Origin of the sequence: Kiloniella majae, from assembly GCF_002118315.1 — a bacterium.
In the GTDB taxonomy this organism is placed as follows: domain Bacteria; phylum Pseudomonadota; class Alphaproteobacteria; order Kiloniellales; family Kiloniellaceae; genus Kiloniella; species Kiloniella majae.
On the sequence record NZ_MTSZ01000002.1, the window covers coordinates 519,045 to 576,715 of the forward strand.

Consider the following 57,671-nt stretch of genomic DNA (forward strand, 5'->3'; position numbering starts at 1 on the left):
CCCAGGACTGAGCCGTGTCATTCAGTGTCGCAATCATAACCTGCTCGAGCACTTGCTGATGAACCGTTGGATTTTCAATAGGCACAAAGCTCTCTACCCGACGGTCAAGATTTCTTGGCATCCAGTCTGCAGATGAAATAAAGACTTTGTTTTTTCCGGATGGGATTGTGTGGCCATCCCCAAAGACAACAATACGTCCATGTTCCAGATAGCGTCCGACCATGGATTTCACACGGATATTTTCCGATAGACCGGGAACCCCCGGACGCAAGCAACAGATACCACGGATGACTAGTTCGATAGACACGCCGGCCTGTGAAGCTTTGTAAAGTTGATCAATAACCTGACGATCCACAAGTGCATTCATTTTGGCCCAGATCGTGGCAGGCTTGCCTTCCTTCGCCAATTCAATTTCTCTTTGGATATGCTGCAATAACCTTTCCCGGAAGGTTAGTGGCGCATAGTCAATTTTTTCCATCGGAAGTGGCTTGGCATAGCCTGTAATATAATTAAAGAGCTTTGCTGTATCCCGGCACAGTGCTTGATCAGAACTAAAGAACGACAGATCTGTATAGACCTTGGCTGTGATAGGGTGATAGTTACCTGTTCCATAATGCACGTAGGACTTTAGCTTTTTGCCTTCGCGACGGACGACCAAAGATAACTTCGCATGGGTTTTAAGCTGGATAAATCCGTAAATAACCTGAACGCCTGCGCGTTCCATATTTCTGGCCCAACGGATATTACGTTCTTCATCAAACCGTGCTTTCAATTCAACCAGTGCCGTCACGGTTTTCCCGCGTTCCGCAGCTTCGATCAGCGCTTTAACGATGGGAGAATCTTCACTGGTTCGGTACAAAGTCTGCTTGATAGACACAACAGCAGGATCGTTTGCAGCTTGACGAACAAACTGGACAACGACATCAAAACTTTCATAGGGGTGATGCACCAGCAAATCTTTTTCCCGGATCGCTGCAAAACAATCACCACCAAATTCGCGGATACGTTCAGGAAAGCGCGGCGTATAAGGTTGAAAGACCAAATCCGGACGATCTTTGACAATCAGTCTTTTTGTATCAACAAGCCCCAAAAGCCCCTCAAGAACAAACATTCGGTCAGGATCAACATCTAGCTCTCGGGTAACAAAGGCGCGCAAGTTTTCCGACATATTGGCGTCAATGGAAAGGCGGATACAGCTCCCTCTACGGCGTCGTTTAAGCGCGCTTTCAAAGACCCTAACCAGATCTTCCGCCTCTTCTTCAATCTCAATATCGCTATCACGAAGTAATCTAAAGTGCCCAACACTGATAACATCAAAGCCAGGAAATAACTGAGAAAGATGTAAGCGGATAACTTGTTCCAACCGAATAAAACGATGATGCTCCCCCGGCATGCGAATAAAACGGTTCAGTTGATGAGGCATAGCAATCAAACCATTGATATACTTATCTTCCTGTGCATCCTCTAGCTCCAAAACCATACAAAAGCCATGATTGGGGACGAATGGAAAGGGATGAGCAGGATCAATGGCAATAGGCGTTAGAATGGGAAAAACCTGATCTTGAAAATACTCTGCCAGCCAAATCTTATCCTCATCGGTCAACTCATCAACACTTAAAAGATCGAAATCAGATTGTCGCAATTCCTGTCTAATCGACGACCAGATCAACTGCTGCCGATGCATCAATTTTGCAGCTTGCTCATCAATGGCTTTTAGCTGGCGATCCGGGCTTAAACCATCCTGACTGCGTGAAGTAACACCCGCGTTGACCTGCCCCATCAGCCCAGCGACACGAACCATGTAAAACTCATCCAGGTTGCCCGAAGAAATCGACAGGAATCTTAAACGTTCAAGTAAGGGGTGAGACGGATTATCAGCTTCTTCCAGAACGCGTTCATTAAAGGCAATCCATGAAAGCTCTCTGTTTATAAATCTGCTCGGAGAATCAGCCGCAATAGACAACACTTCACTCTTATGTTGAGAGTTTTTTGCTCTTTTTTCTTCTTGAGCTGCCTTAGCGGTCATAAATGTCTCCTGAACTGTGGGTGAAAAAATTCTACGTAAATACAGTAAAATAATTGTAAAAAGTATATCTGGCTATCTATGTAGTATAGTCAATAGTCTGTAGAAAACTAGCTCGTAATATACTTGAGTTGTCATATGAAAAAAATTTATCTCGCCCGCCACGCTACAACCCATCATGCAAAAAAAGAACAGCAGGATCGGGATCGCCCTCTCACGACAAAAGGGCGGAACGAAGCTTCCTGGCTAGGGCAGAAAATCAAAGACATTTCACCATCAATCATTATCAGCTCATCAGCGGTACGAGCGATGGAAACTTCCGAAATCATCCAAGAAGCACTTGGTTCTGACATTGAATTGAAACTCATCCCTGAACTATATCTTGCACCTCCCCAGATCATCCATAGCGAATTGACCGAAATAGATGATCAACATAAGACAATTCTACTTGTCGGACATAACCCGGGACTGAGCCAATTCCTGTTCGATATAAGTGGACCAAATTCTGATCGTGCTGCACTTCAAAGAGTTTATGGAGGTTTACCTCCTGCAGGCTTTGGCGTACTCGACAGCACAATTACAAAATGGGCTGGCCTCACAAAAGCAAACACAGGACTGGAAAAAATCTATTACCCCGGAGAATAACCGAATAGAAGAATAGGCGAATAGATCAATGAGAGAGTAGAGGAACTGGAGAATAAAACATTTCCAGCTTATTACCCCGGCTTATTACACTGCCTCACGCAGCCGAGATGCGACGCCAAACCAAGTTTAAGATTCGAGAACCGATTTTATAAAAGGTATCGTAATCTCGCGTTGCGAGGCCAAAGATTGTTGATCAAGAACCGAGACAATGTCACGCGCAGCCTGGAATGATCTATCTAGCCTTAGAACCAAGAACCTCAAGACTTCTTTGGAAATTGTTAGCTGGCGGTCATAGAAAAGTTTTACCAGTAATGCTTCGAACAAGAACTCGTCCGGTGCCCCCATCTCAAACGATGGAATTGCAGATAAACGCGATGCTAAATCGGGCAGAGAAACATCCCACCTTGCCGGAGATTCTTGCCCGGTAAAAAGAAGATACCCCGCCTCTTCACGTGCATAGTTATATAGATGGAAAAGCTTGCGCTGAAGCTCCATATCTCTTGTTAAATCATCCTGAATATCATCCAGAATACACCCTCCCTGTTTTTTCAACAGGTCGGTAGGCTCAACCCTTAGCAAGTCTTCGACAGAGACAAAAACAGCCGCACTTTCCGTTCGCCAAACATGGGCGAGATGTGTTTTCCCACACCCGGACGGACCATAAAATGCCAAGGCATGTCCGGGCCATTCAGGCCATTGATCCACCCACGCGACCGCAACCTCATTGCATGGCGCAATAAGGAAATCTTCTCGTCCAAGAGCAGGACGATGTCCAAGATCAAGCGGTAGCTGTGAACTATCCATTTATGATGTAAGCCGTTTATTTACTTCGTTATTCAGGTGAATCTTCTTGAGAATCTTTGCTAGAAAATTCCCTAGGGTGATTGATACCATAATAATAACGACTGTCCATATATTCGCTCAACGCAAAACGAACACCGACCCCAATAACCGCCGCAACAGGTAAAGCCAGAAGCATACCAACAAAGCCAAACAGAGCCCCACCAGCCAACAAACCAAAAATAACCCACACCGGGTGCAGGCCAATTTTTTCGCCAACCAGTTTTGGCGTTAAAATATTACCTTCGAGAATCTGTCCCGCAAAAAAGACCCCGGCAACAAGCGCAATTGGGCCCCAGCTATCAAACTGGAAAAAGGCCAGCCCCACAGATAAAATCAGTCCAATGATAGATCCAACAAAAGGAATAAAGGAAAGCAGACCAGCGATCATCCCCAAAACAAGGCCAAAATTAAGCCCTGACAGGCTGAGGCCGACAGCATAAAACCCACCAAGTACCAGGCAAACCGTGCCTTGACCCCGAATGAAGCCCGCAAGTGTTTCATCAACTTCTTTTGCTAACCGACGAATTGTTTCCAATTGTGGACGTGGCAACCAGCTATCCACTTTTGCGACAATCCTGTCCCAATCTCTCAACAGGTAGAATGTTACCACTGGTGTAATAACCAGCAAGGAAACCAGATTGGCAAATGCCACACCACCATCAATCAAGCTACCGGCAAAGCGGGAAAGCCATTTCGTCACAGATTTCAGACTGTCACCAAAAGCATCTTTAAGACTGGCAACACTTGCTGGATCAACACGATCTTCAATCATTAAAAGCAGCTTACTCATCTGTCCGCGAACGGCCTCTACCAGCTTGGGCAAGCTTTCGATTAAATCGGCAACCTGCCCGATTAAAGCCGGAACAAGCAAAACCAACGCAACAATAAGAATTAACAGGAATGTAATCGTGACTACCGTTGTCGCCAGCATACGCGACAAACCAATAGCTTCCAGCTTGTCACATACGGGATCAAGGAAATATGCAATCGCCATTCCCGCAACGAACGGCAATAAAACAGATCGTAGAACAAAGACTGATAGCAAAAATACAACCAGTCCAATAAGCCAAAATCTAATTTGTCGTTCGGCTGTCATCTGATCCCCCTCAAAATTCTATAGCCCCGGCAAGAAGCCACAATCCCTCTATATGAGCACTTAAAAAGTACTCAGTACAACAAAGTTAGCGAAACTTTATTCGACTGCTTCAGTCTCAGAGCCTAGATCAATTTCTTGCTCGGGAACAATCACCTCATCAACAACCGTTTCTTCCGTTGCAAGAACCTGACTATTCGTTTGCGCAGGTAAGTTCAGTCCCTGTTGGGCCTTGGGTCTGTTCAGAATTTGTAGTTCCCAAATACTGCGCTCGTTCAACACTAACGCCAAATCCTTTTGCGCCAGTGCCAGTGACAACTGTCGTTCATCCCCGGCAAAATAAACGTCCAGATTCACCTGTGTACGATTGATGGATCTTGTTTTGACTTTATTGATCGCGGGAACACCCTGAAGTCTATTATTCACAAGCACCCAGTCTTGTAATCCTGCGATTGGAACTTCGACTTGGATCCAGCGCTCTACACCAAACTGTAATAGATTAGCCTGTTTCCAATCATGTTGAAGCGAATTATCAAGCGACCTTGCCGCCCGGCGTAACATTTTTTGCGTTGTTTCGCCTTCTGCTTTTGTCACATTCAACTGATAACGTCGTCCTTCACCAAAACGTCCGACACGAACGGCTGATAGGTTCGCAGCAGCTCCGTCATTGGTAATTTCTGCCACAGACAGAAAAACATCACTGCTGCCGTACTTCCTCGCCAGCTTCCATAGTCCTTCGTTACCAGCCAAAGCTCCCTTGGCATCCACCAAAGAAAGGTCGTCCAGATCACCCAATGGCATGGTTAACGGAACAAGACCATTACTGGCCCCGACACCGCCCCACGCTGTTCGCCACTGGTTGCGATCTTCCCATAACAAAGAAGAGCCCGCTCTCTTTTCAATGGGAAGAATCAACACAGGTTTGCTCACAGTTTCCGCAATTGCCGCACCAGAGTTGCGCAAAAGTGCCCGAGTCTGCGATTCTTTAAATCGCACGGTCATATTTGCGATATACCGAACAGAAGATGATCTCTCTGCAGATAAAGATATATCCAGCACATAGTTCAACGCATCTTTAGAATTCAATTTTGGAACTTTTGCGTGATCGTGCTCAGGCACAAGTTTACGAACCAATGCTCGAAAAGCCTTTTCATAACCTTGACTTAACGCATTTTTTTTCGCTTCTATGACCGAATTTGCCGTCGCATCAACCGGGATGCCACGAACGGTATAAACCTCGTTAGCTGCCAAAGCAGCCGGATGCAAAAGCCCCGTTGAGAGCGTAAAAAAGGTAGCTAGAAATGCTGTCTTATAGAAAAAGCGGCGAAACCGCATTGCAAACCATCCCGGATTAAGTATCTTCCCAAATTACAGAGCCTAATACCGAATGTATTAGGTAATATCTGGACCTGATAATAACCTCGAACTATGACTATTCTATGGGGCTGTCGCCTTGTCAGAGTTAGCCAAAACAGCTCGGTGTCATTAACCGGCTAGAAATGATCCGGGATTATTATCAGGTTCAGACACTTGAGTACATTAATACTCGAAGTTACAGGAGGATACCATAAGTACCATCCCTAATAATCCTGATTCCTTGAGCTACAAGGATGCCGGAGTTGATATCGACGCAGGAAATGAGCTGGTTGAAGCCATTAAACCCCTTGCAAAATCAACAACTCGTTCTGGCTCTATGGCTGGTTTAGGTGGCTTTGGCGCTTTTTTTGATCCCAAAGCTGCAGGTTTCACTGATCCTCTTCTTATTGCATGTAACGACGGTGTCGGCACAAAATTAAAAGTCGCTATCGAAGCAAACAAACATGATACCGTGGGAATCGACCTCGTCGCCATGTGTGTTAATGACCTAGTTGTTCAGGGTGGCGAGCCTCTCTTTTTCCTCGATTACTATGCAACGGGCAAACTAAGTGTTGAGGCCGGACGTGATATCATTGCCGGTATTGCCGAAGGTTGTGTGCTGTCTAACTGTGCATTAATCGGTGGTGAAACGGCCGAAATGCCCGGTATGTACAGCGATAATGACTATGATCTCGCTGGTTTTTCTGTCGGTGCGGTTGAACGAGGTCAGGCCTTAACTGGCGATCTGGTGAAAGATGGCGATGTCGTTCTTGGCTTGGCATCAAGCGGCCCGCACTCTAACGGCTACTCTCTCATTCGTAAGATTGTCGAGATTTCCGGACTGAAATACAATGATCCCGCTCCGTTCCAGGACGGTGTAACTCTTGGCGAAGCTCTGCTTACACCAACACGTATTTATGTGAAAAGTTGCCTTGAGGCTATCCGTGCCTTTGGCCCACACGGTGAAGGCGTAAAGGCGTTTGCTCATATCACAGGCGGTGGATTTGTCGAAAACCTACCCCGGGTTTTACCTGAAGGACTGGGCGTGACAATCGACGGGATCTCCTGGCCTGTACCACGTGTCTTTAGCTGGCTTGCTAAAGTCGGTGGTATTGATGAACATGAAATGATGCGCACATTCAACTGTGGTATTGGCATGGCCGTTGTGGTTGCAGCAGACAAGGTAGAAGCCGTTACGGGCATTCTTCAGGCTCAAGGGGAAACTGTAGTCTCGCTCGGCACAGTAGAAACGCGCAGCGAAGGCGAAGAAGCCGTTCAAATTGAAAGGCTCGCAGAAACGTGGCCCGCTTAAAAGTTGGCGTTCTGATATCTGGCAGGGGAAGTAATCTGCAAGCTCTTTTAGATGCCGCAGCAGATCCAGCTTTCCCTGCTGAAATTGTATTGGTTGTCTCCAACGTACCAAACGTCGCGGGGCTAGGCCGCGCAAAGAAGGCCGGCGTTGCGACTGCAACCGTAAATCATCGCGACTATAAAAGCCGTGTTGATTTTGATAATGCGGTCACTAAAACCTTGGAACGTTCAGATGTAGAATTCGTCTGTTTAGCTGGTTTTATGCGTCTGGTCACACAAGAATTTGTTGAACATTGGCACAACCGGATGATCAACATTCATCCTGCCCTGTTGCCTCTGTTTCCTGGCTTGGACACACATCAACGTGCTTTGGATGAGGGCTGCAAGCTTCATGGCTGTACCGTTCATTTTGTCCGCCATGAAATGGATAGTGGCCCCATTATTGGTCAGGCAGCAGTACCCGTTCTCCCTGAAGATACGGAAAACAGCCTCGCCTCCCGCGTGCTCACTGCAGAACACAAGCTCTATCCGGAGTGTTTAAAGCTCATCGCTGAAAAAAACATTACAATCACGGGCAATAGCCTCACCTTCAAACAAGCATCACAAACAACAGAAGAGATAATCTGTAATCCCTGAATAGATAGCGATTACACAATAGCTCGTTCCCTATAAACAAAACCCCACAGCCTCTATCAAGGCTGCGGGGTTTTTATATTTCTCAATACTTCTTCTGATAGATTGCCTCTTTTTCTTGAGGCAATATCAAAACTTATCAATCACAACGACACCACTTGGCGATGTCGTCGACATCTTCATGAGAACATCTGCCCCCTCATGGAGATCTACGGTACGATCAATGAGTTTTTCAGGAGCCAAGTCGCCTTTGATAATCATATCAAGCATCTGACCATATTGATGGCCTTGCATCCCGTGACTTCCAAGCAGGTCAAGCTCTCGACCAATAACCAAATTCATCGGGATGTTCATATCCCTGTGATCACCCGCCGCCAAACCAATCTGCACATGCCGACCACGCTTCGCAAGACAGGCAATAGAATTATACGCCGTTACCGGCGATCCCAACGCATCGATTGAAACCTCTGCGCCGCCATTGGTAACAGAAAAGATGGCATCAACAACATTATCGACTTTTGTTGCGTTAATTACCTGCTCTGCACCTAATAACGTTGCCTGCGCCAAAGTCTGATCGTTTACATCAATGGCAATAACCCTTGCCCCCAACGCACGAGCAATCATCAAGGAGCTCAAACCGACGCCCCCGCACCCGTGCACGGCAACCCATTGTTCAGAACCAACCTTCCCCCGCTTAACCACTCCACGAAAAGCCGTCATGAAACGACAGCCCAAACTCGCCGCAACAACATGATCAAGTTGATCAGGCAACGCCACCAGATTAACGTCGGCATATTCGACAGCCATATACTGTGCAAAAGCGCCCCACCCCGTAAATCCGGGTTGAAAGTCATCGTCACAGATATGCTCATTTCCCTTTTTACAGGACGGACAACGGCCACAACCACAGCTAAAGGGTACAATGACCTCATCCCCTTTCTTCCACCGCGTGACCTTGGCACCAACTGCAACAATTGTCCCGGCGCACTCATGCCCGGGAACATGAGGAAAGGTCTTAATCGCGCCGTCATGCCCGACCCAACCGTGCCAATCACTCCGGCATACCCCATTGGCTTTGACCTCAAGCACAACACCCCCAACTGGTGGCGTTGGATCGGCTAGATTGCCAACCTTTATATCGCCGTTAAATTCTTCATAATAAGCAGCACGCATGAATTTTCTTCTTAAAGGCAGGAAAACAGGAACAAGCAAAGAGACCTAAGAATATCCTGAAACATCCGGATTGAAAATCAAAAGACATTTGTGTTTGGATAAAGAGAGATAAAACATTACCAGTACCAGCCATGAAAACCAGTTCAGACTTGAAAATGCGCTAACCTTTGATAAAGTCATCCTGAATTTGGCCTCTGGCCAGATATAGATATTTGTGGAACAGAGGATCACACGACAATGACAAACGAAGAACTAACGGTTGAACGCCAGCGCGGTTGGGAAAGCTTTACAAAGGTTTCCACATATTCCGTTATCGCAATTATGCTCGTACTCGGTCTAATGGCTGTAACACTGGTTTGAATTTACTTGAACTAACTAAAAAGGAGGCTTTTCAGCCTCCTTTTTTATTGCCAATCTCACACGCCAACAAACCGCTCAAGGGCCAAGAAAAGCTGCTTGATATCATCTTCACTATTATAGAGATAAGGCGAGACACGAATACCAGCCCCTCTTTCACTGATAAAAACGTTTTCAGTTGCAAGCTTCTTCGCCAAATCTTCAATCTTTTGATTTGGAAAACTGATGCCGATGATATGGCCTACTCTCTTGTCACCAACCGGAACAGCCCAGCCTCTCTCTTGTGCCATATCAGCAACAAGGTCCGTCAACGGTCTTAGTGTTTTTTGCACCTCATCCGCCCCCCACTTACTAACCTGTTTTGCAGATTCCAGGGCCATGGACAGCAGAATGAAATTATTACGTCCCCCCATGTCAAACCGCAAAGCACCGGATTTGGGCAAGTGCATACCTGAAGAAGGATCAAGATCATCACAGTTGAATTTATTATATTCGATAGCTTCCCCCGCTTGCCATTTAGGCGCAGCATAGAGAAAAGCAGATCCAACAGGACTTAAAAGCCACTTATAAGAAGAACAAATAAGGAAATCAGGCTGGATAGCTTTGACATCAATTGTCATAGCACCTATCGCCTGGGTCGCATCAATAACCAGCGCGGCCCCTTTATCCCGGCAACGTTCTCCAACGGCAACAAGATCTATTTTACTGCCATCAGTCCAGTGACATGGTGGCAAGGTAACAATTGCAGTTTTTTCAGATATGGCCTCGAGCACATGAGGTGTCCAATCGTAATCCACAGGTCGCGCAACAATATTTAAGTCGCCGCCACAAGCATGTGCTTTCTGCTCCCAAGCGATAACATTGGACGGAAATTGACCTTCGAGCAGAACAATATCCTGCCCTCTATCCAATTGAAGGTTTTTTGCCGCCGTGGCAACGCCATAAGCCGTGGAAGGAATAAGAGCAATATCATTCCTTTGGGCTGCAATCATCTGCGCCAAAAGAGATCTCAACTCACCAGAACGATCATCCCAAAAACCCGGATCAAGAGTCCAGGGATTTGACTTAATTGCCAGTCCTGAATCCCCGGCAGTTTTTGCGGATTTCAGCATGGGTGATTGCGCAGCGCAATTCAAATAACAAATATCAGAAGGGATATCAAAAAGGGATTTCGCGTTATCTATCATCGGACCTTACCAAAGAACTATATCGACTTCTGTCATTGAAAATGCATCAAAGCATTCATAACAACCAATCGGTTATACCATGAGATAAGAATGACCCTACTAACGAGAAGAGTACACTTAATTTTTGTTGTCAGAAAAATTGAATGCGGACAAATTGTAAGCAGACAAAGCAAAGAATAAAGAGCAGGTATTTGCCCACAAAAAAAGGGAAGCCGAAGCTTCCCCTTTAAATCTCATATAGTCAGAGAGGCTATTAGCCAACCAACTCAGCGTCTGAGAAGAAGTATTTGATTTCTTCAGCAGCTGTTTCAGGAGCATCAGAACCGTGTACAGAGTTTTCGCCGATTGAAAGTGCGAACTCTTTACGGATTGTACCAGCGTCTGCTTCAGCCGGGTTTGTTGCACCCATAACTTCGCGATTTTTAGCAATTGCGTTTTCGCCTTCAAGAACCTGAACAACAACTGGCTCAGAGATCATGAAATCAACGAGTTCGCCAAAGAAAGGACGCTCTTTGTGAACAGCATAGAAACCTTCAGCCTGTTCGCGGCTCATGTGAATACGCTTGGAAGCAACGATGCGAAGACCAGCTTCTTCAAACTTGGCAATGATTTTGCCAGTCAGGTTACGCTTTGTGGCATCGGGCTTAATGATAGAGAAAGTACGCTCAAGAGCCATGTCAGGCACTCCTACTTTAGATAAAGAATGGAAATCGTTTGGCGGCCTTATACAGCCAGAAATGCTTTGGGGCAACTGTAATTACATGACATCTCTGTGTTAGCAGTTATGCAAGGGGCACATCCCCCTATTCAGCATCATAAAAACAAATTTTCGCCGTGAAAGTGAGCACGTAAAATCGAACCAGCATTATTTTAGAAATATTCCTCAAGAAAACTCTTACCACAGCCGCACTTCAGTGATATTAAGCGCACATGCTACATATTAATAATCTAACATACCGCATCGTAGGCCGCCCGATTTTCGAAGAAGCCTCTGCCACCGTACACAAAAACGATAAAGTTGGTTTTGTCGGCCGTAACGGTACGGGTAAAACGACCCTGCTAAAAATCATCTCTGGTGAAATTCCTTCAGAATCAGGCGATATCAACGTTCCCAATAAAACCAAAATGGGGAAAGTTGCGCAGGAAGCTCCGTCTGGAAATGTCAGTCTTATTGATACCGTTCTTCTATCTGATGTTGAGCGGACAGAACTTCTAAAAGAAGCTGACACGGCAACAGACCCTATGCGTATCGCTGAAATTCACGAGCGCCTTGTGGATATAAAAGCCGATACTGCGCCTAGTAGAGCAGCGCGAATACTTGCAGGCCTGGGTTTTAACGAAGAAGCACAGCAACAGCCCTGTTCTGCTCTTTCTGGCGGTTGGCAAATGCGTGTGGCCTTGGCCAGTCTGCTTTTTGCAGAACCAGACTTCCTGCTTTTGGATGAGCCAACCAACCATTTGGATCTGGAAGCAACCATCTGGCTGGAAAGCTATCTTAAAAATTACCCGGGAACACTGTTACTCATTTCTCATGACCGTGCTCTTTTGAACAATGTTGCCAATAAGATTATTCACCTCGAGAACCTTCAGCTAAACTCCTACACAGGAAATTACGATCAATTCGAACAGGTTCGTCGAGAACGTCTTGAGCATCAAGCGGCACAACACGCAAAACAACAAGAACAACGCAAACACATTCAGAGCTTCATTGATCGCTTTAAAGCCAAAGCGTCAAAAGCCAAGCAAGCCCAATCCCGCGTCAAAATGCTCGAGCGCATGCAGCCTATTGCTGCTGTTGCAGAAGACAGCACTTTGGCTTTTGACTTCCCCTCCCCCGAAGAGCTGGCCCCACCGCTCATCAACCTTGATCGGGTGGATATTGGGTACGAACCGGGCAAACCAATCCTTAAAGGATTGGATCTTCGTTTGGACATGGAAGATCGAATTGCACTTCTTGGTGCAAACGGAAATGGTAAGTCCACCTTGGTGAAGCTCCTTGCAGGGCGTCTGGAACCTCAAGAGGGACAACTCTATAAATCATCCAAGCTCAAAGTTGGATATTTTGCACAGGACCAAGCCGAAGAACTCGATCTTGATGCAACGCCTTATACTTTGATGGCTCGTCTGATGAAACCCGGCACGCCCGAATCAAAAGTGAGAGCACAACTTGGCCGATTTGGCTTTGGTGTAAATCATGTATCAACAAAGGTTGGCAAGCTATCAGGTGGCGAGAAAGCACGTCTGCTCTTTGCTCTGTCAACCAGAGACGCTCCACACATCCTGCTAATGGATGAGCCGACCAACCACTTGGACGTAGATTCCAGAGAAGCCCTTGTTCAAGCAATGAATGCCTTTGAAGGCGCGATTGTGTTGGTTTCACACGATCCCCACTTGATTGAACTTACAGCCGATCGTTTCTGGCTTGTCGCCGATGGTAACGTGCAGGCATACGACGGGGATCTCGAAGACTATAAACGTCTTTTAATGGAACAGCGCCGCAAAGAGCGCCAAAGCTCTCGTAAATCCAACGATGCAAGCCAAGGTAATGATGCGCCTCGTGCAAAAAGCATGAGTAAAAAAGACAAGCGCCGGGCAGCAGCAGAGGCCAGAGCTGCTGGGGGTGACCTCAAAAAAGCAGTTCGCCTAGCAGAACAAAAGATGGAAAAGTTTCAGGCAAAGAAAGACAAGCTTGAAAAAGAAATGGCTGATCCTTCACTCTATGAAGGAGATAATTCCAAGCAACTGGAACTGACAAAAGAGTTGGCCAAAATAGAAAAAGAGCTTACGAAAGCAGAAACCCAATGGCTGGAAGCTCAAGAAAAGCTTGAAGCCCCGTAGGCAAAACTAAATTCTTCTGATCAATTCGTGCCTGGCTGAAATTGATATTCTTCAAGGTAACGTGGCATGAATTGATCGGATAGCTCATCTCTATGTTCAGAAATTTCATCCCAGATTTCATTACGCAAATCAGGTTCTTTCTGAGAAAACTCATGGCTAAAGATTAAAAAATAATCTTTTGTTGCAATTGGTTGAGAAATTTTGACAACATCAGAGAAACTATTTTTATGAATATAGGCGTCTGCAACAATTCCCTGATCGGCAACACCATCAATACGTCCGCTTCTTAACTTGGTGAAATTGTTTTTGGTTGATCTCGCTTCTTCAACCATTACCCCTTTTCTCTTCAAGTCTTTTACAATTGAATACCCAGAATTGGCACCGATTACACCACGTAAATTAACAAACTTCTCACCATCCCAGTCCAACTCAGATCCCGCCCTTTTATAAAGCACGTAAGATAAAACCGTTAAACGCTTATCGCCATCGGGTTTTCCGTCTTTCATAGGGAAGACGCCAAATTCTTCACGTTCAGGTTTGTAAGAAAAAATAAACGCGGCATCCAGTTGGTTTTCTTTAAGCTCGTGCAATATACGACGTCCGGGACGCCGAATATATTCAATTTCAAAATCCAGGTCATTGGCAATTTTGTTTAAAATATCCAGTGAAACACCAGGCGGTGAAGCCGGTTTGGGACCAGTACCCAAGAAATGTGGATAGGATGAATTTTCGTTATAGCCAATACGTAATCTCAATGGATCGGCTACAGATGAAAAAGAGTACAAGCCATGAACTGTCAAGCACACCAATAGAGCCAATATAAATCTGACTATAGTCAAACGAACACACCTGGTCCAAGATAATATCTTACCCAACACAAACTCCCAGATTGTCACTAGCTTAAAATAACATCAACGTCCCCCTAGCAACAATCTACCAACTTAAGCCATAACATCTTTCACTATTATTAAAGTCAGTTTAAAAATGTGGTTTTAAATATACAGCAATGATCAAACGCCCTCGCCAACCTTTCTCAGCAAGGGCGCTGAATGCTCTATTTCTCAAGGGAAAAATCTGATCGGTCTTTAAGCAGCCGCATCCGAAATTTTCTTCACAGCTTCTTTGGTTGTCCAAAGCCCGTTAGCGACATATCTGAAATTAATTAACGCTGCATGGTAACCATCACCTTCAGGAATTTTAGCTGCTGCAGTGGCATCTCGAACGACAGCAACTTCAAAACCTTGTTCCAGAAGATCATAAAGATGAGCTTGCACACAAAGATTTGCAGACATCCCGGCCAGGATTACTTTATTCACGCCATTCTTCCGTAGCTGAAGGGCAAGATCATTATTCTGGGGGCCATAAATCTTATGCGGGCTAGCAATAATCGTTTTTCCATCCATAATTTGTTCTTTATATTCCGGCATAAAATCAGCACCAGAGTTTTCAAAACCGTCAAGGTTCAAGGAACCTTTGCGGTTAAACATCCCAATCTTGTGCATAAGTTTTTCTAGGGGCCCTTCAAACCGCCATCCATGATCTGTTGGATAATAATAATGCGGAGACACTGCCACAGTCATTCCGGCTTTTTTTGCTGTCCCGAGAAGAGCACCAATGTTCTTTACCACATTATGTTCTGTGACGCTTTCGCCAACAACACCCCAGGTAACTCCCTTTTCACTTAAAAAATCGACTTGAGGATCAACAACCACCAATGCTGTGTCAGTCAAGCTGACATCAACATCGACAGACGGCAAAGCAGGCTTATCAGGGTCGGCATAGTTCGGATTAGAGGTTGCAGCTTCAGCGCTTTTCCCCACCGAAGTTGCTGCCATACCTGCTGCAGCTAAAGTAACGGCAGCTCCCCCCAACATTGCACGTCGGGAAAAAGCTTTATCATTATGATCATTGCACTCACACATTGGTCGGTTCCTTAATAATTCTGATCCAAGGACAATTCCTTGATCCCTAACATTTAGAACCTCATGTGTTCTCTATCGTCTGAATTGTGTCTGTTTCATCCCAAGGGTGTGCATTCTCAAACTCTGTTCTTGTTATCCGTCACAAATTGCACAAATTATAATGCATGACTATCGACCACATTCTTGAAGCCATTGACATTAACCTGAAGCCTTTTGCCTTCTGCGAAATTCGCGGGGCGAGCACAACACTTGCTTTACCCGGACAAACTCAAGCTATCCTCCACTACATTACAAGTGGAGCCGGAGAAATTGTTATTGGTAAACGCCCCAGTCAACAAATATCCACTGGTGCAATTATTCTCCTTCCCGCTCACCAACATCACAGTTTGATAAGTGCAACAGAAAGCAGTACCCCTCTCCCTCAATGTCGTCCGATTGATGCCTCTCTAGACCATCTTTTATCAGGAACCGGGGTACAAACATTAACCGCTGTTTGCGGGTTGGTGGATGTTTCTTATCGCGGCATAACCGGATTGTTAAATTTAATTCAAACTCCCCTGATTGCTCAACTGGAGCCTGGTGATCGTGTACGGAATGCAATGGATGAAATGTTACTGGAGCTTGCCAATCCCACAGTTGGCACCCGGGCTTTGGCGCGCTCACTTTTAGAGCAATGCGTGATTATGTTACTACGACGCCACCATTTGGAAGGCCATAAATCAGTCGAATGGTTACGTGGCGCAGAAGACCAACAGATGTGGGATGCCTTACAATATATCCTGAATAAGCCCCAATCACACCACACAGTAGAAAGCCTAGCAGATAAGGTTGGTATGAGCCGTGCCAGCTTCGCCGAGAAATTCAAAAGAATTTACGGGACAAGTCCCATTGAATTACTTCGATCCGTTCGTTTACAGCGCGCAGCAGAGCTTTTAAACTCAACAGATTTTCCCATAAAAGTTATTGCGTCAAAAGTTGGATATCAAAGCCGTAGTTACTTTACTCGAGCTTTTGAGACTGAATTTGGAAAAGCGCCTGATACTTATAGAAAAACCAAAAAAGGAGAACCAAGCTTACTTTAAGACACTAAGCTAGAATTGATTAAGATCAATGCATTCTACCCTACAAAAATGCTAAATTCGTATAGTAATTAAAGGAAGATGCTGAACCAGATATTTCAAGCATCTTCTGTATTCCTAAATGAATGGAGATGCATTTATGTTAAAAGACATCCAGGTTCAGATTGATAACACGGAAGCAGGTCAAACTCGGTTAGAAGCAGCCCTGCAGCTATCTGCAAAATTTGACGGAGCGCATCTTTTGGGTGTTCATGCACTAAGAACACCAGAAGCTATATTACATGGTGCCCCGCATGGTGTAACAGGATACTTTCCCGAAGAAATTATCGAACAGCAACGCAACAATATTAAAGAACAAGCTGCAACGCTCAAAGAAACCTTCGAAGCAAAAGCTAATGCCGTTGGCGCAGATCATGAGTGGCGAGAACATGAAGGCAGAGAAGTGGATATCGTTGCTTTTCATGCACGCTTTTCAGACCTGACAATCATTAGTCAGGTGAAAGGAAAGTTTGCTGATGAACTGGAATTTGCAGGCTCCTTATTAATGGAAAGCAGTCTCCCGATCCTTGCTGTTCCCAACCGGAAGATCCCTAAAGATATCACAAAAAACATTCTCATCGCCTGGGACGGATCAGCTGAATCATCAAGAGCGGTCAGAGGGGCTTTGCCACTCTTAAAAGCGGCACAAAAGGTTATCTTGTTGTCAGTCGGATTGCCTGAAGAAGGCAATATATCTCAAGACGATATATCTGCGCACCTAAAGCGACATGATATCCAGGCAGAAACCAGGGTCGTCGAGAGCCCTTTCCCTGAAGACGTTATTCTTAAAACATCCAAAGAAGAAGAAATCGGCCTTATTGTTGCGGGCGCTTGGGGGCATAGCCGGATCAGAGAAATGATCTTTGGTGGCGTAACAAAATCACTGTTTTCCAACCAGGAAGTTCCAATCCTTTTATCTCACTGATAAAAGCAAACCGGCTTGGGAGAAGAAAGCCTGATCAGGCTTTCTTCTCCCAAGATCCACGGTCTGTTTGTTGCCAATATGTCAACTCGTGATCCGCGGCCTTAAGTTCCTTCCAAAGAACGCGAGAATCTTGAACCACTGTCGGATTGTTTCCATCAAACAAAATTGCGCATAAAGATGTTTTATCACTCTCGAGAGTTCCAGGGTGTGCACCATGCACAACAAAAGCAACATCCCGTTTGCTGATATCATCCTGATCCGTTGTTAACCAAACCGGATGTTCGTCAATTGAACCATCTCTTTTTGTCCCATGAGGAAGAAACGAATCAGGTCGGTAACTCCAAAGATTCTGATCCAACTCACCCAACGCACGCTCATTTGATGACAGGATAACAGCTTGCTGACCTCGCTCTAATACCTTCTCAAGCATTTGAGGAAGTGCGTTTTCCAGTGCTGTTTTAGTCAAATGATAAAAACGTATGTCGGTCATCAAAAGTGTCCACAGAAGAAGGCAGGATACAACATACCCTGCCTTTAATTTCTAATCTTCGTAATTATCGGCAACAAAGCGATCAAGCAAACGAACGCCAAATCCAGTCGCACCCTTCGCTGCAATCGCTTTTTCCTTTGTTGCCCAGGCAACACCAGCAATATCAATATGAACCCAAGGACGATCCTTATCGATAAAACGCTGAAGGAATTGCGCAGCTGTGATTGATCCAGCAGCACGCCCGCCGATGTTTTTCATATCAGCCGCATCACAATCCAACAATTTGTCATAACAATCCGCGAGCGGCAGACGCCAAACACGTTCATCAACACTTAGACCCGCGCTAGAGAGCTGCTCACACAAAGTGTCGTTGTTCGAAAAAATACCCGCAATGTCGTTCCCCAACGCAATAATCATGGCACCTGTTAAGGTCGCCAAATCAATCACAAGACGTGGGTTGTATTTTTCTTGCGTATAGGAGAGAACATCGGCAAGAACCAAACGCCCTTCTGCGTCTGTATTCAGAACCTCAATGGTTTTGCCTGAATACGACTTCACGATATCGCCTGGGCGTTGAGCATTAGCGGATGGCATATTCTCAACCAGACCACAGGCACCAACAACATTCACCTTTGCCTTACGTCCGGCAAGTGCTTTCATCAAGCCAAATACGGTTCCTGCACCGCCCATGTCAAACTTCATGTCTTCCATACCAGCAGCAGGTTTCAGCGAAATACCACCTGTATCAAAGGTCACGCCTTTACCAACAAAAGCCAGCGGCTTTTCGGTCGATTTTTCCGAAGCACCATTCCATTCCATGATGACGACTTTCGACTCACGCTCAGAACCCATACCAACAGCGTAGAGCGCGTTCATCCCCAGCTTGGTAATATCACTTTCATCCAAGACGGTTACTTTAACCCCAAGGGATTCAAGTTCTTTGGCCTGAGCAGCAAATGTAGCAGGGTACAACTCATTAGGGGGCTCGGACACCAGTTGTCTGGTAAAAAATACGCCTTCAGCTACTTTGGATAACTCGGTATAAGCGCTTTCTGTACTTGCAGAATCTGCCGAGAAGACTGAGAACTCATCAAGTGAATTTTTGGTATCATTCTTACTTGTTGTTTTATAGGTATCAAAACGATAGCTACGAAGTAAGGCACCATAAGCGATAAGAGCCCCAGCATTGTCGCCACTCGCTCCCTGAACACTCGCATCATCCGCGCAAAAACAAACAACCTTCTCTCCCTTGGCGGAAAGATCTTTATAAAGCTGTCCACCAAGGTTTTCGAAATCGGTCGCCTTAAGCTCATTCGGATTACCCAGACCAGCCAGAATAATCCGACTATTTTCTATACCGCTGGGCGCCAGAATTTCGAGCAACTCACCCTTTTTGCCCTTGAAAGAGCTACTATTGATTGCGCGGTTTAATGCTCCGCCTGTCTTGTTGTCAAATTGCTGTGCTGTTGTGGAAAGTTGCCCACCATCAGTTACTGTCGCAACGATAGCACCTGTGCTTGGAATTTTGTCCGAGACAAAAGAAAACTTCATGCCGCCCTCTTCGGTAAAACGATTTATTAATTTGCTGCTATAGAACAAGGATTACTTTGTAAAATGCAACTGCAATCATAGAACTTTGCATTCCATGACTCAAATCTCATTATTCTTCTTAAGAAAATCCACGAATTCACTGGACGTGGCAAGGGTGTTCTGGCTATTTCTTCTCTATATATTTTTATAGGTTATTTTACGGACCCTATGCAGATTATTTCGCGCTATATGCTTGTGCAACTGGTTTTGTTTGCTGTTTCAGTCGCAGTGTCTCTTGCTGTGGCTGTATGGCTGGCTCAATCATTACGATTCGTTGACATGATTGTTAACGACGGTCTTCCGGCATCTACATTCTTCTATTTTGTTATTTTGCTGATGCCCTATTTCCTCGTGATCGTCATTCCTGTCGCGACATTTTGCTCAGTCCTCTTTATCTATAACAAACTGAATACTGATAGTGAGCTTGTGGTCTTAAAAGCGGCCGGCTTCTCACAACTACAGTTGGCGCGCCCGGGAATTATGCTCGGCGTCGTATCGATGATAACAGTAGTTGCAATTAACCTCTATTTTTTACCCGCCTCTTACCGTGAATTCAGAGAGCTTCAGCATTATTTCAGAGACAATTTGTCGCCCGTTCTTCTAAAGGCTGGTAAATTCAACACAATCAACTCTGAATATACAATTTACTTTAAAGAAAAGACGCCTGCAGGAGAACTCAAAGGGCTCATCGTTCACGATAGTAGTCTTCCCGGGCAACAAATAACCTATTTGGCTGATACTGGTGCCCTCTTAAAAGAAGAAGACGATTTCAGAGCTGTCCTCTGGAACGCAAGTAGACAGGAAGTAGACCCGGTCACAGGGCAATTATCAATCGCCTATTCTGACAAATATGTCCTCCGATTTGGCGATTTAGCACAAGAAGAAAGAGAACGCTGGTTCAAACCAAGGGAACGCTTTCTACATCAATTGATTTTTCCAGACCTAACAAACCCAAGAGATGTCGACAATTACGACAAGCTTGTCGCTGCAGGCCACTACCGAATTGCAAGTCCACTCTTCACGCTTGCCATGGCCTTTATAGCGCTGGGATGTTTATTGTCAGGCGAATTCAGCCGTCGAGGTTATTTAGGACGCATCATGTTTGCAATTAGCATCATGGGTGTCATGATGTTGACGATGTTCTTGTTTAAAGATATCGCAGAGAAAAACAAAAACCTAATTCCTCTCATGTATGCGTGGCCTGTTTTCGTTGTTTTGTTGTCCCTTTATTTCATAAATAAAAAACCTAAAAAAGTATCCTTAAAAACACCGGATCATCCTGATGGTTCTCCCAAGGAAGAGGCTGCAGCCTGAAAATGACAACAGTTGTTAATAAAAAAGCTGTCAAATCAGCAAACATTTCTTGGACATTATTTTCGTATGCATCCAAGAACTATTTGTTAAGCTTCTTTAGCTTCTTTTTTGTCTTGATGGGCGTCGTATTCCTCATATCACTCATAGAAGTTTCTGACGATCTAGAAGGGGCTGCAGTACCATTTTTACAGGTCGTAAAAATTGTCCTCTATAAAATGCCGCAACTAAGTGAAGAAATCATGCCCTTCATGATTTTGTTTGCAGCAATGGCAACTTTTTGGAAACTAACCAGAGCAAATGAACTTGTAATCATTCGCTCTGCTGGCGTTTCCATCTGGGGCATCATATTTCCTTTCGCGTTTTGCTCATTGATGATTGGGGTTTTAGCTTTTTCAGTTATCAACCCTGTTTCTTCTGCTTTGTTTGCTAAAAACAAAGAACTCTCAAGGCTTTATAAGAAAAAAGATCAAGCTATTTTTAAGGTTTCAGAAACAGGCCTATGGCTGCGCCAACCTGATAATAATGGCCTATCGGTCATTCATGCAGGTTCCGTGAATAAAGACCTATCCTTAAATCAAGTTATTATCTTTAACCTGACAGAGGATGGAGAGTTTCTTTCACGCTATGATGCAACAAAAGCACGTTTAGAAAATGGAAACTGGGCGTTACTACAGACATGGCATTCATACCCAGGGAAAAAGCCTGATTACTTTGAAGAAGTATTAATTCCCACAGAATTAACCATGGAAAAAGTACAGGACAGTTTTGCCAGCGCCAAATCGATTTCTTTTTGGGAGTTACCCTATTTTATAAACCTCCTTGAAAAAGCAGGTTTTTCAGCAGTTAAACTAAAACTACAGTTTCATCGGCTTCTTTCTAAACCATTCCTTTTCTTGGCTATGATCTTGCTTGCTGCAACCTTTTCCATGCAACAACATCGACGCGGCAAGGTAGGACTGATGATACTTTCTGGTGTTCTCACCGGATTTCTGCTTTATTTCTTATCGAATTTTGTTTTTGCTCTGGGGCAATCAACTAAAGTACCTGTTGCGTTAGCAGCCTGGTCACCAGCGGGGGTATCACTATTGTTAGGGGTCACTATGCTTTTACATCTGGAAGACGGGTAAGCTATGTCTTTTAGGGGGGTAAAAACACTACTGAAAAACTCTGTATCTATAGCAGCACTTACCTTTGCTTTGGGAGTATCCATCTCAGCACAAACCAATGCTCAGTCAGTAGATGGAATTAGCGAAGAAATCCCTGCGCTCATTAGTGCCAACGAAGTAACTTATGATGAAAATCTTGGGATTGTTACTGCGTCCGGTAATGTAGAGATCTCGCAAGGTGATCGAACTGTGCTCGCCAACAGCGTTTCTTACAACATGAATACAAATGTTGTAAGTGCGACAGGTAATATAAGCTTGCTGGAGCCTAGTGGTGAGATTGTTTTTGCTGAGCACGTAGAACTTACAGATAATCTTAAAGAAGGTTTTATTCGTGATATACGGATACTTCTGACAGATCGCAGCCGTTTAGCTGCATCAACAGGCCAATTAACTAGTGGAAACATCTCAGTCTTCTCAAACGGCGTTTTTAGCCCATGCGAACTTTGTAAGGATGATCCAAACCGAGCTCCAATTTGGCAATTGAAAGCCAAGAAAATTGTCCATAACAAAGCATCACAGACCATAAAATATGATCACGCCTGGATGGAAATATTCGGCGTGCCCGTTATTTACACACCTTATCTCGCCCACCCAGATCCTACAGTGAAAAGACGAAGTGGTTTTCTATTACCAAGTTACGGTAATTCCAGCCAATTAGGTATTACATTACAAATCCCATACTATTGGGCAATTGACGACTCCTCAGAATTTTTATTTGCTCCTATAGCAACCACCAAACAGGGTATTGTTCTTGCTGGCGAGTATGAAAAAAAATTCAATAAGGGTAATCTCTCTATTGAAGCCAGTGCAACGATAGCCGATAGAGATGAAAATAACGGCAATGTCGAGAGAGATGAGTTTCGCGGGCAGATTATAAGTGAAGGACGCTTTGATTTGGATAAAACTTGGCGATGGGGTTTTAACGCTGAGCATGCATCTGATGATACCTATGGTCGAGTTTACGGCTTCAATAATGAATCAGAATTGGAAACAAGCGCCTTTATAGAAGGCTTCAGAGGCCGTAACTTTGCAAGATTAGACACTTATAAATTTCAGAGTACCCGAAGTGGCGTTGATGATTCTGAAAACCCCTTTGTTTTACCTCGTGGTCAATACAACTTTCAAAGTCAACCAGGCATAACCGGAGCGACCTATCGTTTAGATGCGAATGCCCAAGCTCTTGGACGAAGTGAAGGAAGAGACAGCCGACGGGTGTCTCTTATCGGCGGATGGGATCTTCCCTATACCGGATCTTGGGGAGATCAATATAAATTAACCACACAAGTTCAAACCGACGGATATTGGGTTAATGGCGTTAACGAGAATAACGATGATATAAGAAAGAACGGAGATACCTTTACTGGGTTTACGGGTCGAGTTTTCCCGCAGATGGCTTTGGAATGGAGGTTCCCTTTCGCTAGTCACCGAGGTAATTTCAGTCAAACAATTGAGCCCATTGTTCAAGGAATATTAGCTCCGAATGGTTCCAATCCAAATGAAATTCCGAACGATGATAGCCGGGATTTTGAATTTGATGATACTTCATTATTCTCGTTAAATCGCTTTGCCGGTACTGATCGCGTTGATTCAGGTAGCCGTGTTAGTTACGGATTAAAATGGACGGCCTCTACTGTTTCAGGAAATCAAGCCGATTTCCTAATTGGCCAAAGCTATCGGTTTAGTGGAAACAGTAATCTACACGAGGAAAATTCTGGTTTGAAGGATGCAGCTTCTGATATTGTTGGGCATATTGGCATATATACAATTGATAACTTTGATGCACTTTATCGTTTCAGATTCGATCCTGATGATCTTGGGGCAAACCGTAATGAAGTAGAGCTTAACATTGGTCCAGCAGCTCTTAATTTAGATTTGGACTACGTTTTCCTTAAAGATGATAATATTGATGGTGTATCATCTGATAGAGAGGAAGTTAAAGTTGGTATCAATAGTGAGTTGACTGAATACTGGAGCCTAAATTCCAGCTACACACGTGATATTGATGCCGATGAGTCACGTGAAGCCAGCCTGGGCCTCATTTATCAGGATGAATGTATTATCATTGATAGCCAATATACACGAACATGGTTCCAGGATCGAGAACTAGAGCCAGATGATCGGTTTACACTTGAACTAACATTTAAACACTTGGGTACAATTCAGCCGCTATAATTTATTTCGGCTACTTGAGACAAAAGGTATCGGTATCAAATGAGAACTAATTTTGCTGCTAATTTGTTGGGTTTTGCCCTCCTAGTAACAACAGCAACGACATCCTTTGCCCAAGACGTTTTACGTCCTGCAGCAGTTGTGAACGACGATATTATATCTTTGCTCGATGTGAGCCAACGTACTCAGCTCGCGATTGTTTCAAGCAAGCAAAAAAATACTCCACAAGTTCGACAAAGAATGGTCCGGCAAGTGGTCCGTATCCTCATTGACGAAAGGCTCAAACTTCAAGAAGCCGAACGACTTAATATCACAATATCAGACCAGCAAGTTCAACGTGCCCTGACCGCGGTTGCGAAGCAGAATAAAATGACGGTACAACAGTTGACAGAAGGATTGCGTAAACAAGGCGTACTTCCAACAACCCTTCTAGACCAATTTAAAGCTGATATTGCATGGAGAGCAGTTGTTAATAGACGGCTAAGATCATCTGTTAATATCTCTGAAGCTGAAATAGAGGAAGTCATAACAAAACTTCAATCGGATGGTCCCGCAATCCAGAAAAGAATTTTTGAGATTTTTCTCGGCATAGATACTGCTTCGGATGAAGCAAAAATAAAAGCGCAAGCAAGTGATGCCTTACTAACAATAAAAAATGGCGGAAATTTTTCTGCCTTAGCCCGGCAAATATCGCAATCAAACAGCGCTGGGTTGGGTGGAGATTTGGGATGGTTGCAAACAGGACAACTATCTAACGAACTACAACCCGCGGTAAAATCCGCCTCTGTTGGATCACTACTCGGTCCGATACGAACAAAGAGAGGCTATTACATTCTCTTAGTTCAAGGTCAACGCTCCGCTGAAAGTGAACAGAAAGTCCATCTAAAACAATTCTTTTTCTCTTTGCCTGCTAACCCAAGTTTTGAAGAAACACAGCAAGCTCAATCAAGAGCAGCTGATGCAAGACGAAAGTTCACAAGCTGTAATGAAATGGATGAACTATCCGATGAACTCGGTGACGATGGTTCAGGCGATTTGGGAACCCTTAAAACGAAGGATCTCCCAGCCACAACCAGAGCAGCCATAGAGCAGGTAACTGAAGGTCAAACGACTCCAGCAATAAAAGTTACGGGTGGGTTAGCTGTTATAGCAGTCTGTAACCGTCAGGAAAGTGGTGGTGTTGATCGATTGGCAATTCAAGAAAAGCTGACTAATGATCGATTAGATACACTAGCCAGAAGATATCTTTTAGATCTTCGCAGAAGTTCAAACGTGGATATCCGTCTGTGAGCCAATCGTTACCCTTACCTATAGCTATAACAATGGGAGATCCTGCTGGCATTGGAGGAGAACTAACGCTTAGAGCATGGGAGAAATGTCATCTAAAGGCGAATCTTCCTTTTTTTGTAATCGATTGTCCCAATCGCTTACAAAAGCTAGCCGCAGATCTATCGATGAACATATCTGTTAGAGAAATTTCATCTCCGATAGATGCTGCTTCTTGCTTTGAGCAAGCATTACCTGTTATTCCAGAAGAACTATACGAAGCTGTTGCTCCCGGTGTCGGTGATCCTCGCAATGGTTCTGCTGTAATCAATTCTATAAAACGATCAGTAAGCTTTGTTCAAAATAACGAAGCCTCGGCAGTTGTCACAAATCCGATTAATAAGGCGGTACTTTATCAGGCAGGGTTCAGTCATCCTGGACATACCGAATATCTGGCAGACTTAGCCAATAGTAAAACACCATCTGTTATGATGCTGGCTTCGAAACAATTACGTGTTATTCCTGTTACCATCCACCTCTCATTGGCTGAGGCACTTAACAAACTCAATAGTGACTTGATAGCCCATACAATCAGAACAGCAAATACTGCGCTGAAACAGGATTTTGGCATTAGCGTGCCACGCATTGCCGTCTCTGGGCTAAATCCACACGCCGGAGAAAACGGTTCAATGGGATCTGAGGAAATTGATTTCATTATTCCAACACTTGAATTACTTCAGAATGAAGGTATCGATATCAAAGGCCCCTTGCCGGCTGATACAATGTTTCATGCCAAAGCGCGTGAAGAATATGACGTTGCGGTTTGCATGTACCATGACCAAGCTCTAATCCCCATAAAAACCTTGGACTTTGACAGCGGTGTTAACATTACGCTCGGCCTCCCCTTTATCCGGACTTCGCCGGATCATGGAACCGCCTATAATATAGCAGGCCAAGGTATCGCAAATCCCAGCAGCTTTATTGCAGCTATCGAGATGGCTGCGACAATGGCAAAAGCAAAAAACGAAACACACTAAAAAATGAACAGATCAACGGATAAACTTCCCCCTTTGAGAGATGTCATTGCACGATTTGATCTCGCTGCAAAAAAATCGCTTGGGCAAAACTTTTTACTGGATCTAAACCTGACCTCCAGAATAGCAAGAGGTGGTGGCCCACTTGATCAAGGGACAATATTTGAGATTGGTCCAGGACCCGGTGGCTTAACACGCGGACTGCTCATGGAAGGTGCACAGCAGGTTATTGCCATTGAAAAAGATCAACGTTGCCTTCAAGCATTGAAGGAAGTCTCAGTAGCCTATGACAACAAACTTCTGGTAATTGAAAGCGACGCCCTGAAAGTTGATTTAACCGAACTAGGCAGCGCTCCACGCCGTATTGTCGCCAACCTGCCTTACAATATTTCGACAGTGCTTCTCCTTAGATGGTTGAAACAAGTTGCTCAAGATTCAGCGGCCTTTGCAAGCTTAACTCTCATGTTTCAAAAAGAAGTGGTGGATCGCCTCATTGCAGAGCCTAGAACAAAAAGCTATGGCCGCCTGAGCGTCATGACACAATGGCTCTGCGAAACATCAGCGCTTTTTGATATTCCGCCCAGGGCCTTTATCCCGCCGCCAAAGATAACATCCACAGTGGCAAGGCTGGAACCAAGACAAAAACCATTGGCAGAGGCCAATGTGTTTACAATGGAGAAGATTACAGAAGCTGCTTTTGGACAAAGGCGGAAAATGTTGCGGCAAAGCCTGAAGAGCTTGGGCACAAATACACCAGAGCTCATATCCATCGCTGGCATTAAAGAAACTGCTCGGGCAGAAGAACTTACAATTGAAGAGTTCTGCTCAATCGCCCGAGCTTATGATCAGCTAAAAGGTTGAAAACACGATTCAATCTCTTACTTAAGCCTGACGTAATCCACGAACAAAAGAATCCAGATCAGGTCTGCGATCTCGCTTTAAGCGTTCGGCCCTGAGAATAGCCTGGACATCAGCAACAGACTTTTCGACATCTGTATTTACAATAATATAATCGTACTCCGCCCAATGGCTCATCTCATCAGCTGCTTTGGCCATCCGTCCTTTGACAACCTCTTCGCTATCTTGAGCACGGGCATAAAGACGCCTCTCTAACTCTTGTAACGAAGGCGGAAGGATAAACACTCGAACAATATCATTAGGTGCTTTTGCAGCAACTTGCTGCGTCCCCTGCCAATCAATATCGAAGAGGACATCCTGACCAGATGACAGCCCCTGTTCTACAGGTTCGCTCGGCGTGCCATATTTGTTATCAAATACAGTTGCATGCTCAAGCATCTCATTATTGTCGACCATAGAGTTAAAATCTTCTGGGCTAACAAAGAAATAATCTTTGCCGTGAATTTCGCCTGGACGCATTTGTCGGGTCGTTGCAGATATCGATAGAGTAAGTTCTTCTTCTCTTTCCAGCAAAATTCTGGAAATTGTTGTTTTACCAGCCCCGGAAGGGGACGAAAGGACCAGCATAAGGCCGCGGCGTTCAAGCGTGGGAGCAACAACAGCATTCATTATTTCTAAAACCTTACTTTTACTCGACGTTTTGTATTTGTTCGCGAAGTTGTTCTATCGTTGCCTTTAACTCAATACCAATCGTCGTCAACGCAACATCAGACGATTTTGAACAAAGTGTATTGGCTTCACGATTAAACTCCTGACAAAGAAAGTCTAGCCGGCGTCCACAGGGGCCTCCGTTTTCCAGAAGCTCACGTGCAGCGGCAACATGCGCAGCCAGACGATCAAGTTCTTCACGGATATCAGCCTTGGTTACCAAAACCGCAATTTCCTGTGCTAAACGCTCTTCGGAAACAGAACTTGTATCTGATAGTAGCTCTGCTAGTTGTTTATTAAACCGATCCTGTATCGCTGCAGGTTGCGTTGCTGCCAGTTTTGCTGCTTCTTTTTGTAGTCGTTCGATATCATCCAATTGACCGGATGCGATTTCTCCAAGCCTTGCGCCCTCTTCGTTGCGCATGCTTTGCATTGCCTCAATCGCATCGTTTAAACTTGTTTCAATCAACCCCAAACGCTTGTCGGCCTCGTCCTGAGATTCCTCTTCTTCGACAAGCTCTAACACGCCCCGTAAGTTCAAGATGCCATCAATAGAAGGAGCAACAGCATCCAGATCATTACCGATCCTTGTCGCCAGTGGGATGACCTGCTGTAAGATATCTTCGTTTACTTGTAACTGTAATTGCTTGTGTTTGTTATCTATCACAAGGTTTATATGGAAATTGCCGCGCTTAAAGCTTTTAGCCAAAGCCGATCTTACTTTTGCATCTAAAACTTCGAATCCATTTGGAACCCGGCATCTGGCATCCAGATTCTTACCATTGACGCTTTTAAGCTCCCAAGACCAGGTTGTCCCTGCGTACTCACCTTCAGCACGGGCAAATCCTGTCATGCTGGCAATTGCTTTTCCCATAATGGTTCCTCGGGGTTTATTGAAGCATTATACTCAACCACATGATCGATTGTTTTACATTCATCACAAGCAGCTTTATTTTCATAAGCCTTATACCCAAAGCATATGAGTTACTGCAAGAATGACAATTCCAAAGACGATATTTATTACCGGGGCTTCTAGCGGCATTGGTGCCGCCCTTGCAGAATACTATGCCAAACCAGGAAACGTTCTCTTCCTCGCGGGCAGAAATAGTGAGCGATTACAGACTATATCAAATCAATGTTTAAACCGTGGTTCAGACGTACATTCGTTACAACTGGACGTCACAGATCAAACGGCCTGCAGCGCGGAAATTTTCAAAGCCAACCAATTGTCAAAGCTTGATCTCGTTATTGCCAACGCAGGTATATCCGGCGGCACAGGCCAACAAGACGAATCTGACCGTCAGACACGGGAAATACTGGATATAAACCTGTACGGTGTGCTCAATACTGTTCTTCCCTCTATTAAGATCATGAAGTCGAATGGACGGGGACAAATCGCGATTATGTCCTCTCTCGCTTCATTCAAAGGACTTCCCAGTGCTCCGGCATATTGCGCAAGTAAAGCTGCCGTTCGGACCTGGGGAGAAAGCCTGCGAGGAACGTTAAAGAAGAGCAACATTAAAGTTTCAGTGATAACACCAGGCTTTGTAAAAAGTGGCATTACGGCTGTTAACAAATTCCCGATGCCATTTTTAATGGAAAGTACAAAGGCAGCAGCCATTATTGGCAAAGGCCTGGAAAGGAACAAAGCAAGGATCTCGTTCCCTAAACCGATGTACTTAACGGTTTTGTTTTTTGCAGCACTTCCCCTTTATCTATCTGAATTTATATCTGACAGATTACCAAACAAGGATAAATAAAGAAAAACACAAGAAGCGCGTTAAGCCTATGGCCGAACGCGCACCTGTATCTGTCAGCTACAAAGTAGAGTGTTCTTATTTGTGACGGAAAGTAATCCGGCCCTTAGTCAAATCATAAGGGGTCATTTCAACGTCAACTTTATCGCCAACCATGGTACGAATGCGGAACTTACGCATCTTACCACCAGTGTGGGCAATAATTTCGTGTCCATTTTCAAGCTCAACCCGGAACATTGCATTCGGGAGCTTTTCAATAACAGTACCACTAAACTCAAGGAGTTCTTCTTTAGCCATTCAACCTTTGCCTTTTTCATACCGCATTTGTGCGTGTCGCAAAACTACTCAACATTTGCAAAAGGTCAAGTAATCATCGTATTTTTGCATAATTATCGTTAAAAATTAATGATATCACATTTAAAATAAATTTTGATACCCCACTTAACCCACTCAAAAACATATACTGTTGCTAAGAATAACGCCTCACAGCATCCCATACTCAGAAGGAAGACTTATGACTAGTTTTTATTAACAGAACGCCAATGACGAACATTTTTATTATGCTCCTTAAGGGTACGAGCAAAAGCATGTCCCCCTGTGCCATCCGCAACAAAGTATAAGTATTTGGTTTTTGCCGGTTGAGTAACGGCTTCCAGAGCAGATAAACCTACATTCGCGATAGGCCCAGGAGGAAGCCGATCAATCGTATAGGTATTATATAATGTCGGTGTCTTCAGGTCCTTACGGGTTAAATTACGTCCCAAAGGCTTAGCTCCAAGAGTAATACCGTAGGTTACCGTTGGATCGGACTGCAAACGCATTTTTAAATTCAAGCGATTGATAAAGACCCCCGCGACAAGTGGCCTTTCCGATGCAATACCGGTTTCTTTTTCGACAATAGACGCCAAAACCAAAGCCTCTTCCTTGGTCTTGAGTGGCAATCCTTCCTGCCTATTATCCCATAACCTATCAAGATTGCGATCTAATGCCTGCTTCATGCGATCAAGAATAAATTGCCGGCTGTCTCCTCTTACAAACAGGTACGTTTCAGGCAAAAGACTTCCTTCTTCGGGAATGTCAGTAATTTCACCGACTAAATCAGGGTTACTTCGCAGGATCTCGACAATCTCGAAAGATGTCTTCCCCTCAGGAATCGTAACCGAGTAACTAACCGTTTTCCCGTTTTCCAGTATTTCTATTACATCCCGCATTGAAACAGCAGCAGGCATCAAGAACTCGCCTGCCTTTAAGTTTCTTGCTTTTTTTGTGTAGCGTGCACCTAGCTGAAAGATAAGCGGCTCACGAATAACACCTTCATCTTTCAGAATATTGGATATTTTCTCTAACCCGGATCCTTTTGGAATCACAATTGTGAGATCTTTTTTAAGAGGTCCAGGTGCCATAAACTCTTGTTGTCCCATGTACAACACGATGGATAAACACAAAATTCCCAAGGAGAAAACAAGCGAGGCCCACTTCAAAAAAGAGGGCCTCTTGGATACTTTTTGCTCTTCACTCACGGCTTAAGTGAATTTATCTGAATGCTTTAAGCACTAGGCTTGCATTGGTTCCGCCAAATCCAAATGAATTGGACAGCGCAACATCGATTTTCCGTTCCTGTGCTTCAAGTGGAACCAAATCAATGCCCTGACACTCGTCAGATGGGTCTTCCAAGTTGAGTGTTGGAGGAATCACACCTTCTTTAAGCGCTTTTACAGAGAAGATTGCTTCAACAGCACCAGCAGCACCCAGTAAATGACCAATCGCTGATTTGGTTGATGACATACAAACGTCTTCGTTATCACCGAATAGGCGTTTTACTGCACCAAATTCGATTTCATCCCCCAAAGGAGTAGAAGTACCATGGGCGTTGATGTAATTCACATCACTTGCATTTATGCCGGCACGTTTTAAGGCTGCAGACATTGCGCGGAAACCACCATTACCATCAGGGGGTGGCGCTGTTATGTGGTGCGCATCCCCGGACAGGCCATAACCAACGACCTCGCCGTAGATTGTAGCGCCACGCGCTTTTGCATGCTCAAGCTCTTCCAGCACAACAACACCAGCGCCCTCGCCCATAACAAAACCATCACGCCCTTTATCCCAAGGACGAGAGCCTTTTTCAGGCGTATCATTATAGCCTGTAGACAACGCACGCGACGCACAGAAACCTGCAATGCCAATTCTGCAAACTGCAGCTTCAGCACCACCAGCAATCATTACATCAGCATCATCCATTTGGATCAAACGAGCTGCATCACCAATAGCGTGAGCACCTGTTGAGCAGGCTGTCACAACCGAATGGTTTGGTCCCTTGTACCCGTAACGGATAGAAACATGACCGGAAATCAAATTGATTAGAGATGAAGGAATGAAGAAGGGTGAAAGCTTGCGCGGTCCCTTTTCTTCAATCATCACGGCTCCATTTGCAATGGTTTGAAGACCACCAATACCAGAACCAATCATCACACCTGTGCGGCACAAACTCTCTTCATCTTCAGGCTTCCAGCCCGCGTCTTCAATAGCTTGTTGAGCAGCTGTAATACCATACACAATGAAAGGATCAAGTTTTCGACGATCCTTTGCTGCGATATGGTCATCCGCATTAAAGTAGCCGTCAGCAGTTTCGCCAACAGGAATTTCACCCGCAATTTGACACGGCAAATCAGACGTCTCAAATTGAGTAATTTTACCTAGACCTGATTCACCATTGGTAATTCGTGACCAAATGTGATCAACACCACATCCAAGCGGGGATACCATACCGAGACCGGTTATAACGACACGACGCATGATTCTATAAAGTCTCTACGCTATTAAAGACGAAAACGCCGGGGAGTTCCCCGGCGTTGTATACTTCTAAAAAACGATTAAACGTTTTCTGAAATGAAATCGACAGCGTTCTGAACTGTTACGATTTTCTCAGCAGCATCGTCTGGGATTTCACAACCGAACTCTTCTTCGAATGCCATAACGAGTTCGACAGTGTCCAGGCTGTCAGCACCAAGATCGTCGATGAAGCTTGCACTTTCCACAACTTTGGCTTCTTCAACACCGAGGTGTTCAACTACAATTTTCTTTACGCGATCAGCGACATCGTTGCTCATAAACTTTAGCCCTTAACTATTTATCGCCTTTCGGCGGTTTTACTAACGACCCTAAGGCCTGAATTTCTATTATTACCCTGCTAAATACAGAGAAGCGCCGCCTCATAACACACTTTAAGTCGGCTTGCCAACGCTCTTAATCGTTTATCTTTCATAAAGATTCAACGCCAGAGGGTCAAATACTGATTATATCATGGCCATTCCGCCGTTAACATGCAAGGTCTGGCCTGTCACATAAGCAGCTTCATTACTTGATAGGTATGCAACCGAAGCTGCAATATCTTCGGGAGAGCCAAGCTTTGCGCAAGGAATACCACTCAGAAGATTTTCTTTGATGTCATCACTAAGTACATCTGTCATTGCCGTCGCAATGAAACCGGGAGCAACACAATTGACCGTAATTCCACGCGATGCAACTTCCTGGGCAAGAGATTTGCTCATGCCAATCAGGCCTGCTTTTGAAGCTGCATAGTTCGTCTGACCAGCATTACCAGTTGTTCCAACCACAGAGGTAATCCCGATAATGCGGCCCCAACGGCGTTTCATCATGCCACGAAGACATGCTTTGGACAGACGAAAGCTTGCTGTAAGATTGACAGCAAGCACAGTATCCCAATCTTCGTCTTTAAGACGCATTGCAAGATTATCGCGGGTCAGCCCCGCATTATTTACCAAGATATCCAGCTGCCCCATTGCTTTATCAGCGCGTTTAACCAAATCAGCTGGCGCATCTGCATCAGATAGATTCGCGGGCAAAACGTGGACCCGATCACCGCCAAGTTCAGCAGCTACCTTTTCAAGTGCTTCTACTCTGGTACCAGAAAGACCAACAACAGCTCCCTGATCGTGCAAAGCCTTGGCAATTGCACTTCCAATACCGCCAGAAGCACCCGTAACAAGTGCTGTCTTACCGGAAAGATCAAACATCCTATACTCCTAAGATCAATATTTGTGCGCAGAAGGGTACTCAATTTCAGGCATGAGACCAAGTACCAGTCCTTCGGCTTTTAAATTTTTAAAGGCTCTTTAACAGGTTTTCTATTTCTTCAGGCGTCCCAGCGTTCGCAGAAGTAAGATCCCGATCAATACGACGATTGAGACCGCTTAGTACTTTTCCTGCCCCCAGTTCGACCAACTGCTCAACTTCATTTGCACGCATGTAAAGTACGGACTCACGCCAACGAACAATACCCGTTACCTGTTGAACCAAGTAATCACGAATCGTTTCTGGATCCATAACCATGTCCGCAGAAACATTACAAACAACCGGTACAGATGGAGCACGAAGAGTGACAGCAGCCAAAGCTTCGGCCATAGCATCCGCAGCAGGCGCCATTAGTGAACAATGGAATGGGGCAGATACAGGTAGCAATACAGCACGTTTCGCGCCTTTGGATTTAGCAATTTCCAAAGAGCGTTCAACCGCAGCTTTGTGACCACTAACAACAACCTGTCCCGGTGCATTATCATTCGCAGCAGAACAAACGTCACCCTGTGCGGCTTCTTCTGCAACAGCTTGTGCGTCTTCAAAATCAAGCCCAAGAAGCGCTGCCATTGCACCTTCCCCGACAGGAACGGCTTGTTGCATTGACTGACCACGCAGTTTCAGCAAGCGCGCGGCATCAGCCAGCTCAACAGTGCCAACCGCCGTCAGGGCTGAATACTCACCAAGAGAGTGTCCAGCGACAAAAGAGGCATGATCACTCAGGGATAAATTGCCCTCGTTCTGCAACACCCGAACAACAGCAGTACTCACAGCCATCAAAGCAGGTTGCGCATTTTCAGTAAGCGTGAGTTCGTCAATCGGCCCTTCAAACATCAGCGTTGATAACTTCTGCCCAAGAGCCTCATCAACTTCTTCAAAAACTTCGCGAGCTACAGAAAAAGCTTCCGCGAGTTCTTTTCCCATACCAACGGCCTGTGATCCCTGTCCGGGAAAAACAAATGCACGCTTCATTATAAACTCCTTATTAAACGCGCTGATGTTGTCGTGTAACGCGCTTGTATTACAATTTTCATTACCCGCTTTTGCTCTACCAATAATGAACAAACAACATTCAGAGTATTGTGTTGCCCCAGAAATAGCCTTCCAGAGATGATTATGCAACGCTCGGCATACCTAATTATTCTCCGAGTTAAAAACACAGCACACTGTCATCAACACAATCTTTTAATTTCAACAGGTTATGCATGCAACACACTATAGAGCTTGACCCCCGCAACAAGATCGCTATATTCCGCACGTTAATCCGCACTAAATCAACTCCTTGCTGGTGACCTCTAGCGGAAAAAAGGACACCAGCTCCGGGTAAAGGTTTTCCTCTACCCACAAAGCCGTGAGGAGTAACTATGGCTTTTTATGAATGTGTATATATCGCACGTCAGGACATCTCGTCCTCGCAGGTCGATGCACTCACTGAGCAGTTTACTGCTATTATCACCGAAAATGGTGGTTCTGTTGCTAAGACCGAATACTGGGGTCTTCGTAACATGGCCTATCGCGTTAAGAAAAATCGCAAAGGTCATTACGTTCTTCTCAACATCGATGCTCCTTCTGCAGCGGTCCAGGAAATGGAACGCGTTATGCGCTTGAACGACGATGTTCTTCGTACACTAACTATCAAAGTTGACGTACTTGAAGAAGAGCCTTCTGTAGTCATGCAAAACCGTGGCAGCCGTGATGAGCGCGGTGGTCGTGGTGGTCGTGGTGGTCGTGATGACCGCGGCGGTGATCGTGGTGGCCGCGGTGGTGATCGTGGTGGTCGTCCTCCTCGTGAGGGTGGCGATCGTGCCCCTCGTGAAGCAACAGCTAGCTAAGGAAGAGAAACCATGGCCGTTCAAATCGTTAGCCAGGGCGTTGGTTCACGTCGCCCGTTTAACCGTCGCCGTAAAAGCTGCCCGTTCGTTGGCGCAAATGCACCAAAGATCGACTACAAAGACACACGTCTTCTGCAGCGTTTCATCTCAGAGCGCGGTAAAATTGTACCAAGTCGTATAACCGCAGTATCAGCAAAAAAACAGCGCGAGCTTGCAAAAGCTATCAAACGTGCTCGCTTCCTTGCTCTATTGCCATACTTGATCGGGTAAGAAGGAGATTTTATCATGCAAGTCGTCCTTCTAGAACGCATCGAAAAACTTGGTCAGATGGGTGATGTTGTCACCGTGAAACCTGGTTATGCTCGTAACTTCCTGCTTCCAAAGCAGAAAGCTATGCGTGCAACAAAATCAAATCTTGAACACTTCGAAAACCAGCGTGCTCAGCTGGAAGCAGACAACCTCAAGCGCCGCGATGAAGCCCAACAGGTTTCTGGTAAGCTTGAAGGTCTGACTGTTTCTCTGATTCGTCAGGCTGGTGATTCCGGGCAGCTTTACGGTTCTGTAAACACTCGTGATATCGCTGAAGCAGTTACTGAAGCTGGCATTACTGTTGCCCGCGCTCAGGTTGTTCTCGACAAAGTTATCAAAACTCTTGGCCTGCACGACGTTAAAGTTGTTCTGCACCCAGAAGTTTCCGTTAACATTGTTGTTAACACTGCACGTTCTGCTGAAGAAGCTGAGCTACAGCTTAGCTCTGGCGGTGCTGTTTCCAATGAGGAAGCTGCTGAAGAGCGTGAAGCTGTTGCAGAAGCAGTTGAAGAAGAAATCACAGAAGAAGAAACAGAAGCATAAGTCTTCTTTTTATACTTCTGAGTATCATGAAACGGCACCTTTCGAGGTGCCGTTTTCATTTCCAACCTGTACTTCTCGTCCCTAAAGGGCTACATTCCTCTGCGCTCTTTTTTTGCCCTAAAACGGGTAAAAGAAACAGATATAATCAGGCGTTTGTTGGTACTAATTTTCTAGATTCGAGGCCATGGAAGATCACGCGATTCCTCCCTTTGATGTTTCAGACATCCCCTTTGATGATGGACAAGAACTCCGCTCTCCCCCTCATAACTACGAGGTAGAGCAAGCTCTGTTAGGAGCTGTTCTGTCAAACAACAAGGCCTTTGAAAGGATCTCGGATTTTCTTCTTCCCGTCCACTTTGCAGATCCGGCCCATGCCGAGATTTATCACGCCTGCAAAACACTGATTGAACGGGGACAACTGGCAAACGCAACAACACTAAAGAACTTTTTTGCCAGCAACGGCAATCTGGAAGAACTTGGTGGTACCAGCTATCTGGCTGAACTTCAGAGCAATGTTGTTACGATCATCAATGCGTCTGAATACGGCAAGATTATTCACGATCTCTATATCCGCAGAGAGCTCATTGACCTAGGCGAAGAAGTCGTTAATCACGCCCACACGCACGAACTCGAACTTTCTGCGACTCAACAAATCGAAGGTGCAGAACAAAAGCTGTACCGTCTTGCTGAAGAAGGCCAGACTGAAGGCGGGTTCACATCTTTTGCTGATGCCCTTGCCGTTTCAATGAACTACATTGATGTCGCCATGAAACAGGGCGACGGTATTTCCGGCGTTTCAAGTGGTCTGCGCGATGTAGATAAACTTCTCGGTGGTTTCCATCATTCAGATTTAATTATCCTTGCCGCCCGTCCGTCCATGGGTAAAACGGCCTTTGTGACAAACATCGCTTTTAATATAGCCCAAGCAACCAAGCCCGGACACAACGCCGAAGGGGATGAAGTCGACATTCCCATGTCTGTTGCTTTCTTCTCTCTGGAGATGTCAGCGGATCAGCTCGCAAGCAGGATTTTGTCTTCTGCGGCAGAAACGCCATCGCATTTGATGCGTAAAGGTGAACTAACAGAAGATCAATTCGAACATGTGTTTCAAATAAGCCGCGCCCTTTCAAACTACAAACTCTTTATTGATGACACACCGAACCTGACAATTCCGGGGCTTCGAAATCGTGTCAGACGCCTTAAAAGGCAGCACGGGCTGGATATTATTATTGTCGATTACCTGCAATTGATGTCCGGTGCACCTGGCGGGAAAAGCGACAGCCGTGTTCAAGAGGTTTCAGAAATTTCCCGTGGCCTGAAAGGAATTGCGAAAGAGATGAATGTACCCGTTATCGCACTTTCGCAGCTTTCCCGTCAGACAGAACAACGGGAAGATAAACGCCCTCAGCTTTCGGATCTACGCGAATCCGGTTCAATCGAGCAGGATGCCGACGTTGTGGTTTTCCTCTATCGTGACGAATACTACATCGCCCGTGAAAAGCCTGGGCAAGGCGCAGATGATTCGACCGATAGATTCCATGAGAAACTTGCCAATCACGAAGCTCGCCTGGATGCAGCCCGCAACAAAGCGGAAATGATTGTCGGAAAACAACGTCACGGTCCAATCGGTTCTGTTGAACTCCACTTTAACGGCGAGTTTACAAAGTTCTCAGACTTGGCAGAAGAAGATCAATTACCAGAAAGTTATTAGTCAATCAGATAAGGCAAATAACCCAATGCTTTGCCGCAACCTTGATTGACGCAAAAGGTCACGTTGGTTATTGTGCCTAACCGAAAGATGATGGGTGTTTCGAGCTTTACAGGGCAAAGTATGGAACTAACGTTATCTCATCGAAATAAAATGGATAGATCCTTAGGGGGAAGGAAAACTCTGTTCTGGCCATCAACGCCTGAGCGAACTGATTTTCATTACATCTCATTCGATCATTCCCCAAAACAACGCGTATAAACGGTAAACTGCATGCCTATTTTACAACCTCTTGGTAATCTTACTCTACGTTTTCTAGAGATTATTGGGCGTCTTTCCGTTTTTGCTGGCACAGCAATATCACATTGCTTTCGCCCTCCTTTCTATCCGAAACTCATTCTAAAACAAATGATCGAGGTCGGGTATTACTCACTGCCTGTTGTTGGTTTGACTGCAATTTTTACCGGCATGGTGCTCGCGTTACAAAGTTACACGGGCTTCGCCCGCTTTTCTGCTGAAAGCGCCATTCCCAATGTTGTTATCGTTTCCATCACCCGTGAACTTGGACCTGTATTGGCTGGCCTGATGGTAGCTGGTCGTGTTGGCGCCGCCATGGCCGCCGAAATCGGTACAATGCGGGTGACGGAACAAATTGATGCTCTCTACACCTTAGCAACAAACCCTTTTAAATACCTTATTGCCCCTCGTGTGATTGCTGGCGTTCTAACACTCCCCCTTCTCGTACTGGTGGCAGATACGATTGGTGTTTTCGGGGGGTATCTGGTTTCCGTACACAAGCTTGGCTTTAACCCTGCGACCTATATCAAGAATACTCTCGATTTCATGGAGAATCTCGATGTGATCTCTGGCTTGGTTAAGGCGGCTGTCTTTGGTTTCCTGATCACTTTGATGGGCTGTTACCACGGCTTCCATTCAAGAGGTGGCGCACAAGGTGTTGGCGCAGCGACAACAAACGCAGTTGTATCCGCTTCTATTCTTATTCTCATCTCCAATTACATCATCACTGAGTTGTTTTTCTCAATATGAGTAATAGAACCAACACAGCAGGCAAAGACATAAGAATAAAGATCAGAGGCCTGACCAAAGCCTTTGGCCCCAAAGTTATTCTGAATGATTTGGATCTGGATGTTTACGCTGGCGAATCTCTCGTTGTTATCGGTGGCTCAGGAACGGGGAAATCAGTTTTATTGAAATGTATGCTCGGTCTTTTACGGCCTGATGCAGGCAGTATAGAGATAAACGGACAAGAAATTGTCGGCCTTGGCAGCGACGATATGGAACAGGTACGCCGAAAATTTGGTATGCTTTTCCAATACGCCGCCTTGTTTGATTCTCTTTCAATTCTCGATAATGTTGCTTTCGGCCTAACACAGGCTCACGGTGTTCCTAAAAAGGAAGCGCACCGTATTGCGCTTGAAAAACTCTCTGCTGTTGGGCTGGGCGAACGTTTCGCCTCGAAATTCCCTGCCGAATTATCGGGCGGCATGAAAAAGAGAGTTGGCCTTGCCCGCGCTATTGCAACAACACCAGAGACCCTTTTCTTTGATGAGCCGACAACGGGTCTTGATCCTGTCATGGGCGATGTGATTGACCAGTTAATTGTAAAATCGGTGAAAGAGCTTGGCGCAACAGGCCTGACAATTACTCACGACATGGATTCAGCCAAACGGATTTCTGATCGAATAGCCATGCTCTATGATGGGAAAATCACATGGGTCGGCCCCACAAATGAGCTGGAAAAAACAGATAACCCTTATGTACACCAGTTTATCAATGGGCTGCTGGATGGTCCGATAAAAATCAGCTTTGCAAATAGTGATCGTGCAGCAGGTTGATACTGTTTCAAGTCTGACAGGACTGAGTTAGATTACCTCAATAACGCTATAATTCAGGAGATTCCCTTTTGGCACGCCCCGTAATTCGTTATGTCTGTCAGTCCTGCGGTGCTGACTATGCTAAATGGTCAGGAAAGTGCGATTCCTGCGGTGAGTGGAACTCCATTACAGAAGAAGCTGGATCGTCCTCCCCTGTCCCCGGAGGGCTTGGCAAAAAAAATGTCCGTAAAGGCAAACAAATTGAGTTTGTAAGCCTTGAAGGAACGAGTAAACCTGTTCCTAGAATGGTGAGTAAAAATCTGGAATTTGATCGCGTTTGTGGCGGCGGATTAGTCCCTGGCTCTGCGGTTTTAATCGGTGGAGATCCGGGAATCGGTAAATCCACGCTTCTAACCCAGATATTGGCTGCGCTAACAACAAACGCCAGTGTTAAGTGTGTCTATATTTCTGGTGAAGAAGCCATCGATCAAGTCCGGTTACGCGCCCGACGTCTTGGATTAAAAGGCGATGACTTTTTACTCGCCTCGGCAACTTCGGTACGTGATATCGCCACAACTCTTGACGAACACGATGCTCCACAAGTTGTTGTCATTGACTCTATACAGACAATGTTTGTCGACAGCCTGGATTCTGCCCCAGGCACAGTGTCACAGGTTCGTGCTTCAGCTCAGGAACTGATCCAACTTGCCAAGGCCAGAGGCTTTAGCGTCTTACTTGTAGGGCACGTTACAAAAGAAGGTGTCATAGCTGGGCCAAAAGTTCTGGAACACATGGTTGATACAGTTCTGACCTTCGAGGGTGAGCGCGGACATCACTTTAGAATCTTACGAGCCGTAAAAAACCGTTTTGGACCCACAGACGAAATTGGCGTTTTTGAGATGTCAGAACAGGGACTCGAGCAAGTATCCAACCCATCCGCGCTCTTTCTGGCTGAACGACGTGGGAATGTAACAGGTGCAGCCGTTTTTGCTGGCTTAGAGGGAACACGCCCTGTTCTTGTGGAAATACAGGCGCTCGTCTCTCCTTCGCAACAAGCAAACCCTAGACGTGCCGTTGTGGGTTGGGACTCTGGCCGTTTAGCAATGATTCTTGCCGTCCTTGAAGCAAGATGTGGTCTCGTTCTCGCCGGAAACGAAGTTTATCTCAATGTCGCGGGTGGATTACGTATAGGAGAACCCGCCGCTGACATGGCTGTAGCTGCAGCATTAATATCAGCGGCAATGGACATTCCGGTCCCGGAAGATACTGTTGTATTTGGAGAAATTGGTCTTTCGGGTGAAATCAGAGCAGTCAACCAATCTGAGAGTCGGCTGAAAGAAGCAACTAAGCTTGGTTTTAAAAATGCAATAATTCCGCCAATCCGTGCAAAGAAGAATTGTAATAAGGTCACTTCGGGGTTAGATACAAGGCAGATTGAACATCTGCAGGATCTGGTTGCGCTGTTTGCAGCTAAATCAGTTAAGAAGGCTGCAGGTGGCTAACCGGCAAAATTGTTAGGTATTGATGGAAAACTTACCCATCTCACTCTTCGATGTCGCTGTAATTGGCATCATTGTCGTCTCAGGTCTCTTTGCTCTGTTTCGGGGATTCGTGCACGAAGTCCTATCAGTCGCATCATGGATTGGGGCAGGCTTTGTTACACTTTGGACTTTCCATCCCCTGCTCCCTTATGTGCAGCAGTTTATCAATATTCCTTTTGTAGCTGAAATTATCACTGGCTTTGCCCTGTTTGTGATTACACTTGGGCTTTTCATGGTGATGATCAGGGCAATTTGCCGTCATGTGAGAGAAAGCACCTTTGGCCCTTTGGACCGATCTCTCGGATTTTTATTCGGATTGTTACGCGGCGGTATTATAGTCAGCATCATGTGGATCGCGCTTTTTGTATTTCTGATGCCTGAAAAAGAAGGATGGCCCGAAGACATTGAACGTGCAAAAACACGCCCCACAATTCAACAGGCCTCAGCTATATTAGTAAAAGCTTTACCTGAAAAATTCCATAATGAGACAATTAAACAGGTCTTAAAACAGGCTGAAGCAGCACGACAAACCTATAACGCAACACAGACCTATCAGCGTTTAATTAGCCCGGAATCAAAGTCATCAACAGATGGCGAAGATTCAACTGGCTATAATGATGAAATGCGCTCACAAATGCAAAAAACCATCGATGCCGTAAGTGGCAGCGAATAACGGATTTATTACTGAGTTCAGGAAAGCGAAAGCCATGACACTCGAAGATTTTCATGATGATGATAAACTCCACGAAGAATGCGGCGTCTATGCGGTGCATGGGCATGAAGGAGCTGCCGCTCTCGTTACTCTTGGTCTGCACGCCCTACAACATCGTGGACAGGAAGCTGCGGGTATCATCAGCTATGATGGTGATGAATTTTATAACCACCGTGCCTTAGGTCTGGTCGGCGACAACTTTTCATCACAAGAAGTTATCGAGCGTCTGAAAGGGCACGTGTCCATCGGACACACCCGTTATTCCACCACAGGCGAAACAGCCTTGAGGAATGTACAGCCTCTTTTTGCCGAGCTACACGATGGTGGTTTTGCCCTTTGTCACAATGGAAACCTTACTAACTCACAGAAAATACGTGATCAACTGGTCATGCGCGGCTCGATTTTCCAATCAACAATGGACACCGAGGTTATTTTACATCTCGTCGCGACCTCTATTCAGGATACCATTGTTGGCAAGGTTACCGACGCCATTCAGCGTATTGAAGGTGCTTACGCGCTTCTTTGCATGACAAAAGAAGGCGTCATTGCCGTTCGTGATCCCCACGGGATCAGACCACTGGTTCTTGGCGAGTTGGATGGCGGTTATGTCGTCGCTTCCGAAACCTGTGCCCTGGATATTATTGGTGCCAACTTCATCAGAGACGTTGATCCCGGAGAAATGATTGTCATTAATGATGATGGCATTCAGTCTCTACGTCCTTTCCCGCCAACCCGTCAGCAGACCTGTATTTTCGAGTACATCTATTTCGCGCGTCCAGATTCCTTTATTGATGGTGTCAGCGTCTATGAAGCCCGTAAAAACATCGGCAAAGAGCTAGCACAGGAAAGTCATGTCGAATCAGACGTAGTCGTTCCGGTACCGGATTCCGGTGTACCAGCGGCAATCGGCTACTCACAAGAATCCGGTGTTCCTTTTGAGCTGGGGATCATACGTAATCACTACGTAGGTCGTACCTTTATCGAACCGGGACAACAAATCCGAAATCTTGGCGTAAAACTTAAGCACAACGCAAACAAAGCTGTTCTCGAAGGCAAACGCGTTATTCTCGTTGATGATTCACTGGTTCGCGGCACAACCTCTATCAAGATCGTAGAGATGGTAAAGGCCGCTGGCGCCAAAGAAGTTCATATGCGTATAGCCTCACCGCCAATCGGCTATCCTTACTTCTACGGCATTGATATCTCTCAATCCAAAGAACTCTTGGCAGCCCAGATGGATCTGGATGAAATGGCCAACCACATTGGTGTTGATAGCCTTGCATTCCTGTCAATTGACGGTATGTACAAGGCTATGGGTCAAGAAGGCCGTAATCCTGATGCACCTCAATACTGTGATGCACCTTTTACAGGGCACTACCCAACACAGATTGATGACTACGAAGATCATGTTGTTGATGTACCGCGTTTTATGAAATCAAAGAAAGCCGGGTAGGACATATTTATGAGTGAAGTAGCTAACGGACGGCTTGAAGGTCGTCTTGCTCTTATTACCGGTGCTTCTCGCGGTATTGGACGCGCAGTCGCCAAACGCTATGCACAGGAAGGCGCACAGCTCCTCCTCATGGCGAGGACGGTTGGCGCTCTTGAAGAAATTGATGACGATATTCGCTCCGAAGGTGGCAAGAATCCTATTCTTATTCCCCATGATCTAAAGAATATGGATGGCTTGGATCAGCTTGGCGCATCACTCTATGATCGCTATGGCAAGCTTGATATTCTTGTTGGAAATGCAGGATCACTAGGGCCTTTGTCCCCCATCGGGCACATCAAACCGAAGATCTGGCAAGAAACTTTCGATATCAATGTTACGGCGAATTATCGCCTAATCAGAAGTCTTGATCCGCTTTTAAAAAAATCAGAGGCAGGTCGTGCAATCTTTGTCACGACGGGATCAACAGCTAAGGCCTATTGGAGTCTCTACAAAGCCTCTAAAGCAGCGCTAAATACATTAGTACAATCCTATGCCTGTGAGATTGAGAAAACCAACGTCAAAGCTAACTTGATTTCTCCCGGACCAATCAGAACCACAATGCGGGAAAAAGCCTTCCCAGGTGAAGATCCCATGACGCTTAGAGCACCAGAAGAAATCACAGACACTTTTGTTGATTTGGCTTCTGTTGATTGCACCTTAAACGGACAATATATCGATCTAAGACAAGAATAGGTATTAATCCTCTGCTGCAAGAAGGCATTATTCTGAAGCAGAGGATACTTATTTTTTCCTGATTTTCATAATCAAAACATCTTTCTGTTCTTGAAAGGAAATCAGTTCGTACCCTGTCGTTTCGCAAAAATTCTTAAAATCAAGTTCTGCACTGGGGTCCGTCGCGTGTATCTCCAGGACATCGCCCAGAGCTAATGGCTTCATTGCCTTGCGCGCGCGCAACACCGGGATAGGGCATTTTAATCCTGTTGCATCAAGAACGTGGTCAGACATTTTCTTTCCCTACAAATTTTGCACCATAAAGTGCAGTCACAAGCCACCCCAAGATATATAAACTCCCCCCCACAGGAATAAAGGGGCCACCAAGAGAAATATCTGCAAGTGCTTTGACATAAAGACCACCCGTGAACAGCAGAATCCCCAGTGAAAAGCAACAACAGGCAATCATGAGAAGTTTTGAAGGACTTCGCTGTAAAGAATTAAACCCGACAAGCACTAAGAGTCCAATGGCGTGAACCAAGCCGTAAAAGCTACCTGTCTCAGCCCACAACATACGCGTTTCATCACCGTTTAAACCATGAGCACTATAGGCACTGATAGACACACAAATCGCACTCCAAAGAGCTGCATAAACTATGAGAAACCGGACAGTATTACGCGCCATATTCGTCAACCTCACCAATATTGTCTTGATGTTCTTGCTGTTGAATTAATGGAATCATAGCCGCAAAGATAAAGAACATAACAAACCAACGATTTTGCCAAATCCCGTACCCAAGTAAAGCAATAATAAAAGTGGAAACCAACATCGCTTGAATTTCGACTCTCCCGGACAACTGTCGAGATTTCAGATATCCAAACACCATCCAGATAATCACAGAAACCAGAACTACCCCAATAAATCCAAGTTCCAGCCACACCTGCAAAGCAAAATTATGAGGGTGCAAAGAAATAATTCGCCCACCAAGAGCCCGCTCATTTCCCTTTGCATCAACATGAACATAATTTTCTATACCATTATTCGGGTAATCCCTGGCAGAATCAAACCCCCATCCCCTAATAGGATTTTCTAATATTTGACTACTAACAAAGTCCCAAATAAAGAAACGATGTTTCGCGGAAAAAGGAATGGATTGCGAAGACTCTGCATCATAAAGCGGTTCCACATAACGCGTCACCAAAGGCATAGAAAGAACGGATATAATCATAAATACCGGAAGCACTCTGAAGCCAACTTTAGGGAACACAAAAAAGACTAGATACCATATTGCAGCAAGCACAACAGCCAAAAGTGAACTTTCACTCGGAGCAAAATAAAGCAATGCTACGGGTAAAATGGGGAATAAAATTTTCCATCCCAAAGACAGTTTCTTCGAATAGATTGCGAAGACAATCCACAGGGATATACCAAGAAATGATGCCCCCCGGTTGAACCGCGATAAATTCATCGTCGCATCAAGCTCTTTTCCTTTTAGCGCTTTTGTAATGGGGGCATTCAAAAGCGATTCAACGAGCAGAAATATGCCTGCAAGAATGACACCGATCAGTAACGCTTTAGCAATGCTGCGTTTTGTTTCCTGCTTCTGTGCTTCAACTGCGTTTAGTAACAACAGACCTGCGATAGTCACCCCCACTAAGCGCAGATCAAGCTTTAATGCTTCAATCGGATTAATCGACCATAGAGATGCAATAGAAATCCATCCAAAAAACGTACCGAGTAAGCATAATTGTTTTCGTGTAAATGATGGAAGTGTCTTACGTTCTGAATAGCTAATAATTGCAGTTAAAACACCAACAAGAACAACCAACGGTACTAAGGCATTCGAGCTAAAAACACTGACGATTGGGACGGCGAAAAAAAACAGTCGCAACAGGTGACTATTCATACACTCAACATTTCTATTAACAGGCAGAAAAACGAGCGTTATCTATAGACAGCTTTTCTTTAGCTGTACAGTCATCAAAATTTTGAAATAGCTGTGATATTACACAGTGTGGTGACGCAATCTGTCGCATCCACAAATCAAAAACATACTATACTGTGTTACAAATTCATTTTCGATTATAGAGCTTTTTTATGTCTGACTTTGCACAACATTTTTTAACCTCGCCCCACTCTCTTGCTCAAGCAATGAATCTTCTCCCCACAGAAGATGTTGCAGCCTTTCCTTTGGTTGATTCTGAAGGTTGCGAGAAGATGCTCGCAGCAGTGAAAGAGTTATCCTTCAGGGCCTGTACACCTGTTGTTGGTCCTAAGGGAAAAGAAGTTGAGCAGGACTTTCAAATCGCAATGAACTTTGACCAACCAAGTGTTCTTGATGAGTATCAAACGGCTTTGGAAGAGCAAATCAATCAAGCTTTTTCCCTGATGCAACCTTCGCCTTACTCTCAGCCCTTCTCCTTTAATGACAAAGCTGCGCTTATCTATAAAGAAGGCTCAAAAGGCATCACACCACATCGCGACCTTCTTTGCTTTGAAGCAGTCATTGCCATTTTAACATTATCAGGAGAAGCAGGTTTTTATATTTGTGATGACCGAGAGAAAAATAATGCGCGAAGGTATACAGCCGAGCCCGGCGTTATGATCCTGATGCGTGGGCGCAATTTCGCTGGCATTGAAGAACGACCTTATCACTATGTTGAAGGTGTTTCCAAAGAACGCGTCGGATACGGTCTGAGATACAATGTAAAAGAGCCAACAGAAAAAGCCCGATAGAAGTTGGACCACTTGGCTTCTCTTAGAATATCATTCCTTTAAATCATAGCAGTTATAACACCTCCGCCCTTTGCGTCTTTGGCTTTCTTCTGCTACCTATCGGCTCGATTTGCTCTGGTATTGTTAAAAATACTCAAAGAGCCTCAGGAATAGATGAATGAAAACCGATCTCTTTGACTTTGAATTACCTCGTGATGTTATTGCACAGCGCCCGGCAACCCCGCGTGACATGGCAAAGCTTCTCTCTGTTGGAAACGACCTGACAGATCACAGAATGATTGAGCTGCCGGATCTTATTCAACCCGGCGACCTGTTGGTATTTAATGACACCAAAGTTATTCCTGCGCGCCTGAAAGGCAAACGTGGTGAAGCAGGTGTTGAAGTTACTCTGCATAAACAAGAACCACCTTCAGCGGAGGGTGGTGCGCGGTGGTGGACCTTTGCCAAACCTGCAAAAAAACTAAAGCCAGAAGATATTGTCCGTTTTGCTGATGGTTTCACAGCAAAGGTAGAAGAAAAGCAGGATGGTGGTGAAGTTCTCTTGAACTTTGATCTCACACCAGAAGAGCTTTACCCTCACTTGGAAGAACATGGCAAGATGCCTCTGCCCCCTTATATACAGCGGGAAACCGGATCAGATAAACAAGATACAGAGGATTACCAAACCCGTTTCGCCAAATATCGTGGTGCTGTAGCTGCCCCAACTGCGAGTTTACATTATACCGATAGATTAATGTCTGCTTTGCATGCCAAAGGCATTGAACACATTACTCTTACCTTGCACGTTGGTGCGGGCACGTTTCTCCCCGTCAAAGTTGACGATCTTCGTGATCATAAAATGCATAGTGAAATCGGTTATCTTGACCAGAAAACAGCAGACCGTATTAACCAGATACGGGAAAAGGGCGGTCGCATTATTGCTGTAGGGACAACTGCCCTGAGATTGTTGGAAAGTGCTGCTGATCAAAACGGGACACTCCACCCCTTTGATGGCGAGACTGACATTTTTATCACCCCAGGCTATAAGTTTAAAATTGTCGATCTTTTGCTCACCAATTTCCATCTACCAAGGTCAACACTTTTTATGCTTGTGTCAGCCTTCGCGGGTCTCGACCGGATGCGCAACGCCTATCAACACGCCATAAATAATGGCTATCGCTTTTATTCCTACGGAGACTGTAGTCTGTTACAGCGTGAGGACCATCTATGAGTAATACCCCAAAATTCGGATACGAACTGCAGGCAAAAGACGGCCTTGCGCGTCGCGGTGAAGTTACCACGGCTCATGGTACATTCCAGACACCGGCATTTATGACTGTCGGAACCGCGGGAACGGTCAAAGGCTTGACCCCGGATCAGTTGAAAACAACTGGTGCAGAAGTTGTGTTGGGAAATACTTATCATCTGATGCTTCGCCCAACTGCTGAGTTGGTTGACCGTCATGGTGGGCTCCATAAATTCATGAACTGGCCGCACCCGATCCTTACTGATTCAGGTGGTTATCAGGTTATGTCCCTTTCCGGCCTTCGGAAGATTACGGAAGAAGGCGTTAAGTTCCAATCACATATCGACGGTAGCAAACATAATCTGACTCCGGAAAGGTCCATGGAGATTCAGCATCTGCTGGATTCCAACATCACGATGGTTTTGGATGAATGTACGCCCTACCCCGCAACGCACGAAGAAGCCGCACATTCCATGCGTCGGTCCATGCGCTGGGCAGAGCGCTGTCGTAAAGCCTTCAAAGACAGAGACGGATACGGCCTTTTTGGAATTGTACAGGGGTCAACCTATGAAGATCTGCGCAAGGAATCAGCCGAAGCCCTTATCGATATCGGGTTCGAAGGTTATGCTGTCGGCGGCCTTGCTGTTGGTGAGGGGCAAAAAATCATGTTCGAAGTGCTCGATCATACCATGCCACACTTACCAGAAGACAAACCACGATATCTCATGGGTGTTGGGAAGCCTTCTGATTTAGTTGGCGCCGTTGCACGCGGTATTGATATGTTTGACTGTGTCCTGCCAACCCGTTCTGGTCGGAATGCACAGGCCTTTACTCGCCGTGGTGCCTTGAATATGCGAAACAAACGGCACCAGGATGATCATCGCCCGGTTGACGATCAATGTAAGTGTGCATGCTGTACGCAATTCAGCCGTGCCTATCTCCGCCACCTCTTCGTTGCAAAAGAAATGCTCGGCCCTATTTTGCTGACCATTCACAACCTTGCTTATTACCAAGAACTTATGGCTGGCATGAGAGACGCCATTGCTGCGGGCACCTTTGAAGCTTTCCAGGAAGAATTCCACAGACTGCAAGATGGGGGCGATATCCCTGAGCTGGATTAAAATAGCAACAGGCATATACTATAGATATTCAAATCACCATCATTGCTGAGACATAAAACGATAGATAGGGAAAGGGAAAGGGAAGGAAGGACATGAGAAAAAAGCCCTCAAAAAATGCGCCTTCCCTACTCGATCCTGCGGTAGCTATTCGTCAAAAGGCCCTTGATCTAAAGTTTGATACTGTTGGGTTTTCGCCAGCTAAAATTAACAAGAAAAACCAACAAAACCTTCGTACTTTTCTGGATATGGGATATCACGGCGATATGGCGTGGATGGAAAACCGGATAGAGTGGCGCGAAGACCCAACGGCAATGTGGGAAGATGCCAAAAGCATTATAGTTTTGGGCGTCAATTATGGTCCGGCAGAACCTGCCCTAGCTAATCTGGATTTTGATGACCGTGGGAACATTTCAGTCTATGCCAGAAACAAAGACTATCACGATTTCATCAAGAAACGTCTAAAAGCCCTTGCCCGCTGGATGGTTGAAAGCCTGGACTGTCAGGTTAAAGTTTTTGTCGATACAGCCCCCGTTCTTGAAAAAGTTGCTGCTGCGCAATCCGGTATTGGTTGGCAAGGCAAAAACACCCATCTGGTTTCCAGAGAATATGGATCGTGGCTTTTCCTTGGCGAGATTTACACTGACCTAGAACTCAAGACAGATCGCCACGAGGAAGATCATTGCGGCAGTTGTAACAAGTGTTTGTCCATCTGCCCAACAGATGCCTTTCCTTCCCCTTACGTTCTGGATGCAAAACGCTGTATCTCATATCTCACAATTGAATATCATGGGCATATCGCCGAAGAGTTTCGCGCCCCAATGGGCAACCGTATTTATGGCTGTGATGACTGTATCGCAATTTGTCCTTGGAATAAGTTTGCTGAAGCAACAAGTGAAGAACACCTTTTCCCAAGGATCGAATTAACAGCTCCTAGACTTGCCGACCTAGCTGAACTTGATAATGCAACATTCCGACAGGTTTTCTCGGGCTCACCGGTAAAACGTATCGGGCGTGACCGTTTTATAAGGAATGTCCTTATCGGAATAGGAAACTGTGGCGATAAATCCATCACAAAACGTATTACACCTCTTTTAAAGGATGCATCTCCCTATGTCAGAGCAATGGCGGTTTGGGCGATGAAACGCTTGTTGGACAAAAAAGAATTCGAAGACTTACGACTTGAGTACAAAAGTAGCGAATTGGATGCTGATGTATTGGGAGAGTGGCAGTAAAACTGCTCCCCCCTTCAACCATCAAGCTATCCGCCAACCGGGCTGGGTTTTGGGCCACGGGGATAGCAAACAAATGAAGCTCGTGCGCCCTGAAACATTGGACAGCCATTCCAAAGTAAATCTTCCCCTCTGAGCTCTATACGTCCGTCGCCGCATGTTTCTTTAGCAAAAGCGAGAACTTCTGCCGGCTCGTTGAGGTTTTTGCCATAACATACCCCAAATCCCCAAGGCGTATATTTGTTCTTTCCGTATATTTGTGCACCTTTGGCCACAGCCTTGGCTACAGGACGGGAAGCATCAACTTTGATAGGTTCATTTGCACATCCAGCCAATAAAACAACGGCAGATAGTATCAAGATTCGACGCAGACCATGTTTTATAATTTTCAAACTTCCTCTCCCGTTTTTTTATTTACGGCAAAACTATTCACTACTCTTTTAGCAGATCTTCGTTTTATCTGCGTAACAACAATTCCCAGAAGTATTACAGCTAAAGCAATAAACGCTTCCTGCTCGTAGCGCTCGGATAAGAACAAAAAACCCCAAATCATGCCAAAAACAGGCACGAGATAATTATTTAAAGCCGTAAAGCTCGCCCCGACTGCACCTAAGAGATAATAAAGAATAATATAGGCTATTGCTGTTGATACGATTGAAAGCATTAACAATGCCCCAACACTTATAAGTGTTGGCTCAAGAGACATGGGCTCTTCAACAATAAAAGCCATTGGCAAAGCCATCAAAGATGCGCAAAGCAAAATTGCAGATCCATTCACAATCGGATCTAATTTAACAAGCCCGACCTTCCTTGCAAAAACAGAGCTTGCACCATAACAAAAACTGGCAAAGGCAACAGCAAGTTGCCCCAAAACAGAATCACCCAACCCATTTAGAGCTTCTGGCCCAACCAACAGTACTACACCACCGAAACCGATAACGGTCCCTATAAACTTTGGTAGAGACATCTTTTCATCGTCAGTCCAAAGATGAGCAATTAATAAAGCCGTCAAAGGAATGACAGCCATTAGAATGGCCGCAAGGCCGGAAGTAATATGTAACTCTCCCCAGGAAATAAGAACGAACGGTAATATATTTCCCGTAATCCCGATTAGTACATAATAGCGCCACGTTCTAAAATCTTTGGGGAACCGCTTGCCTAAAATGAACATTAGGCTTGCCAAAACCAGAAAAGCGAAGAAAAGGCGAAAAGCTGTGAGTGTAACCGGGGTAATACTCTCCAGAGTAACCTTAATCAGGAAAAATGAGCTTCCCCATATAGCCCCGAGCATCACAAGAAGTACATATTGGTGGGGCTGTGGCTTATCTGACAGCATAAAAAGGATTCCATTGGGAGTTTTAATTTACCCCCAATGTTTCAAGAAACTGAGATAAAGGCAATCGCTATCTAATTATGCCTGCCTTCCATCCATATAGAAGAGAAAAGAGTTTTCTTAGCTCTGCGCTTCGGCATCCATATCGGACGAAGCTTCGCTGGAAGGTAATCCATCCCTAGCTTTCGTACTTATTGTTTTGAGCTGATCAACATGTGAAGAGAGTGACTGAACAATACCGCCAATTTCCGTCGTTGCCTGGCTGGTTTGTCCGGCCAGCTGTTTCACTTCACCGGCAACCACCGCAAAACCTTTCCCCGCATCACCAGCACGAGCGGCTTCAATCGTTGCGTTCAAAGCCAAAAGATTTGTCTGACGGGCAATAGCGTCAATCTGTTGGGCAACCTGCCCTACGTTTTCAATTTCAATACTAAGCTGAGCAATTTCATCAAAAATTTTATCTATGCTTTGCTCAATAACACCCGTGTTTGGATTCATTTAACTCGTGCTCCCGTTAGACTTAAGACACACTGATAACAACTTGCCATTAACGTGAGATTAATTCGGCCCTTAAAATATAATTTTTTTTCAAAAGCAATATTCTAGCTAACAACATTCTTAGCAATGCTATAATGACTATATTAACTTTTTATCATTACCACCGAAATAGAGCTTAAAAACATAAAGAAAAACGTGGAATACGGGATAATTTATGACAAATTGTCTCTATTGGTTGAAAAAACTCCCGCAACAATCTTTTGTTATGTATAAGTGATGACCATGAAACATTATCCATTCATTTTTGCTTAAGAGGATAATGCTAGGTTACGGGAAGTTCTTTGCTATAAAAAGCTGGTTGGACTTAATAAAACTGGTTGGCAAAAGCTGTTATTAAAGCATTGATACGTTTGGGTGTGGAGCGCCGTTTGAATCTAAATATACGCAACTCCATTTGCGGAAAGCTGCTATCGATCTATATTCCGCTGATCAGCATCAGCTTGCTGCTTCTTTTTACGGTCCTTGAAAGTCGGAACATTCACAAGCTGAATTCCGAGCTTGGAACGCGTCTGGATAAAATGGTCGACATTCAGGGAACCGCTTTATCAACCCCGGTCTGGAACTATGATCTGGACTCTATTCAGGCTATTTTGCTGGCACTGTCTAGAAACCCAGAATTCCATTCTGCCCAGGTTTATGACACTGACGGTCTCATCCTTGCTGAGTTAACCAGTGAAGACGCACAAACTGTTGATGCCGCGCTTTCGAGAGAGACGGAAATCAAGCACAACTCTTTTGATCGTCTTGAAACAATTGGAACCGTCAAGGTCTTGTTCCACGATGCCCTGATTTCAGCAGAAATCAAAGAAAGACTGATCTTTGACGGCTTGGTTATGGTCGTTACCATACTCGTGCTATCCGCCCTTACTTTTTTGGGCGCAAATTCTTACATTGGTGTCCCGCTCAAACTCTTGCTGGAATCAATCCAAACAGAAAAACAGCATAAAAACCGTGTAGCTGTGAACTGGACCTCAAATGATGAGCTTGGTGCCGTTGTAACCGCCTATAATGATCTTTTACAAAAGCAATCAGCTTATGAAGCCGCCGTAAAGGCCTCTGAACTTCGTGCTAAACGTTCTGAAGCTCAACTGACACAAGCAATCGAAACCATGTCAGAGGGCTTCGCTCTCTATGATCAAGAAGACAAGTTGGTCCTTTGTAACAGTAACTACCGTAATATCTCAGCCAAACGTGCTCGTATCATAACGCTTGGATCGCGCTTTGAAGATCAAGTCCGAGAACTTGTCTATGCTGGCGATTTTGTCGGGACAGAAGGACGAGAAGAAGAATTTATCCAAGAGACCTGTGCAAGTCATGAATCCCTGCAAGAGCGGATGATCTTGCACCTAAGCAATGGTACCTGGTTACAGTTCAACCATCGGCGGACACCCGCAAAGGAAATTGTTGTTCTTGCCACAGACATCACACCTTTGAAAAATCAAGAACGAGAGATTCGCCGCGCCAAAGAAATTGCCGATCAGGCAAATACTGCGAAATCTCAATTCCTTGCGAATATGAGTCACGAACTTAGAACCCCCCTGAATGCAATCCTTGGATTCTCAGAGATTATGAAGGGTGAATTGATGGGGCCTTTGGGCTCGACACACTATAAATCCTATTGTCAGGACATCCATTCATCGGGTACCCACCTACTCGATTTGATTAATGATATTCTCGATCTTTCCAAGATTGAGGCCGGTGCTTTTGAGTTACAGGATGAAACGGTTGATATAACACAAACAGCCCGTGCAGCTCATAAGCTCGTCGTCGGGCAAAGCTCTTCTGAATTTGTTCCTGTCACACTCGACATTCCTGATAACCTCCCCTTTGTACGCGCAGATTTAAGGGCTATTAAACAAATCCTTCTGAACTTGCTTTCAAACGCCGTAAAATTCACACCGCAAGGAGGAGAAGTTATTCTCAAAGCTCTGGAAAATGACGATAGCAGCCTAAGCATTCAAATTAAGGATACCGGCATTGGCATCCCTAAACATGAACTGGAAAGAATTCTAGAGCCCTTTATTCGCGCCGACACACCAATGACACGCGCTTTTGAAGGGACTGGCTTGGGGCTACCACTGGTTAAATCTCTTATGGAGCAACACGACGGTCAGCTTGGCCTGGACAGTGAAATCAACAAAGGCACCGTTGCAACGATCACCTTCCCTGCATCCAGAGTGATACCCCGGGTAGAGGGAGATACTCTTCTAAGCCAATCGATCAGCAACGCTTAAAAACGATATGTATCGTGCCCGATAAAAAAAGCTCCATATTGGAGCCTTTTTTATTCACTAATTTTTCTTTTTCTTGCCCGCATAAGGGTTGTCACCCTTTTTCATATGCATTCGGAGAGGTACACCTGGCATATCAAAGGTTTCACGGAGGTTGTTCTCCAAGAACCTTGTGTATGATGCCGGAAGATCTTCCGGCAACGAGCAAGAGATCGCAAAAGTAGGCGGTCTTGTTCTGGCTTGTGTAATGTATTTCAATTTAATCCGCCGCCCACCAGGAGCAGGTGGCGGATGACGCTCAATCAACTCGGCAAGCCATCTGTTCAACCCTGCAGTAGGCAACCGGATGTTCCACACATCGTAAATTTCAAAGACAGTATCCAGCATCTTATTCAGCTTGTGCCCTTTAAGAGCAGATATTGTCACAACGGGAATACCTTTGACCTGTGGCAGAGATGTTAACAGGCGATCTTTCACCCGCTGCATAACCGCCTCTTTGTCTTTACAGGTATCCCATTTATTCACAACGATAATCAGAGCACGACCTTCGTCAATCACAGTTCTTGCAATTGTTAGATCTTGTTTCTCCAAGACACCATCAGCGTCCAGAACCAACGCAACAACCTGCGCATATTTAAGCGCGCGAATGGTATCAGAAGCGGAAAGTTTTTCTACTTTATCTTCGATTTTCGACCGTCGGCGTAACCCGGCTGTATCCACAAGCTTAAGAGGTTTTCCACGGTATTCCCATTCAATGGCAATCGCATCCCGAGTAATTCCAGCTTCTGGCCCCGTCAGTAACCTGTCTTCGTCAATTAACTTATTGATGAGCGTTGATTTTCCAACATTGGGACGCCCGACGATAGCGAGTTGAAGAGGTCCACGATCCTCCTCATCCTCATCATCTTCAAAGTCGTCGAACTCATCGTCAGGACTTTCATCTTCGTCAAGCTTATCCTGATCTTCGGACGCGGCTTTACTCTCCAAGCCATCTTCTGGTTTCTCAAATGCTTCTGCCGATGCCTTTGCTTCAACAGCACGTGTCATATGCTCTTTGATAACATCGTACAAATCACTGCTGCCCAAACCATGCTCTGCCGAAAATGGAATAGGTTCGCCCAGTCCCAAAGAGTAAGCTTCCATAAGCCCTTCGTCGCCAACTTTTCCTTCACATTTGTTTGCCATTAATGCGATAGGCGTTTTTCCGCGGCGGAGATGCTTCGCAAAATGTTCATCAATTGGCATAACGCCTACACGAGCATCAATAACCATAATAACGAGATCAGCGTCTTCAACGGCACGTTCGGTTTGCCTGCGCATGCGTGCTTCCAGGCTACCATCAAAGGCTTCTTCCAGACCTGCCGTATCAATAATCCGAAATCTACAATCGAAAAGATAGGCATCGCCCTCTCTCCGGTCACGTGTTACCCCTGGCTGATCATCAACAAGAGCGAGCCGTTTTCCAACAAGTCGGTTAAAAAGCGTCGACTTACCAACATTCGGGCGCCCTACAATAGCGACTGTAAAAGTCATTTTTTTGTCTTTCTACTCGCGACATAGCCTCAAAGGGCTTATTGCATTGCGATAATTTCTGCTTCAGCTGTCAGGAAATATAAACTATTCCCCACAACAACTGGCGGCATTGCTGCCCCATCCGGAAGTTCAAGATATCCCAAGATATCGCCTGTGTAAGGCGACAAGGAAATCGCCTCGCCATGTGACCCTGCAATAATCAAACGGTCACTTGCCAACACCGGGCCTTGCCATGCGATTAACCCCTTACGATCTTCCTGATCCATGAAGCGTGGTAAAGATTGTATCCAGCGGATACGCCCATCTTGTCTTCTAATCGCTGCAATCTGTGAGTCATTGGTCAGCACATAGATAAATTCACCAGCCACCCACGGCATCTGAACACCGCCGATATCCGTATCCCAAAGACGCACTCCTTCCTTGAGATCAATAGCAACCATACGGCCAGAGTGACTTATGGCAATCACCCGATCCCGGTCAATAACTGGCATGGCCTTGATATGAGCAAGATCAGTCAAAGGATCAGTCTTCTTGACAGAAGAAAGGTTCATATTCCAGTCTTCTTCGCCTTCAATAACATCAATGGCGACAATTTCACCAGAAGAATAAGGTACGATCAGCTTACGTCCAGCAACTGCAGGACTTGCACCGCCAAGAAGGCTGGTCTCAGATTGTAGCCCGATATGGCTCCATAAACGCCGCCCATCATCAGCCGCCAGAGCAAGGGTCTGGTTATCAAGCGTAACAATGAAAACACGCCCCCCATTGACCGTCGGAGCGGCTCTGATCGGGGCTGGAGCATTTTGGGACCAAATGACATCACCAGAACGAACATCTAAAGCAAAAACTCTGGCGAACCCTGTTGAAACGAAAATTCGACCATCTGCATAGGCTATACCACCGCCGAAGAAACCATCATCTTCATCATTAGGATCCAGATCTTTTTCCCAGTAAACGCGACCAGTCAAACGATCATAAGCTTTTACCGTAGACCTAGAATCCATTGTAAAGAGAACTGATTCCACAACAATAGGCTGCGCTAGAATCAACTCATCCCCATCACTTTCTTCACCAATATCATCACTCCAGCTCTCTCTCGGAATATCACCCAAAGAAAGATGGAACATGGCGTGGGCAGGATTTCCGCCATTATGTGTCCAATAGGTATTTTTAAAAGGCTGGGGCAGAA

At 45.3% G+C, this 57,671-nt stretch carries 56 protein-coding genes (2 of these 56 cut by a window edge); 29 read left to right on the plus strand and 27 right to left on the minus strand.

Going from position 1 to position 57,671, the window contains the following annotated elements:
• Window positions 1-2,026, minus strand: partial view of an RNA degradosome polyphosphate kinase gene (locus tag BKB51_RS08550; protein ID WP_085900665.1) — the 5' portion only. 152 nt of this gene lie to the left of the window's left edge; only the first 2,026 of its 2,178 coding nucleotides appear in the window; the start codon lies at window positions 2,024-2,026; its stop codon lies beyond the left edge, outside the window.
• A gap of 135 nt (window positions 2,027-2,161) precedes the next feature.
• Here BKB51_RS08550 and BKB51_RS08555 point away from each other — a divergent pair, with 135 nt between their 5' ends.
• Entirely contained in the window at window positions 2,162-2,668 is a 507-nt protein-coding gene (locus tag BKB51_RS08555) for a SixA phosphatase family protein (protein ID WP_085900666.1), read from the plus strand.
• Window positions 2,669-2,794: 126 nt separating this feature from the next.
• Here BKB51_RS08555 and BKB51_RS08560 read toward each other — a convergent pair whose 3' ends face one another.
• From BKB51_RS08560 to BKB51_RS08570, 3 genes are all read right to left on the minus strand, one after another.
• Window positions 2,795-3,472, minus strand: a complete 678-nt coding sequence (locus tag BKB51_RS08560; RefSeq protein WP_085900667.1) for an HdaA/DnaA family protein — start codon at window positions 3,470-3,472, stop codon at window positions 2,795-2,797.
• 28 nt (window positions 3,473-3,500) lie between these two features.
• Window positions 3,501-4,607, minus strand: coding sequence for an AI-2E family transporter (locus BKB51_RS08565; RefSeq protein WP_085900668.1), 1,107 nt, complete (start codon window positions 4,605-4,607; stop codon window positions 3,501-3,503).
• A gap of 96 nt (window positions 4,608-4,703) precedes the next feature.
• Window positions 4,704-5,939, minus strand: a complete 1,236-nt coding sequence (locus BKB51_RS08570) for a DUF2066 domain-containing protein (protein WP_085900669.1) — start codon at window positions 5,937-5,939, stop codon at window positions 4,704-4,706.
• A 262-nt stretch (window positions 5,940-6,201) separates the two neighbouring features.
• On the opposite strand from BKB51_RS08570, the gene purM reads away from it, so the two are divergent.
• Window positions 6,202-7,272: a phosphoribosylformylglycinamidine cyclo-ligase gene (gene purM, locus BKB51_RS08575; RefSeq protein ID WP_085900670.1), complete on the plus strand. Its 1,071-nt coding sequence runs from the start codon at window positions 6,202-6,204 to the stop codon at window positions 7,270-7,272.
• Entirely contained in the window at window positions 7,260-7,907 is a 648-nt protein-coding gene (gene purN, locus BKB51_RS08580; protein WP_085900671.1) for a phosphoribosylglycinamide formyltransferase, read from the plus strand. The genes purM and purN overlap by 13 nt, the downstream gene beginning before the upstream one ends.
• 126 nt (window positions 7,908-8,033) lie before the next feature.
• Here purN and BKB51_RS08585 read toward each other — a convergent pair whose 3' ends face one another.
• On the minus strand, window positions 8,034-9,077 hold the full coding sequence (locus BKB51_RS08585; RefSeq protein ID WP_085900672.1) for a zinc-dependent alcohol dehydrogenase family protein: 1,044 nt from the start codon (window positions 9,075-9,077) through the stop codon (window positions 8,034-8,036).
• Between the two features lie 237 nt (window positions 9,078-9,314).
• Between BKB51_RS08585 and BKB51_RS21245 the strand changes: the two genes are divergently transcribed.
• A complete protein-coding gene (locus BKB51_RS21245) occupies window positions 9,315-9,437 on the plus strand; it encodes a hypothetical protein (RefSeq protein ID WP_255312379.1) in 123 nt (40 codons plus the stop codon).
• Between the two features lie 56 nt (window positions 9,438-9,493).
• Here BKB51_RS21245 and BKB51_RS08590 read toward each other — a convergent pair whose 3' ends face one another.
• The gene (locus BKB51_RS08590; RefSeq protein ID WP_085900673.1) at window positions 9,494-10,621 is read right to left on the minus strand and encodes an aminotransferase class V-fold PLP-dependent enzyme; all 1,128 of its coding nucleotides are present in this window, start codon (window positions 10,619-10,621) and stop codon (window positions 9,494-9,496) included.
• 253 nt (window positions 10,622-10,874) lie between these two features.
• Complete coding sequence (gene ndk, locus BKB51_RS08595) at window positions 10,875-11,297, minus strand: nucleoside-diphosphate kinase (RefSeq protein ID WP_085900674.1); 423 nt, start codon at window positions 11,295-11,297, stop codon at window positions 10,875-10,877.
• Window positions 11,298-11,551: 254 nt separating this feature from the next.
• Between ndk and BKB51_RS08600 the strand changes: the two genes are divergently transcribed.
• Window positions 11,552-13,459 (plus strand): ABC-F family ATP-binding cassette domain-containing protein, encoded by a 1,908-nt coding sequence (locus tag BKB51_RS08600; protein ID WP_085900675.1) that lies wholly within the window; start codon window positions 11,552-11,554, stop codon window positions 13,457-13,459.
• A gap of 20 nt (window positions 13,460-13,479) precedes the next feature.
• Here the strand turns inward: BKB51_RS08600 and BKB51_RS08605 are convergent, their stop codons facing one another.
• Entirely contained in the window at window positions 13,480-14,298 is an 819-nt protein-coding gene (locus BKB51_RS08605) for a substrate-binding periplasmic protein (RefSeq protein ID WP_158090183.1), read from the minus strand.
• Between the two features lie 246 nt (window positions 14,299-14,544).
• The gene (locus BKB51_RS08610; RefSeq protein WP_085900677.1) at window positions 14,545-15,381 is read right to left on the minus strand and encodes a cysteine hydrolase family protein; all 837 of its coding nucleotides are present in this window, start codon (window positions 15,379-15,381) and stop codon (window positions 14,545-14,547) included.
• A gap of 164 nt (window positions 15,382-15,545) precedes the next feature.
• Here BKB51_RS08610 and BKB51_RS08615 point away from each other — a divergent pair, with 164 nt between their 5' ends.
• Window positions 15,546-16,463: an AraC family transcriptional regulator gene (locus tag BKB51_RS08615; protein WP_085900678.1), complete on the plus strand. Its 918-nt coding sequence runs from the start codon at window positions 15,546-15,548 to the stop codon at window positions 16,461-16,463.
• 136 nt (window positions 16,464-16,599) lie between these two features.
• Window positions 16,600-17,424 (plus strand): universal stress protein, encoded by an 825-nt coding sequence (locus BKB51_RS08620; RefSeq protein ID WP_158090184.1) that lies wholly within the window; start codon window positions 16,600-16,602, stop codon window positions 17,422-17,424.
• Window positions 17,425-17,458: 34 nt separating this feature from the next.
• Here BKB51_RS08620 and BKB51_RS08625 read toward each other — a convergent pair whose 3' ends face one another.
• Entirely contained in the window at window positions 17,459-17,914 is a 456-nt protein-coding gene (locus BKB51_RS08625; RefSeq protein ID WP_085900680.1) for a DNA polymerase III subunit chi, read from the minus strand.
• A gap of 51 nt (window positions 17,915-17,965) precedes the next feature.
• Window positions 17,966-19,465, minus strand: coding sequence for a leucyl aminopeptidase (locus tag BKB51_RS08630; RefSeq protein WP_085900681.1), 1,500 nt, complete (start codon window positions 19,463-19,465; stop codon window positions 17,966-17,968).
• A 207-nt stretch (window positions 19,466-19,672) separates the two neighbouring features.
• Between BKB51_RS08630 and BKB51_RS08635 the strand changes: the two genes are divergently transcribed.
• The 6 genes from BKB51_RS08635 to rsmA are packed head-to-tail and all read left to right on the plus strand — an operon-like array spanning window position 19,673 to window position 27,314.
• Entirely contained in the window at window positions 19,673-20,818 is a 1,146-nt protein-coding gene (locus tag BKB51_RS08635) for an LptF/LptG family permease (RefSeq protein WP_085900682.1), read from the plus strand.
• Window positions 20,819-20,820: 2 nt separating this feature from the next.
• Window positions 20,821-21,945 (plus strand): LPS export ABC transporter permease LptG, encoded by a 1,125-nt coding sequence (gene lptG, locus BKB51_RS08640; protein WP_085900683.1) that lies wholly within the window; start codon window positions 20,821-20,823, stop codon window positions 21,943-21,945.
• Window positions 21,946-21,948: 3 nt separating this feature from the next.
• Entirely contained in the window at window positions 21,949-24,156 is a 2,208-nt protein-coding gene (locus BKB51_RS08645) for an LPS-assembly protein LptD (RefSeq protein ID WP_085900684.1), read from the plus strand.
• Window positions 24,157-24,195: 39 nt separating this feature from the next.
• Window positions 24,196-25,443 (plus strand): peptidylprolyl isomerase, encoded by a 1,248-nt coding sequence (locus BKB51_RS08650; protein ID WP_085900685.1) that lies wholly within the window; start codon window positions 24,196-24,198, stop codon window positions 25,441-25,443.
• The gene (gene pdxA, locus BKB51_RS08655) at window positions 25,440-26,456 is read left to right on the plus strand and encodes a 4-hydroxythreonine-4-phosphate dehydrogenase PdxA (protein ID WP_085900686.1); all 1,017 of its coding nucleotides are present in this window, start codon (window positions 25,440-25,442) and stop codon (window positions 26,454-26,456) included. Before BKB51_RS08650 ends, pdxA begins: the two co-directional genes overlap by 4 nt.
• Before the next feature lie 3 nt (window positions 26,457-26,459).
• Window positions 26,460-27,314, plus strand: a complete 855-nt coding sequence (gene rsmA / locus BKB51_RS08660) for a 16S rRNA (adenine(1518)-N(6)/adenine(1519)-N(6))-dimethyltransferase RsmA (RefSeq protein ID WP_085900687.1) — start codon at window positions 26,460-26,462, stop codon at window positions 27,312-27,314.
• 21 nt (window positions 27,315-27,335) lie between these two features.
• On the opposite strand, the gene gmk is transcribed toward rsmA, so the two are convergent.
• Entirely contained in the window at window positions 27,336-27,980 is a 645-nt protein-coding gene (gene gmk / locus BKB51_RS08665; protein WP_085900688.1) for a guanylate kinase, read from the minus strand.
• Between the two features lie 19 nt (window positions 27,981-27,999).
• The gene (locus tag BKB51_RS08670; protein WP_085900689.1) at window positions 28,000-28,893 is read right to left on the minus strand and encodes a YicC/YloC family endoribonuclease; all 894 of its coding nucleotides are present in this window, start codon (window positions 28,891-28,893) and stop codon (window positions 28,000-28,002) included.
• A 121-nt stretch (window positions 28,894-29,014) separates the two neighbouring features.
• On the opposite strand from BKB51_RS08670, the gene BKB51_RS08675 reads away from it, so the two are divergent.
• Window positions 29,015-29,779, plus strand: a complete 765-nt coding sequence (locus tag BKB51_RS08675) for an SDR family NAD(P)-dependent oxidoreductase (protein ID WP_085900690.1) — start codon at window positions 29,015-29,017, stop codon at window positions 29,777-29,779.
• Between the two features lie 75 nt (window positions 29,780-29,854).
• On the opposite strand, the gene infA is transcribed toward BKB51_RS08675, so the two are convergent.
• The 6 genes from infA to fabD form a co-directional block, all read right to left on the minus strand.
• Window positions 29,855-30,073, minus strand: a complete 219-nt coding sequence (gene infA / locus BKB51_RS08680; RefSeq protein WP_046507661.1) for a translation initiation factor IF-1 — start codon at window positions 30,071-30,073, stop codon at window positions 29,855-29,857.
• 221 nt (window positions 30,074-30,294) lie between these two features.
• Window positions 30,295-31,296 (minus strand): endolytic transglycosylase MltG, encoded by a 1,002-nt coding sequence (gene mltG, locus BKB51_RS08685; RefSeq protein ID WP_085900691.1) that lies wholly within the window; start codon window positions 31,294-31,296, stop codon window positions 30,295-30,297.
• A 13-nt stretch (window positions 31,297-31,309) separates the two neighbouring features.
• Complete coding sequence (gene fabF, locus BKB51_RS08690) at window positions 31,310-32,572, minus strand: beta-ketoacyl-ACP synthase II (RefSeq protein WP_085900692.1); 1,263 nt, start codon at window positions 32,570-32,572, stop codon at window positions 31,310-31,312.
• A gap of 77 nt (window positions 32,573-32,649) precedes the next feature.
• Window positions 32,650-32,886 (minus strand): acyl carrier protein, encoded by a 237-nt coding sequence (locus BKB51_RS08695; protein ID WP_046507651.1) that lies wholly within the window; start codon window positions 32,884-32,886, stop codon window positions 32,650-32,652.
• 186 nt (window positions 32,887-33,072) lie between these two features.
• Window positions 33,073-33,813 carry a 3-oxoacyl-[acyl-carrier-protein] reductase gene (fabG, locus tag BKB51_RS08700; RefSeq protein WP_085900693.1) on the minus strand — a complete coding sequence of 247 codons (741 nt, stop codon included), beginning with the start codon at window positions 33,811-33,813 and terminating at the stop codon, window positions 33,073-33,075.
• Between the two features lie 88 nt (window positions 33,814-33,901).
• Window positions 33,902-34,843, minus strand: a complete 942-nt coding sequence (gene fabD / locus BKB51_RS08705; RefSeq protein ID WP_085900694.1) for an ACP S-malonyltransferase — start codon at window positions 34,841-34,843, stop codon at window positions 33,902-33,904.
• 392 nt (window positions 34,844-35,235) lie between these two features.
• Here fabD and rpsF point away from each other — a divergent pair, with 392 nt between their 5' ends.
• The 10 genes from rpsF (at window position 35,236) to BKB51_RS08755 (ending at window position 44,536) form a co-directional block, all read left to right on the plus strand.
• Window positions 35,236-35,703 (plus strand): 30S ribosomal protein S6, encoded by a 468-nt coding sequence (gene rpsF / locus BKB51_RS08710; RefSeq protein WP_085900695.1) that lies wholly within the window; start codon window positions 35,236-35,238, stop codon window positions 35,701-35,703.
• 12 nt (window positions 35,704-35,715) lie between these two features.
• Complete coding sequence (gene rpsR, locus BKB51_RS08715; protein WP_047764749.1) at window positions 35,716-35,973, plus strand: 30S ribosomal protein S18; 258 nt, start codon at window positions 35,716-35,718, stop codon at window positions 35,971-35,973.
• A gap of 15 nt (window positions 35,974-35,988) precedes the next feature.
• Window positions 35,989-36,555, plus strand: coding sequence for a 50S ribosomal protein L9 (gene rplI, locus BKB51_RS08720; RefSeq protein WP_085900696.1), 567 nt, complete (start codon window positions 35,989-35,991; stop codon window positions 36,553-36,555).
• Between the two features lie 184 nt (window positions 36,556-36,739).
• Complete coding sequence (locus tag BKB51_RS08725; RefSeq protein WP_085900697.1) at window positions 36,740-38,266, plus strand: replicative DNA helicase; 1,527 nt, start codon at window positions 36,740-36,742, stop codon at window positions 38,264-38,266.
• A 270-nt stretch (window positions 38,267-38,536) separates the two neighbouring features.
• Window positions 38,537-39,310 (plus strand): MlaE family ABC transporter permease, encoded by a 774-nt coding sequence (locus tag BKB51_RS08730; protein WP_085900698.1) that lies wholly within the window; start codon window positions 38,537-38,539, stop codon window positions 39,308-39,310.
• On the plus strand, window positions 39,307-40,119 hold the full coding sequence (locus BKB51_RS08735) for an ABC transporter ATP-binding protein (protein ID WP_085900699.1): 813 nt from the start codon (window positions 39,307-39,309) through the stop codon (window positions 40,117-40,119). Before BKB51_RS08730 ends, BKB51_RS08735 begins: the two co-directional genes overlap by 4 nt.
• Before the next feature lie 68 nt (window positions 40,120-40,187).
• Complete coding sequence (radA, locus tag BKB51_RS08740) at window positions 40,188-41,600, plus strand: DNA repair protein RadA (RefSeq protein WP_085900700.1); 1,413 nt, start codon at window positions 40,188-40,190, stop codon at window positions 41,598-41,600.
• A gap of 22 nt (window positions 41,601-41,622) precedes the next feature.
• Window positions 41,623-42,312: a CvpA family protein gene (locus tag BKB51_RS08745; protein WP_085900701.1), complete on the plus strand. Its 690-nt coding sequence runs from the start codon at window positions 41,623-41,625 to the stop codon at window positions 42,310-42,312.
• 34 nt (window positions 42,313-42,346) lie between these two features.
• Window positions 42,347-43,804, plus strand: a complete 1,458-nt coding sequence (purF, locus tag BKB51_RS08750; RefSeq protein WP_085900702.1) for an amidophosphoribosyltransferase — start codon at window positions 42,347-42,349, stop codon at window positions 43,802-43,804.
• A gap of 9 nt (window positions 43,805-43,813) precedes the next feature.
• The gene (locus BKB51_RS08755; protein ID WP_085900703.1) at window positions 43,814-44,536 is read left to right on the plus strand and encodes an SDR family NAD(P)-dependent oxidoreductase; all 723 of its coding nucleotides are present in this window, start codon (window positions 43,814-43,816) and stop codon (window positions 44,534-44,536) included.
• 48 nt (window positions 44,537-44,584) lie between these two features.
• On the opposite strand, the gene BKB51_RS08760 is transcribed toward BKB51_RS08755, so the two are convergent.
• The 3 genes from BKB51_RS08760 to BKB51_RS08770 are packed head-to-tail and all read right to left on the minus strand — an operon-like array spanning window position 44,585 to window position 46,422.
• Complete coding sequence (locus tag BKB51_RS08760) at window positions 44,585-44,809, minus strand: sulfurtransferase TusA family protein (RefSeq protein ID WP_085900704.1); 225 nt, start codon at window positions 44,807-44,809, stop codon at window positions 44,585-44,587.
• The gene (locus BKB51_RS08765; protein WP_085900705.1) at window positions 44,802-45,200 is read right to left on the minus strand and encodes a DUF423 domain-containing protein; all 399 of its coding nucleotides are present in this window, start codon (window positions 45,198-45,200) and stop codon (window positions 44,802-44,804) included. Before BKB51_RS08765 ends, BKB51_RS08760 begins: the two co-directional genes overlap by 8 nt.
• Window positions 45,190-46,422, minus strand: a complete 1,233-nt coding sequence (locus tag BKB51_RS08770) for an O-antigen ligase family protein (RefSeq protein ID WP_085900706.1) — start codon at window positions 46,420-46,422, stop codon at window positions 45,190-45,192. Before BKB51_RS08770 ends, BKB51_RS08765 begins: the two co-directional genes overlap by 11 nt.
• Before the next feature lie 191 nt (window positions 46,423-46,613).
• Here BKB51_RS08770 and BKB51_RS08775 point away from each other — a divergent pair, with 191 nt between their 5' ends.
• The 4 genes from BKB51_RS08775 to queG all read left to right on the plus strand — a co-directional run bounded on the left by BKB51_RS08775 (window position 46,614) and on the right by queG (window position 50,830).
• The gene (locus tag BKB51_RS08775) at window positions 46,614-47,252 is read left to right on the plus strand and encodes a hypothetical protein (protein WP_085900707.1); all 639 of its coding nucleotides are present in this window, start codon (window positions 46,614-46,616) and stop codon (window positions 47,250-47,252) included.
• 157 nt (window positions 47,253-47,409) lie between these two features.
• Entirely contained in the window at window positions 47,410-48,462 is a 1,053-nt protein-coding gene (gene queA, locus BKB51_RS08780; protein WP_085900708.1) for a tRNA preQ1(34) S-adenosylmethionine ribosyltransferase-isomerase QueA, read from the plus strand.
• Window positions 48,459-49,598 carry a tRNA guanosine(34) transglycosylase Tgt gene (gene tgt, locus BKB51_RS08785; protein WP_085900709.1) on the plus strand — a complete coding sequence of 380 codons (1,140 nt, stop codon included), beginning with the start codon at window positions 48,459-48,461 and terminating at the stop codon, window positions 49,596-49,598. The genes queA and tgt overlap by 4 nt, the downstream gene beginning before the upstream one ends.
• A gap of 92 nt (window positions 49,599-49,690) precedes the next feature.
• On the plus strand, window positions 49,691-50,830 hold the full coding sequence (gene queG, locus BKB51_RS08790; RefSeq protein ID WP_085900710.1) for a tRNA epoxyqueuosine(34) reductase QueG: 1,140 nt from the start codon (window positions 49,691-49,693) through the stop codon (window positions 50,828-50,830).
• A 26-nt stretch (window positions 50,831-50,856) separates the two neighbouring features.
• Here the strand turns inward: queG and BKB51_RS08795 are convergent, their stop codons facing one another.
• The 3 genes from BKB51_RS08795 to BKB51_RS21250 all read right to left on the minus strand — a co-directional run bounded on the left by BKB51_RS08795 (window position 50,857) and on the right by BKB51_RS21250 (window position 52,658).
• Complete coding sequence (locus tag BKB51_RS08795; RefSeq protein WP_085900711.1) at window positions 50,857-51,219, minus strand: hypothetical protein; 363 nt, start codon at window positions 51,217-51,219, stop codon at window positions 50,857-50,859.
• Window positions 51,216-52,163 (minus strand): DMT family transporter, encoded by a 948-nt coding sequence (locus BKB51_RS08800; protein WP_085900712.1) that lies wholly within the window; start codon window positions 52,161-52,163, stop codon window positions 51,216-51,218. The genes BKB51_RS08795 and BKB51_RS08800 overlap by 4 nt, the downstream gene beginning before the upstream one ends.
• A gap of 117 nt (window positions 52,164-52,280) precedes the next feature.
• Window positions 52,281-52,658, minus strand: coding sequence for a methyl-accepting chemotaxis protein (locus tag BKB51_RS21250; RefSeq protein WP_085900713.1), 378 nt, complete (start codon window positions 52,656-52,658; stop codon window positions 52,281-52,283).
• A 428-nt stretch (window positions 52,659-53,086) separates the two neighbouring features.
• On the opposite strand from BKB51_RS21250, the gene BKB51_RS08810 reads away from it, so the two are divergent.
• Entirely contained in the window at window positions 53,087-54,952 is a 1,866-nt protein-coding gene (locus BKB51_RS08810; protein ID WP_125911813.1) for a sensor histidine kinase, read from the plus strand.
• A 57-nt stretch (window positions 54,953-55,009) separates the two neighbouring features.
• Here the strand turns inward: BKB51_RS08810 and der are convergent, their stop codons facing one another.
• Both der and BKB51_RS08820 read right to left on the minus strand, forming a co-directional pair.
• Complete coding sequence (gene der, locus BKB51_RS08815; protein WP_085900715.1) at window positions 55,010-56,482, minus strand: ribosome biogenesis GTPase Der; 1,473 nt, start codon at window positions 56,480-56,482, stop codon at window positions 55,010-55,012.
• A gap of 38 nt (window positions 56,483-56,520) precedes the next feature.
• On the minus strand, window positions 56,521-57,671 hold the 3' portion of the coding sequence (locus BKB51_RS08820) for an outer membrane protein assembly factor BamB family protein (RefSeq protein ID WP_085900716.1). The gene runs 178 nt beyond the window's last position; the window shows 1,151 of its 1,329 coding nt (coding positions 179-1,329); its start codon lies beyond the right edge, outside the window — the gene reads right to left on this strand; its stop codon occupies window positions 56,521-56,523.

Bases quoted from the DNA above. Each gene is read 5' to 3' on its own strand.
- BKB51_RS08555 (WP_085900666.1), top strand. From the start codon at position 2,162: ATGAAAAAAATTTATCTCGCCCGCCACGCTACAACCCATCATGCAAAA.
- BKB51_RS08560 (WP_085900667.1), bottom strand. From the start codon at position 3,472: ATGGATAGTTCACAGCTACCGCTTGATCTTGGACATCGTCCTGCTCTT.
- BKB51_RS08565 (WP_085900668.1), bottom strand. From the start codon at position 4,607: ATGACAGCCGAACGACAAATTAGATTTTGGCTTATTGGACTGGTTGTA.
- BKB51_RS08570 (WP_085900669.1), bottom strand. From the start codon at position 5,939: ATGCGGTTTCGCCGCTTTTTCTATAAGACAGCATTTCTAGCTACCTTT.
- BKB51_RS08585 (WP_085900672.1), bottom strand. From the start codon at position 9,077: ATGCGTGCTGCTTATTATGAAGAATTTAACGGCGATATAAAGGTTGGC.
- BKB51_RS21245 (WP_255312379.1), top strand. From the start codon at position 9,315: ATGACAAACGAAGAACTAACGGTTGAACGCCAGCGCGGTTGGGAAAGC.
- BKB51_RS08590 (WP_085900673.1), bottom strand. From the start codon at position 10,621: ATGATAGATAACGCGAAATCCCTTTTTGATATCCCTTCTGATATTTGT.
- ndk (WP_085900674.1), bottom strand. From the start codon at position 11,297: ATGGCTCTTGAGCGTACTTTCTCTATCATTAAGCCCGATGCCACAAAG.
- BKB51_RS08600 (WP_085900675.1), top strand. From the start codon at position 11,552: ATGCTACATATTAATAATCTAACATACCGCATCGTAGGCCGCCCGATT.
- BKB51_RS08610 (WP_085900677.1), bottom strand. From the start codon at position 15,381: ATGTGTGAGTGCAATGATCATAATGATAAAGCTTTTTCCCGACGTGCA.
- BKB51_RS08615 (WP_085900678.1), top strand. From the start codon at position 15,546: ATGACTATCGACCACATTCTTGAAGCCATTGACATTAACCTGAAGCCT.
- BKB51_RS08620 (WP_158090184.1), top strand. From the start codon at position 16,600: ATGTTAAAAGACATCCAGGTTCAGATTGATAACACGGAAGCAGGTCAA.
- BKB51_RS08625 (WP_085900680.1), bottom strand. From the start codon at position 17,914: ATGACCGACATACGTTTTTATCATTTGACTAAAACAGCACTGGAAAAC.
- BKB51_RS08630 (WP_085900681.1), bottom strand. From the start codon at position 19,465: ATGAAGTTTTCTTTTGTCTCGGACAAAATTCCAAGCACAGGTGCTATC.
- BKB51_RS08635 (WP_085900682.1), top strand. From the start codon at position 19,673: ATGCAGATTATTTCGCGCTATATGCTTGTGCAACTGGTTTTGTTTGCT.
- lptG (WP_085900683.1), top strand. From the start codon at position 20,821: ATGACAACAGTTGTTAATAAAAAAGCTGTCAAATCAGCAAACATTTCT.
- BKB51_RS08645 (WP_085900684.1), top strand. From the start codon at position 21,949: ATGTCTTTTAGGGGGGTAAAAACACTACTGAAAAACTCTGTATCTATA.
- BKB51_RS08650 (WP_085900685.1), top strand. From the start codon at position 24,196: ATGAGAACTAATTTTGCTGCTAATTTGTTGGGTTTTGCCCTCCTAGTA.
- rsmA (WP_085900687.1), top strand. From the start codon at position 26,460: ATGAACAGATCAACGGATAAACTTCCCCCTTTGAGAGATGTCATTGCA.
- gmk (WP_085900688.1), bottom strand. From the start codon at position 27,980: ATGAATGCTGTTGTTGCTCCCACGCTTGAACGCCGCGGCCTTATGCTG.
- BKB51_RS08670 (WP_085900689.1), bottom strand. From the start codon at position 28,893: ATGGGAAAAGCAATTGCCAGCATGACAGGATTTGCCCGTGCTGAAGGT.
- BKB51_RS08675 (WP_085900690.1), top strand. From the start codon at position 29,015: ATGACAATTCCAAAGACGATATTTATTACCGGGGCTTCTAGCGGCATT.
- infA (WP_046507661.1), bottom strand. From the start codon at position 30,073: ATGGCTAAAGAAGAACTCCTTGAGTTTAGTGGTACTGTTATTGAAAAG.
- fabF (WP_085900692.1), bottom strand. From the start codon at position 32,572: ATGCGTCGTGTCGTTATAACCGGTCTCGGTATGGTATCCCCGCTTGGA.
- BKB51_RS08695 (WP_046507651.1), bottom strand. From the start codon at position 32,886: ATGAGCAACGATGTCGCTGATCGCGTAAAGAAAATTGTAGTTGAACAC.
- fabG (WP_085900693.1), bottom strand. From the start codon at position 33,813: ATGTTTGATCTTTCCGGTAAGACAGCACTTGTTACGGGTGCTTCTGGC.
- fabD (WP_085900694.1), bottom strand. From the start codon at position 34,843: ATGAAGCGTGCATTTGTTTTTCCCGGACAGGGATCACAGGCCGTTGGT.
- rpsF (WP_085900695.1), top strand. From the start codon at position 35,236: ATGGCTTTTTATGAATGTGTATATATCGCACGTCAGGACATCTCGTCC.
- rpsR (WP_047764749.1), top strand. From the start codon at position 35,716: ATGGCCGTTCAAATCGTTAGCCAGGGCGTTGGTTCACGTCGCCCGTTT.
- rplI (WP_085900696.1), top strand. From the start codon at position 35,989: ATGCAAGTCGTCCTTCTAGAACGCATCGAAAAACTTGGTCAGATGGGT.
- BKB51_RS08725 (WP_085900697.1), top strand. From the start codon at position 36,740: ATGGAAGATCACGCGATTCCTCCCTTTGATGTTTCAGACATCCCCTTT.
- BKB51_RS08730 (WP_085900698.1), top strand. From the start codon at position 38,537: ATGCCTATTTTACAACCTCTTGGTAATCTTACTCTACGTTTTCTAGAG.
- BKB51_RS08735 (WP_085900699.1), top strand. From the start codon at position 39,307: ATGAGTAATAGAACCAACACAGCAGGCAAAGACATAAGAATAAAGATC.
- BKB51_RS08745 (WP_085900701.1), top strand. From the start codon at position 41,623: ATGGAAAACTTACCCATCTCACTCTTCGATGTCGCTGTAATTGGCATC.
- purF (WP_085900702.1), top strand. From the start codon at position 42,347: ATGACACTCGAAGATTTTCATGATGATGATAAACTCCACGAAGAATGC.
- BKB51_RS08755 (WP_085900703.1), top strand. From the start codon at position 43,814: ATGAGTGAAGTAGCTAACGGACGGCTTGAAGGTCGTCTTGCTCTTATT.
- BKB51_RS08760 (WP_085900704.1), bottom strand. From the start codon at position 44,809: ATGTCTGACCACGTTCTTGATGCAACAGGATTAAAATGCCCTATCCCG.
- BKB51_RS08765 (WP_085900705.1), bottom strand. From the start codon at position 45,200: ATGGCGCGTAATACTGTCCGGTTTCTCATAGTTTATGCAGCTCTTTGG.
- BKB51_RS08770 (WP_085900706.1), bottom strand. From the start codon at position 46,422: ATGAATAGTCACCTGTTGCGACTGTTTTTTTTCGCCGTCCCAATCGTC.
- BKB51_RS08775 (WP_085900707.1), top strand. From the start codon at position 46,614: ATGTCTGACTTTGCACAACATTTTTTAACCTCGCCCCACTCTCTTGCT.
- queA (WP_085900708.1), top strand. From the start codon at position 47,410: ATGAAAACCGATCTCTTTGACTTTGAATTACCTCGTGATGTTATTGCA.
- tgt (WP_085900709.1), top strand. From the start codon at position 48,459: ATGAGTAATACCCCAAAATTCGGATACGAACTGCAGGCAAAAGACGGC.
- queG (WP_085900710.1), top strand. From the start codon at position 49,691: ATGAGAAAAAAGCCCTCAAAAAATGCGCCTTCCCTACTCGATCCTGCG.
- BKB51_RS08800 (WP_085900712.1), bottom strand. From the start codon at position 52,163: ATGCTGTCAGATAAGCCACAGCCCCACCAATATGTACTTCTTGTGATG.
- BKB51_RS21250 (WP_085900713.1), bottom strand. From the start codon at position 52,658: ATGAATCCAAACACGGGTGTTATTGAGCAAAGCATAGATAAAATTTTT.
- der (WP_085900715.1), bottom strand. From the start codon at position 56,482: ATGACTTTTACAGTCGCTATTGTAGGGCGCCCGAATGTTGGTAAGTCG.